The following is a 57,671-nucleotide window of genomic DNA, read 5'->3' as shown; positions in this document are numbered from 1 at the left end:
AGTTATTGCTTATGATTGTCGTCATAACAGTAACACTTTGGCAAAGGTTGTGGCTGATGTTTTTTCTGCAAACGGAATTCAGGTTTATTTGTTTTCAGATTTACGTCCAACTCCGGAATTATCTTTCGCGCTTAAGTATTTAGGCTGTCAATGCGGAATCGTACTTACGGCTTCACATAATCCGCCGGAATACAACGGTTACAAAGTATATTGGCAAGATGGAGGACAAATTGTTCCGCCGGAAGATGCAGCAATCATCAATGTAATCGAAAATTTAGATTACGACAAAATCAAATTTAACGCAAACGAAAGCCTGATTCAATATATCGATACAGAAATCGACAAGGCTTTTATTAAATCATCTATAGAAAACGCAAGTTTTGATACTCCGGCTGAAGCCAAAGATAATTTGCATATTGTTTTTACTTCACTACACGGTACTTCTATAAAATCTATTCCGGATACTTTATCACAGGCAGGTTACAAAAACGTACACATTGTCCCTGAACAAGCGATTCCTGATGGAGATTTTCCAACAGTTAAATCTCCAAATCCCGAAGAACCTGAAGCTTTAACAATGGCTTTGGCTTTGGCAGACAAAACAAACTCAGATATTGTTGTTGGTACAGATCCTGATTGCGACCGTTTAGGTGTTGCTGTTAGAAACAATGATGGTAAAATGATTTTGCTTAACGGAAATCAAACCATGATTTTGATGACTTCTTTTTATTGAAACAATGGAAAAAAGCAGGCAAAATTAACGGAAAACAATTCGTGGGCTCTACAATAGTTTCCACTCCAATGATGATGGAACTGGCAACAAGTTATGGTGTAGAATGCAAAGTTGGCTTGACAGGTTTTAAATGGATTGCCAAAATGATTAAAGATTTTCCGGAGCTTGAGTTTATTGGCGGCGGAGAAGAAAGTTTTGGTTTTATGGTTGGTGATGCCGTTCGCGATAAGGATGCAGTTGCTGCTACTTTATTGATCTGCGAGGTGGCGGCTCAGGCCAAAGCTGCCGGAAGCACTGTTTACAAAGAACTTTTACAGCTTTACGTTGAAAATGGTTTCTATAAAGAATATTTGGTTTCATTGACCAAAAAAGGAATGGAAGGCTTACAGGAAATTAATCAGATGATGATTGATTTACGTGAAAATCCATTAAAAGAAATCAACGGACAACGCGTAATTATGGTTGAAGATTATCAATCATCTATTGCCTTAAATTTATTGACTGGCGAAGAATCTGCAATGGATATTCCGAAATCAAACGTATTGATTTATTATACTGAAGACGGTTCTAAAATTTGCGCAAGACCAAGTGGTACTGAACCAAAAATTAAATTCTATATCAGCGTTAATGCTGAATTAGAATCAGTTCAGGATTTTGACGCCGCAGAAAGTTTCTTAGACCAGAAAATACAAAATATCATTGCAGGAATGCAATTGAAGTAAATAATAATGAGTGACAAACCTGATATAAATAATCAGCCGAAACTATTAAATTCAATTATCGGATTAATAGATCAGACTCGTCATTTTGTTGCCAAAACGGTTAATCAGGAATTAACTTTATTATATTGGAATATTGGAAAAACGATCAACGAAGAAATTCTAAAAAATGATCGCGCAGATTATGGCAAAAAGATAATTCCAGCATTAAGCATTGCTTTAACTGACAAATACGGAATAGGCTTTAACAAACGAAACTTACAAAGCTTTGTCAAGTTAAACTCTACAATTGAGGACTTTACAATTTTGCACACACTGTGTGCAAAATTGAGTTGGTCCCATATCAGAACTTTAATTTATATTGAAAACGATATTAAAAGAGAGTTTTACATTCAGATGAGCGTTCATGAAAGATGGAGCGTAAGAACTTTACAGGAACGAATTGACAGTATGCTTTTTGAAAGAACTGCTATTAGTAAAAAGCCTGAGGAAACCATCATCAACGACTTAGCACTTTTAAAATCAGAAAAACAAATTAGTCCGGATCTAACCTTTAGAGATCCTTATTTTTTGGACTTTTTAGGACTTCACGATAGTTATTCTGAAAAAGATCTTGAAAGTTCTATTTTGGCACAATTGCAAAATTTCATTACCGAAATGGGAAGCGAATTTGCTTTTCTTGCCCGCCAAAAAAGAATCACAATCGACGACGAAGATTTTTACATTGACTTACTTTTTTACCATCGCGGTTTGCGCCGGTTAGTTGCTATTGATTTGAAATTAGGGAAGTTTAAAGCCGGTTATAAAGGCCAAATGGAATTATATTTGCGTTGGCTTGAGAAAAATGAACAAAAAGAAGGCGAAAACAAACCAATTGGATTAATTTTGTGCAGTGAAAAATCTCCAGAACAAATAAATTATTTAATGCTGGATAATGACGAACAAATAAAAGTATCAGCATATTTAACCCAACTACCAGAAAAAAATTATTGCTGGAAAAACTGGAAAAAGCAATTGCAATAGCAGAAAATAACATCTATAAATAAATGAGTAATTTCAAAAAAATAGTTCCTTTTATATATCCATATAAAAAATACGCTTTCTTAAACATCTTTTTTAATGTTTTATATGCGCTTTTTAGCACACTTTCTTTTGTTGCGTTAATACCGATGCTTCAGGTACTTTTTGACAAAAACAAACAAATTACGGTAAAACCGGAATACCAAGGAATTCTGGAAATTCAGAAATATGGTGAAGATTATTTAAGCTATTATATTACAACAACAAAAGGCACGCATGAGCCGGGTTACGTTTTATCTATAATGGTTGCGATTATCATTTCTATATTCTTACTAAAAAATCTGGCCGATTATCTGGCAATGTTTTTTATCACTTTTTTACGAAATGGTGTTCTGAGAGATATGCGAAATGCGATGTATAAAAAAACACTTGAATTACCGTTGGCTTTTTATTCTGAAAAAAGAAAAGGAGACGTTATTTCCAGAATTTCGGCTGACGTAAACGAGGTTCAGACTTCGTTTTTAGCAATATTAGAACTTATTGTAAAAGAACCTTTGACGATCATTTTTACAATAATTGCAATGCTAATTATTAGTGCTAAACTTACCTTGTTTGTATTTATTTTTATTCCCGTATCCGGATATATTATTTCATTAATTGGAAAGCAGTTAAAAAAACAATCTACCAAAGCACAACAGGAACAAGGTACTTTTTTATCAACCATAGAAGAAACTATTGGGGGATTGAAAGTCGTAAAAGGATATAACTCTGAAAACTATTTCAATACTGTTTTTCAAAATTCTACAGAACGTTTTTTCAACTTATCAAACAACATTGGTAATCGCCAAAACCTTGCCTCCCCTGCGAGTGAATTTATGGGAATTACTGTAATTGCCATCTTGCTATGGTATGGCGGACAAATGGTTTTAATTGACAAAACACTACAAAGTGCCTCGTTTATAGCCTACATGGGATTAGCTTACAACATCCTTACTCCTGCAAAGGCAATCTCAAAAGCTTCTTACGGAGTAAAAAGAGGAAATGCAGCTGCAGATCGTGTTTTAGAAATTTTGGATCAGGAAAACCCAATTACTTCTAAACCCGATGCAATCGAAAAAACATCTTTTGATAACAATATAACGGTTCAAAACATTAATTTTAAATACGAAGAAGAAACGGTTTTAAAAGATTTTTCTCTTGAAATTAAAAAAGGACAAACCGTTGCCCTTGTTGGACAATCGGGAAGTGGAAAAAGTACAATTGCTAATTTATTAACGCGTTTTTACGATGTTAATGACGGTGTTATTTCTATTGATGGAATCAACATTAAAGACATGAATTTGCAATCACTTCGTAGTTTAATGGGATTGGTAACACAAGACAGCATTTTGTTTAATGATACTATAAAAGCAAATATTTCCCTAGGAAAATTAGATGCTACAGATGATGAAATTATTGAAGCGTTGAAAATCGCTAATGCTTTTGAATTTGTACAAGAATTACCTTTGGGAATCTATACCAATATTGGTGATAGCGGAAATAAACTTTCCGGCGGACAAAAACAACGTTTATCGATTGCGCGTGCGGTATTGAAAAATCCTCCAATTATGATTTTGGATGAAGCTACATCAGCACTGGATACTGAAAGTGAAAAATTTGTTCAGGTTGCTCTTGAAAATATGATGCAAAACAGAACTTCGATTGTTATTGCGCACCGACTTTCGACAATTCAAAAAGCGGATTTGATCGTTGTAATGCAAAAAGGAAAAATAGTAGAACAAGGAACTCATGACCAACTAATTGCACATAACGGAACTTATAACAAATTGGTTACAATGCAGTCTTTTGAATCGTAATTAAAAGATATATTTTAGCTTAGCCACAGATTACACAGATTAACACAGATTCTTTTTTATAAATAATGAAATAAAATCTTTTAAAATCTGTGTAATCTGTGGCATTTTTTTGAGTATAACCCTCTAAATATTAAAGAAATGTACCTGAATAATCCAAATATAAAGTTGCCTGAAGATCCGGATACTATTGTTTGGAAATACCTTGATTTGTCTAAATTTTTAGATTTATTATTGTCTAAAAAATTATTCATGTCCCGCTCGGATAAATTCGAAGATCAGTATGAAGGAACTTTCAGCGAACCTACTTTTGATGAGATAAAAAAGCTAGCCATTGATAATCCTGACTTTTTAAATTACTACAAAACACATCGCGAAAAAGTAGCTGTGAGCAGCTGGCACATCAACGAATACGAATCGTTTGCGATGTGGCAGATTTTCACTCAAAACAGCGAAGGATTAGCCATTCAGTCAACAATTGGCAGATTGCAAAAAGCAGTAAAACCAGAGAATAATTTTGATCAATATATTGGAGAGGTCAATTATATCGATTACAGAAAAGAATATATTCCGTTTGATGATTTGTTCTTTCCGTTTTTATTTAAACGAAAAAGTTTTCAATATGAGCGCGAAGTCCGCATTTTAACTGATACTTCAAAAAGTACCATTAAATTAAACGACGGGTTAAAAATCAATGTAGATATCAATCAGTTAATTGAAAAAATCTACATTCATCCAAAGTCTGAAAACTGGTATAAAAAATTGGTAATTGAATTGGTAGAAAGACTTGGTTTTGATTTCGAAATAGAAAAATCAGATTTGGAAAGCGATATTTTGATTTAGATTTTTTTTTAAGTTGCTAAGGTTCTAAGATACTAAGATTCTAAGATGTTGAGTTTTTTTTCTTGCTTTACGTACATAGAAAAATCAAAAGGGTTCTTTTTATTTGATGATAATAAAAAACCATTTAAAAATTATTTCAGTTAATTTTTAAATGGTTTTTTGTGTAAGGTATTTAAAAACCTCAGTCCCTTAGAATCTTAGTATCTCAGAACCTTATATCGGTTTGTAGTTTTTAACCTCCCATTTTTTAGAAGCTAAATCAATGTAGTTATAATGCAAAACATCGTTTTTATCGAATTGTCCGTTTTGGTTGGTATCTTCGATTGTTCTAAAATACAAACGGCTTTTAGATTCAATTAAACTCCAGTCTACTAATTCCTGAAAATCTTCAGAAATTTTGGTAAAATGTTCACCGCTAATATTGCTTAAGTATAACGTTTTAATATCTCCCGAATCAATTTTACCATCTTTATTGGTATCAGCGTCAGCAAGAGTGTAAACCATTATTTGATTCTTCGTTTTATCAGCAACAGGCTTTAAATACGTAGCTGTTAAGATCAAAACTGGTTTATCAGACAAAGGTCGGATAGAATCTGAATCTGTTTTTTGAAATTTCAGATTTTGTAAATATCCTGTAATTTCATATTCTCCTAAATTAGAAATTGTAAAACTCAAATCGTTTACGCTCGAAGATCCGTAACGTGATTTTGTACCTCTTTCATAAACACGTAAATCTCCAACCGGATGAATTAAATAATTTGTTCCTTCCATCTGAATAGGCAAATCAGCCACTTCAATTTGTGTTGAATCTGTCTTGGCTACTACTTTTGCTTTATTTGAAGCATCATAAATTACTTTTGGTTGCTTCTGCACTTCATCTCTACAACTCACTACTGTTCCGATGATTACTAAGGCGATATATTTTAAATAGTTTTTCATGTATGCTAATTATATTGGAATATCAAATATAGTATTTTTGATTGTATTATTTATTTTTATTGAGGTTTAGTGAAGTAGTATATTGTATGTATATCAAATTAGATCTTATTCCAACTTACCAGTGATTAAAGATTTTTTCAGATCGTTTATTGTCAAATCTTTTTTCTTTTCCTTATTAAACAAACTATAAATCCACAAACTAATTGTATCTATTTCAGAATTGAAATGCTCTCCAAAATTAAAAGAAGTTATATCTACATTAAACTCACTTGAAAACTTCATCAAAAAATCTTCCGCTTCATCTCCATAGATTTCTAAATCTTTTTCAATATAACAGTTGGGTGATGCATCATCAAAAAACTTTCCAGTTTCTTCTTTTAAAAACTTATAAAATTTAGAATTATCCATCTCGTTTAAATTTAATTACCACCTTCCTCTAAATAAAACGCATAAAAAAGTTAATTCTTACAATAAAGACGTGAGATAAATCTACAAAAATGCAATAATACTAGTTACAACCTCGCATTCAGCTTCACATTAAAAACGCGTGAAGTCATGTAATTTGGAATCGCATATTGATTTTTAGAATATACATCGCGAACCCAGGTGTTTGTTATGGCATTTTGATTATTGAAAAGATTGAAGATTTCTAAACCAAGAGACAATTCCTTAAAGTTTTTTATCCAGCCTGTTTTAGAACTTTGTGTATTGCTATCCACAAAAACCTTTGCAAAACCAACATCGGCTCTGCGGTAATCATTTAATCTGTTTTGATACAAATATGGATCGGAATAAGATGGCGAACCGCCTGGTAAACCTGTATTATAAACCAAATTCAAATACAATTTTACACTCGGAATATTTGGCATGTAATCCTGAAACAACATGGCAAATTTTAAACGCTGATCTGTTGGTCGGGCGATATACCCTTTGTTTTCGTAATTCTCTTCGGTTTTTAAATATCCAAAACTAATCCAAGATTCAGTTCCGGGAACAAATTCTCCGTTTAATCTAAAATCTAGACCTTGCGCATACGCTTTTGCATTATTGTTGGCGATATAGCGAATTCGAACATTATCTATCGAATACACATTTACATCTGAAAGCGATTTATAGTAAATTTCAGCAACCCATTTAAACGGGCGGCTCCACATTTTAAAATTATAATCGTTGCTCAAAACAATATGTACAGATTCCTGCGCTTTTACATTTGGATTTACAACACCATTTAAATCACGAAGTTCTCTATAAAATGGCGGCTGATGATACAATCCTCCCGAAAGTCTGAAAACCATATCCATATCCCAATCTGGTTTTAAGGCAAATTGCGCACGCGGACTAAAAACAATTTGATTTTTTCCTTCGACCGCTGCACCGGAAACATCCCAACTCTGGAAACGTGCTCCAATATTATACCAAATTTGGCTTGAACCAATCTCTGATTGATTGTTATATTGCGCATAACCAGAATATCTGTTTATGGTATTAAAATTAGTCGCACGAACATCCTGATAAGGCAGCAAAGGTCCGGTGTAAGGTTCGTATGGCTGATTATTTATTGGAATAATTGGCGGATTGATTGAAAATCCTGCAGAATCAATCATCTCCCACTCTACTATTCTATCACGAATGGATTCTCTGGTATATTTTAAACCAAATTCTAACTGACTATTACTCCATTCCTTAAAACCTTTAATTTCTGCATTTGCAATTAAAGCATCCAGATCATTTCGCGCGTGATTGAGTTGAGAACCAATTCCGCGTGTAAAATCAACATTGTCGATATCGGTTTCACCATCAGCATTTACATTTCCTAAACGATATTGTGCCAAAATATCAAAATGTTCCTGTTCTGTTGTGTGAAATATTGAACCAATCAATTTTAAGGTAAAACCTGGCGAGACTTTATAAGTAGTTTTTAAAGCGCCAAAATAAGTATCATATTGATCTTTTTCCTGACCTTCATAATAAACCGCCAAAGCCATAGGCTGATCTATGGTTCCAAATTTAGTTTCGCGGGTTAAAGGCTGATATAAATATTTATTTCGCGAAATATTTCCTAAAAAACTCATTTGCCATTTCTCAGAAATATCATAATTGATATTCGTCTGAACATCAACAAAAGTTGGCGTATAATTGGTTTGTGTATCCTGACTATTTACAAGTAAACTATTGTTTCGATAACGAACCCCAGTTACGGCAGACCATTTTTTATTTTTAGAAACAGCATCAACAGCAACACTTCCGCCAAGAAAACTGGCTTCTAAAGCTGCGCCAAATTCGGTTGGCTTTCGATACGTAATATCTAAAACGGAAGATAATTTATCGCCAAATTTTGCCTGAAAACCACCGGCAGAAAAATCTACGTTCTGAACTAAATCTGTATTGGTAAAACTCAAACCTTCTTGCTGTCCCGAACGAATTAAAAATGGACGATAGACTTCAATTTCGTTTACATAAACTAAATTTTCATCATAATTTCCACCTCGAACGGCATATTGCGTACTCAATTCGTTATTTGAATTTACCCCTGGTAAAGTTTTCAGTACATTTTCGATTCCGGCGTTTGCCCCTGGAATTTTCTTGATCGTTGAGGCATCAATAACCGTAATTCCCTGAACGCGTTTTTTATTATTCGAAGAAACAAAAACTTCTCCCATTTGCTCTGCCGAATTACTCATAACCGGATTAAAAACAAAAATCTCATTCGGTTTTAAATTCACCGTAAGACTCATCATTTTTAATGAAATATGAGTAAAAATCAGGGATGTTTTTTTATTCGAAGGAATTTCTATTTCAAAAAAACCATTGGAATCGGTTTTAGAAGAACTTCCTGAAGCGACAATATTCACATCAGAAACGGGACGTTTTTCACTATCTAAAATAATTCCTTTTACACGAGCATTTTGAGCAAATGAGATAGAACTAATGCACAAAAAAAGGAAAACGAATATTAATTTACTCTGGTTCAAACGTTTTGGTTTTATTTTTGTTGACTTCTAAAAAAGTGAGTTTCAAAGATAGCAGAATTACCTACATTATCAACCACTTCAATTTTTAAATCGTTTGCACCTTCTGCAACAAGGCTATCAGCATCAAACTTGTGCGTAATTTTTCTGGTTTTATTATCATATTCAAACAGGACCCAATTTCCGTTTAAATAACCGTTGTACGATTTAATTCCGGATAAACTGTCGCCAATTGTAAACTGAATCGATTTCATATCGCTAATCCATTTATCCTGAATTGGTTTTGCTATTTTAATAACCGGCGCTATGGTATCGAGCACCAAACCATATTGTCCTAAAATTTTTGCTTTAGCGGTAAAAACATCACCTTTTCTAATTGTTCCGTTATAACTGTTATTTTTTCCTATGTACAGTTTATCTCTTAAAGTTTCAGAATAAGTGCTGTCTTTAATAGTAATCGTGAAATTTGAATGTACAGGAATTACATCTTCATGAATATAAATTTTGTTGTTTTTTACATCAAAATTCATATTAAAATCATCATAGAAAGTTCCTGCCGGAAAAAATACCGACATATTATCTTTTTCGAAGTTGGTATCCCTGTTATATTTTACAAAATATTTTGAAGTAACAGGTTCTGCATTGACAATTGGTGTAGCCGAATCATATTCGATGGGAACATTTACTGAATTTAAATTTCCAAAATAATCAGAAACTTCAATACGATAGGTCGACGCCAAATTAGGCTCAACCGGCACTATTCCGCGAAGCGAATCTGTTTTAATAATACTCAGGGCAAAAGGTGTTTTCATGAATAACTTCTGCACTCTTTGTCCGGATTTTTTATATCTCGGATAATCAACCAACGCGTTTATATAGCGCATTTCATCAAACGAATACGTATTGAATTGATAATTATAATTTTGATTTCCGTTGAAAAAAGTCGAAACATTATAAACGCCATTTCTATTTCCCGAAACATCATCAAAATCAACAGCCGTGATTCCGAAACCAATTTTACCGTTTGCTTTTACTTTGTTAGCCAGATAAGTTCCATCTTTTTGAAGCGAAAGATTTAATAGCAAAGGCAATTTTGACTGATTTGCCGTTGTTCCGTCAAGCGGATAAACGAGCACATTTGAAATAGTTGGTTTTTTAGTGTCTTTTAGATTTTTATCAAAGCCAAAAAACATTGGATTGATTACAAATTCAGTTTTAGAATCGCGAAATTCAAAATGCAAATGCGGACCTTCTGAAGATCCTGTATTTCCGGAAAGCCCAATTATTTGCCCTTTTGTAACCGGCAGTTCATCCGGTTTTAGAAACATTTCAATTTCAAAAGCTTTTTCTTTATAATGTGTTTTTAAAACATAATCCTGAATGGCACCAACTGGAGTTTGCAAATGCCCGTAAACAGAAGTGTACCCGTTTGGGTGTGTAATATAAATGCATTTTCCGTTTCCAAAAGTCGAAATTTTGATTCTCGAAACATATCCATCGGCAACAGCATACACATTTAAACCTTCTCTTTGATTTGTTTTTAAGTCAAAACCAGCATGAAAATGATTAGGTCGCAACTCTCCAAAATTCCCCGAAAGCTGCATCGGAATATCTAAGGGAGGGCTGAAATAATCTTTTGGGTATTGGTTTTGGGCAAAAAATAAATTACAAAAAAATAAGGTAAATAGTGAAAATCTCATAAGCAACATTTTTGCTAAGATAAAAAATTAACCAGCAAAAACCGAGGATTTGGCTACAAAAATACAATTCACTGAAATTCATTTATTTGCCTATTTTTAATGCAAAAAAATCGATAAAAAATTGCATTAATAAAAAGGAATACTAACTTTGTATGATTAAGTAATGAATAGGATTTATAATGAGTGTAATTGCCGAAATAATTGATACTCTTGAATATAAGATCGAAAAGCTTTTTGAGAAGTCAAAGGGGTTGGAGAAAAACAATCAGGAATTACGATTACAACTAGCCAAAGCTGCGCAAATCATCCAGAAACAATCTGAAGAAATGGAAGCTTTGAAGAAGCAGTATGATACACTTAAAATAGCCAATTCGTTGCTCGGCAGCGACAATAACAAGAGAGAGACAAAGCTTAAAATAAATTCATTAATTCGCGAAATAGATCACTGTATAGCACAATTATCTGACTAGAAAAACATGGACGGAAAGCTTAGAATTAAAATATCAATCGCAGACAGAGTTTACCCGTTAACGGTAGAACCTACTCAGGAAGAAGGACTTAGAAGTGCTTCTAAAAAAATTGATGCTATGATAAAGCAATTCGAAGAAAGTTACGCAGTTCGCGATAAGCAAGATGTATTGGCCATGTGTGCCCTTCAGTTTGCTTCACAAGTAGAACAAAAACAAATTGATAACGCAATCGATGGAGAAGAAACCATCGAAAGAATTAAAAGATTAAATTCGCTTTTAGATCAATATCTCGAAAATTAAACGTTCTTTACAGAAACTAAGATACTGCCTACATTAGTTCACAATTGGTAAACTCAACACTAACAAATTAGAATGAGCAAATCGTCGCTACTATAGTATGCCATGCTTCGGCTTGGAAACTTGAACAGTGAGTTAGCTCAAAACTTGTCTTTACGAGTTTATTCAAGCAATTAATGTAGGCTTTTTTTATATATAAATTTTAACAAACATGGACATCATAACGATCATTATTTCAGGTATTGTAGGGATTGCAGCAGGTTTTGCAATCGCTAAAATTATCGAAAAAAGCAATATTTCTAACTTAATCAAAAACGCTAAAAAAGAAGCAGCTTCCATTTTAAAAGATGCAAATTTAGAGGCTGAAAATATTAAAAAAGATAAAATTCTTCAGGCAAAAGAGAAATTTATCGAATTAAAATCAGAGCATGAACAAGTTATTTTGGCAAGAGACAAAAAAGTTGCCGAAGTAGAAAAAAGAGTTCGCGACAAAGAATCTCAGGTTTCAAATGAATTATCAAAAGCTAAAAAAGTAAATGATGATTTTGAAGCTAAAACGCTTGAATATACTAATAAAATTGAAGTTTTAGATAAAAAACAAGCCGAAGTAGACAAATTACACAAAAGCCAATTACAACAATTAGAAGTAATTTCAGGACTTTCTGCTGACGAAGCAAAAGAACAATTAGTAGAAGGTTTAAAAGCCGAAGCTAAAAGTAAAGCAATGTCTCATATTCAGGAAACAATTGAAGAGGCAAAACTTACAGCTCAGCAAGAAGCTAAGAAAATTATCATCAACACTATTCAAAGAGTTGGAACAGAAGAAGCTGTTGAAAATTGCGTTTCTGTTTTTAACATCGAATCTGATGATGTAAAAGGTAGAATTATTGGTCGTGAAGGGCGTAACATTAGAGCGCTTGAAGCTGCAACCGGAGTTGAAATCATTGTTGATGATACACCGGAAGCTATTATTCTTTCTTGTTTTGATCCGGTTCGTAGAGAAATTGCTCGTTTGTCATTGCACAAATTAGTAACTGACGGACGTATTCACCCGGCACGTATTGAAGAAGTTGTTGCTAAGACAGCGAAACAAATCGACGACGAAATTATCGAAGTTGGTAAACGTACGGTTATCGATTTAGGAATTCACGGTTTACACCCGGAACTTATTAAAGTTGTGGGTAGAATGAAATACCGTTCATCTTACGGACAAAACTTATTGCAACACTCAAGAGAAGTTTCTAAACTTTGTGGTATCATGGCGGCTGAATTAGGCTTAAATGTAAAACTGGCAAAAAGAGCTGGTTTACTTCACGATATTGGTAAAGTTCCGGATACTGAAAGTGATTTACCTCACGCTTTATTAGGTATGCAATGGGCTGAGAAATACGGTGAAAAAGAAGAAGTTTGCAACGCTATTGGAGCTCACCACGACGAGATTGAAATGAAATCATTACTTTCTCCAATAGTTCAGGTTTGTGATGCTATTTCAGGTGCAAGACCAGGCGCAAGACGTCAGGTTTTAGATTCTTACATTCAACGTTTGAAAGATCTTGAAGAAGTAGCTTACGGATTTAGCGGTGTAAAAAATGCTTATGCAATCCAGGCTGGTAGAGAACTTCGTGTAATTGTAGAAAGCGAAAAAGTTTCTGATGATAACGCAGCAAATTTATCTTTCGAAATTTCACAAAAAATCCAAACTGAAATGACTTATCCAGGTCAGGTAAAAGTGACTGTAATTAGAGAAACAAGAGCGGTTAATATTGCTAAATAATCTCAACTTAAATATAAAAAACAAAAGGCTATCTTAACAGATAGCCTTTTGTTTTTACACTACATCATCTCTAACGTTGTGTATATTTTATAATACAGATCAACACGAAAACCTGTAGAGAGAGAAAAAATTAACCACGGAGAACGCAAAGTTTTTTAAATATACTAGTAAAAACACAAAGTTCACAAAGCTTTGCGAACTTAGATTGTGTAAACACAACTTAAATCTTAGTGAACTCTGCGAAAAACCTTTGTGTTCTTTGCGTTAAAAATAATTAGACAGCTATATGTTTTAATGCAAGTGAAATGTCTTTTCCTAATTTTTAAACTATGAAATCTATGTTCCTATATGTTTAAACAAATCTTACATATCATTAAAGACGATTTTAAAACTCGTTCCCACTCCTACTTCACTTTCTACAGAAATCGTCCCTTTCATGGCTTCAATTTGATTTCTGGTGATATATAAACCAATTCCCCGGGCTTCCTGATGTTTGTGAAATGTTTTATACATTCCGAATAACAAATCACCATAAACAGCCAAATCGATTCCTAAACCATTATCTGTAATTTTTAATGATTTATGCCCGTCGGGTTCGATGGCAAAATCAAAAGTAATAACAGGATCTCTATCAGGATGGCGGTATTTTATTGCATTTGTGGCAAAATTCAACAATACACTTTCCAGATAAGCCGGATTAAAATTGATCGTTAAATATTCAGGCACATTATTTACAATCGTAACATTCGTTTGTTTATCGTAGCCTTTAATTGTAGTAACGGTTTTATCAATATATTCCTTTAGTCGTAAAGGCATAACGGCAATATTAATATTGCTTTGTGTTTTTACAATTTGGGTTAAATTAGAAATTGTTTCATTCAAATCATTAGAAACAGTTCTTAGATGAACCAACATTTCATTGATATTTACTTTATCAACATCGGCATCAATAAAATCCAGAATCGATTTTATATTTCCTGCCTGTGTATTTAAATTATGCGAAACGATATGCGAGAAATTCAATAAACGACTATTTTGGTCGCTGTAGAGTTTCATTGTTTTTAAAAGTTCTAATTCTTTTTCTTTTTGAAGAGAAACATCAGTATGGGTTCCTATAACTCGCAATGGTTTTCCGTTTTCATCACGATCTATAACTTTTCCACGATCTAAAATCCATTTATAATTTCCGCTGGAAGTCATTACACGATGATAATTTTCATAGTAAGGAATCTTATTATCAAAATGTTCCTGTATGTCTGAATAATATTTTGGAAGGTCGTCAGGATGCACAATTTTATCCCAACGTTCGGGTTCGTCAAAAATATCTGCCGAATCTAATTCTAAAATTTTAAGTGAAAGAGAAGAATAGAAAACACTGTTTGTAACCATATTCCAATCCCAGATTCCCGCGGTTGAAGCTTCGAGGGCAAACTGAAAACGTTCTTCGGAAATACGTAATTTTTCTTCTTTATCTTTTAAGTCTGTAATATCCGAAACATGCCCGTAAAAACTCACACAACCATCTAAAGCCAATTCGGTTTTTGAAGAAATCTTAAACCAGCGCAATCCTTTTTTGGGTAAAATTGCTCTGAATTCAAGTATCCACGGCTTAACTTCTCTTCGAGATTTAACCAAAGACTGAAAAAACAAATCCCGATCATTGGGATGAATTCGATTGTAAATTACTAATATACTTTCATTTGAAAATGTACTTGACGGAAGTTCAAAAATATCATCGGCAGATTTACTGACTAGCGGAAAACTGTAATTATTATTACAATCGATAATAAACTGAAAAAGTAAATCAGGCATTTCAGCAAATAACTTTTTATAAAAATTATTCACTTCTAAACAGTCCTCATTTTCATATAAATCAAAAACCATATATTCTCTTTTAATGCAAATTCAATTATTAAAATAATCTTCAAACCAAAAACAGAAAAAGACTTAAGTTATTGTTTTCTACCTCTATTAATGTAAAAATTTAAGACAAGGTATTAATTTTTATTACATAAAATTATAATTTTGAAAGAATTATACTCAAACTTATTTCCGTGGATGAAAAGAATGCATCACTTCTTTCAGGAAACTTCGATCTAAATGCACATAAATTTCTGTAGTTGTAATCGACTCATGTCCAAGCATTAACTGAATTGATCTAAGATCTGCACCGTTTTCAAGCAAATGTGTTGCAAAAGAATGACGCAATGTATGCGGACTAATGTTTTTATGCAGATTGATTTGTAGAGCCAGATTTTTTATAATGGCAAAAATCATCGAACGTGTAAGCTGTCCCCCTCTTCTATTTAAGAACAGCGTATCTTCAAAACCTTTTTTGATATTTATTGTATTCCGAATTGAGTTTTGGTAAATCTCAATATATTTTTGCGTTAATTTTCCAATAGGAACAAAACGTTCTTTATTTCCTTTACCTGTGATTTTAACAAAACCTTCTTCAAAAAATAAATCAGAAATTTTAAGCGAAACCAGCTCAGAAACCCTAAGTCCGCAACCGTATAAAGTTTCCAGCATTGCGCGGTTTCTCTCGCCTTCATTCGAACTCAAATCTATCGCGGCAATAAGCGCATCAATTTCAGAAACAGATAAAGTATCCGGCAACTTACGCCCTGTTTTTGGCGATTCGATTAATTCTAATGGACTGTCTTTTCTATAATCTTCAAAAATCAAATAATTAAAAAAGCTTTTCAACCCGGAAATTATTCTGGCCTGCGAACGTGGATTTACTTCTTTTGAAACCGAATAAATAAATTCCTGTACCGCTTCGTCAGTAATATTTATGGGAGAAACTTCAATTTGATTGGTTTCTAAAAAAAGACACAATCGCTCAATATCGAAACCGTAATTTTCGATTGTATTTTTAGACAATCCTCTTTCGATGCGTAAATACGATTGATAATCTTTGATATAAGTATTCCATTTCATATTTACAAAGTAAAACATTTTTAGCATAAAAAACCTTCGGGATTAGGGAAGGTTTTATGATATTAGAACTTGTAAGCGAGAGATAACGCCAAAACACTATTACGGATTTTTGTATCGTCTCCAGATTCAGTTTTTGCAATATTTGATAAACCTATATTATAACGAAGATCAGCCATTAAATGCTGATTAATATTATAACCGACACCAATAACAAAACCAAAATCAATAGATTCAAACGCTTCTTTAACACCCTGTTTTACAATTGGACTATATTGAGTTAATTTAGTTGATATTTTTGCCGATGTTAAAAACCCAACTTGTGGTCCGGCCTCAATAAAAGATTTTTCATCTGCAGAATATTTAAAGAGAACTGGCACATTTACATAGGAAAGATTCCATTTAATATCTCCTGTATCATAAACACCAAATACATTGGCCCCAGCATTTTTCATTTTTGTAACCTGATTAGAATACAAAACCTCAGGTTGAATATCGAATTTATCAGATAATTTGATTTGGGTTAGAGCACCGATATTGACTCCAAACATTGGTCTTAAATTCAGTCCACGAGTATCTCCAGCCCAGCTTGACAAGTTTAAACTGCCTTTTATTCCTACTTTAAAATCCTGAGCGTTTACAAAACCGCATAACATAACTGCAATAGCAGGTAAGATAATCTTCTTCATTTTTTTCACTTTTATCGAAAACAAATGTAGCTTTTTTCTCTCAAAATAAAAATTCAATAAAAAAACCTTCCGGATTAGGGAAGGCATTATATATTCTAAAAAATATTAGAATTTGTATGCAGCAGTTAATGCTAAAACGTTGTTTGTATATCTATCATTATAGTAATAACCATCATTACCATTATAATCGTAATCGTAAACGCTTGTTAAACCAATAGTGTAACGAGCACCTACAGAAAAATTATCTGTAAAATTATATCCAGCTCCTAAATTAAAACCAGCATCAACTGATTTTTCATTGTCAATGTTACTAGAAACTAATAATCCAAGTTGTGGTCCAGCTTCAACACTAAATTGTTTTGTAATGTAATATTTAGCTACTACAGGAACATTGATATAGCTTAAATTTATAGTACGGTCACGGTCACCATAATAACGATCAAATTTAGCTCCCTGTGTAGAAAACAAAAGTTCTGGCTGAATGTATAATTTTTTCCAAACATTAATCTCAGCAAAACCACCTAATTGAACACCAATTAATGCATTGGCACGATTATCACCACCAATAGTAGCGATGTTAAGACCACCTTTTACTCCAAATCTAGTTTTTTGGGCATTTGCAAACCCAAATGCCATTATTGCAATAGCACATAGAATAATTTTCTTCATTTTATTTGTTTATGGTTAAAATTCAGTGGCAAATATAAAACTATAGTTAGTGTAAAAGGATTTGTTTTTTAACAAATAATTTAATAATTAGACCTAATTATGTTAAAATAAATTAACAAGTCATTATAACAAGAAAAGCCTCCCATATTTGGAAGGCTTTTGTTAAATTTTAAAACAATATTTTAGAATTTATATGCCAAAGACAATGCAAGGTTACTATTTTTAGCACTGTCATAATAATCATCTTCATTATCAATATCTTCATCAGAAAGAGGAGATAAGCCAATAGTGTAACGAAGACCTATTGAAAGATTATCAGTAAAATTAAATCCAGCACCTATATTAAACCCAAAATCTACTGATCGGGTAAAATCTTTAATATCTTCATCTTCTGCTTTAGCTGATAATAAAACACCTAATTGCGGTCCGGCTTCGACACTAAATTTTTTATCTACAATATAATATTTAGCCAATACGGGAATATTCAAATAATTCAGTTTTATATCGCCATCAACTCCAAAAGGACCATCAACTTTAGTACCTTGAGTTGAGAACAAAAGTTCTGGCTGGATAAAAAATCTCTGAACAATATGAATTTCTGCAAAACCCCCAACGTGGAATCCTACTAAAGATTTAGTATTTTCAACATCTCCTCCAACTACTGTGGAAATATTAAGACCTCCTTTTACTCCAAATCTTGTTTCCTGAGCATTTGTGAATCCAAATGCCATTACTGCAATTGCAGATAAAATAATTTTTCTCATTTTATTTGTTTTGGTTAAAATTAATTAACCAAATATAAAACTATACTTCATAAAAATCAATTTGTTTTTTAACAAATAATGTTAGTTATTATAGATAAAATCATGTTAAATAAAATCGCACAAATAGTTAACGTATTATAAATCAAAACAAACGTGTTAAATTACAAATTTTAAAGAATTGTTAATATTGACAAAAATGTGAATTTTGTTAATTATTGAATCCGAAATATAAAAACAATAAAATGAAGAATACTTAGTTTTAATAGTATAAAACAATTTTAATCTTAAAAAGGTAATTCTATGAAAAAAATACTTTTAGCAGCTGTATTGTTCATGGCAACATCAGCTACAATTCAGGCACAATTGTTACAAATAGGTGTTAAAGGCGGGGTAAATTTTGCAAGCCAAACTGGAGACGCATTTCCAGAACAAAATTTTGATAAAGAAGGTATCACAAGTTTTCACGCAGGTTTAGTTGCAGAGATTAAACTACTAGAAAGATTTTCTGTTCAGCCAGAGCTTTTATACTCAACTCAGGGAGCAACGTATAAAAATGCAGCTCAGGAATTTAAAAACGAATTAGGTTATATCTCTATTCCTGTAATGGCCAAGTTTTACTTAACAGATTCATTTAGTCTTGAAGTTGGTCCACAGGCATCATTTTTAGTAAGCGAAAAAAATGACTTTGATGTTGAAGATGGAGAAACATTCGAATTTGGACTTAATGCCGGTTTAGGATATAAAATCACCAAAAACTTTTTTGTTCAGGGTCGTTATGGCTTAGGTCTAACAGAAGCTTCAAAAAATGCCGATATTAAAAACTCTACAGTACAATTATCTGCAGGATTTATGTTCTAAAATAATATCACATACTTTTATAAAAACCGTTCTGTTAATTAGAACGGTTTTTTTATTTTTACAAAGTTCAAATGGCAATGGCAATTGCAAAAAATCAATGTCAATGTCAATTGCAAAATTTAATTCTCAATAAAAAACTAACTTTAGATTAATTGAACTTGTATTACTTATATGGGTTAAAAAGTCTAGATTTTTCAAAATAACTTAAATATGAAAATCGCTATAATCAACGGACCGAATTTGAATCTTTTAGGAAAAAGAGAACCTGAAGTATACGGAAGTGAAACTTTTGAAGATTATTTTGAAAGACTGGAACATAAATTTCCAAACGTTGAACTTACTTATTATCAAAGCAATATTGAAGGTGAATTGATAGGGAAAATTCAGGAAGTTGGTTTTACATTTGACGGAATCATTTTAAATGCCGGCGCATACACACATACTTCTATAGGTTTAGGTGACGCGATTAAAGCCGTTACAACTCCCGTTATCGAAGTGCATATTTCAAATACATACGCACGCGAAAGTTTCAGGCATCAATCGTATTTATCCGGAAATGCCAAAGGCGTTATTTTAGGTTTTGGATTAAAAAGCTACGAATTGGCTATTCAGTCTTTTTTGTAAAATATTTTAATCGAAGGGAAAAACTCAATATTCCTTTCATCTCTGAAATCATATTATTTTCAAATATAGCCCACGGTTTCAACCGTGGGATACTGATCGTAAAAATACATGTGTGCCACAACGGTTGAAACCGTTGGCTATGTCTAAAGTACTACGCCTGATAGCAATTTAACAAATTTTTAATAAGCTCAGTCTCAACATATCCTATTTTTGTTAGAGAAAAAGCCTCTATGAAAAATTACATTTTACTTGCCTTTTTATTTTTTTCGATTACAAATTTTGCTCAAATCAAAGGAACTATTACCGATGAAAAAGGAAATCCGTTGCCTTTTGTTTCTGTTTTTGAAGAAAACACATACACAACAACCTCAAACGAGCAGGGAAAATATCAGCTTAATATAAAAGAAACAGGAAAAAACAGAATCATTTTTCAATACCTGGGGTTTAAAACTCAGAAAATCACAGTTTCTACAGATTCTAAAACAATTACTTTGGATGTGAAAATGCTGGAGGAAAGTTTTACCTTAAACGAGGTTGTAATTGACCCGAAGAACAATCCTGCAAATGCCATTATAAAAAATGCAATTGCAAACAAAAAAGAAAACTCTCAAAAAACTTCCCGATATACAGCCGATTTTTATTCGAAAGGAATGTTTAAGGTTAAAGATTTGCCTAAAAAAATCCTCGGACAAAAAGTAGATCTTGGCGATGATATGGCTTCTAACCTGGATTCGACGGGAACCGGGATTTTGTATTTATCCGAGACCGTTTCAAAAATTACTTTTGAAAAACCCAATAAACTAAAAGAGAAAATTGTTGCTTCGCGAATTTCAGGAAACAATAAAGGTTATAGTTATAATACTGCCTCTTTGTCTTATTATGATTTTTATGATAATACTTTAGATTTTGATGTCAGACTTATCTCTCCTATTGCCGACAATGCTTTTAATTATTACAAATACAAACTAGAAGGAACTTTTTTTGACTCTAATAATCAGGAAATCAACAAAATAAAAGTAATCCCAAAACGCGATAAAGAACCCGTTTTTGAAGGTTACATTTATATTGTTGATGACAGTTTTGCTATTTATGCAATTGATCTGGATATAAAAGGTTACCGAATGAAAAATGAATTTACTGAGGTAATGACTTTAAAACAGAGCTTTAATTATAATGCTACAAACAAAATCTGGTCTAAAAACGCACAGACACTTTCTTTTAATGCCGGTATTTTTGGTGTGAAATTTTCGGGACAATTCAATTATATTTATTCGAATTATGAATTTCCGGATTCATTCGAAAAGAAAACTTTTACCAATGAAATTGTTGCTTTTGAAGCCAATGCCAATAAAAAAGACAATGCCTTTTGGAATGAAATTCGTCCTATTCCACTCACGCTTGAAGAAAGCACGGATTATACAAAAAAAGACAGTTTACTAATCATTCGAAAATCTCAAAAATATACCGATTCTGTTGATGCAAAAAATAACAAATTTAAAGTTTGGGATATTTTAGCGGGTTACGATTATAAAAATACTTTCAAAAAATACTCTTTTAGTTACGATGGTTTATTAAATATTACTTCTTTGAGTTTTAATACGGTTCAGGGATTTAATCTGGATTCTGGTTTTTCTTTCAAAAAATGGAATGAAGAGGAAGGAAAAAGCACTTCTGTTAAAACTACTTTTAATTATGGTTTTTCTGATGAGCGTTTTCGTGTTATTGGAGAATTTAATCATAAATTCAACAATATCAATTATGCTACAATTGGCATTTCCGGAGGAACGAAAGTGGCCCAATTTAATGCCGCAGAACCGATAAGTAAATTTGTAAATTCTATAAGTTCCCTATTCTTTAAAGACAATTATATGAAATTGTATAATCTGGAATTTGCTCAGATTAATTATGCTCAAGATGTTGCAAACGGAATAAATTTGAATGGAAAAGTGGCGTATGAACAACGCAAACCACTATTTAATACTACTGATTATTCGTTCTTTAAAAGAGATGATTTTTATTCGTCTAATAATCCGCTTGCGCCAAATGATTTTGATACTCCGGCTTTTGACCAGCATCATTTGTTTAAAGCTGCTTTGACTGCACGAATTAATTTTGGAAATAAATACATTTCAAGACCAGACGGTAGATATAATTTTAAAGATGACAAATATCCAACTGTATTTTTAGTCTTTGAAAAAGCCTTTGCTGCGAGCGAAAAAAAATATGAATTTGAAAGAATCGGCGCAGCTGTTCAATATGATTTATCACTAGGAAACAAAGGAATTTTAGGAATGAATTTGAGAGCAGGGAAATTCTATAATGCCAAAAATATTTCTTTTATCGATTACAGACATTTTAACGGAAACCAAACCCATATTGGAACAACTGACCGTTATTTGAATGTTTTTAATTTAATGCCTTATTACAACAATAGTACAAACGACAGTTACTTTGAAAACCATCTGGAATACAATGATACCGGATTTATCATGAATAAAATTCCGTTACTGAATTTACTAAAATCAACAATGAATCTTGGTTTTCATTCCTTAGCAATTCCCGGCAGAAAGCCTTATTCTGAATTTACGGTTGGTCTGGATAATTTGGGTTTCGGAAAATTTAAATTGTTCAGAGTTGATTATGTTCATTCTTATCAAAGCGGAATTCAGCAAAATGGTGTTGTATTTGGGTTGAAGATTTTGAATGTCCTTGATTAATATTCACGCAGATTTTGCAGATTGAACAGATTTTAAATTTTCACAATCTTGTCATCCCGAGGAACGAGGAACCTTCGTTAGTAACTCGACAAAGATTGGCGATTTTGATTGCGGAGTTACTGTTCGTTGCTCTCTGGATGTGACTTCTCCTCCATCGAAGTGACAAAACTATATGTAAATTAAAAGCTTTAAACTTCTATTTACCTGAGATTGCGTTAGGGATAGAAGCGGTATCCTTTTGTTTTTTTCTTTAAAAAACAAAAGATATAGCGGATAGCCCGGCCGTAGGTAACGCCCAAATAAAAATCCGCTTACTCAATAAAGAATAAGCGGATTTTGTAATTTTTATCTTTGTTAAAGTTTAAAACTTTGACAAAGATTCGCAAAGCATATAAAATCTTAGAAACTTAGAATCTCAGCTTCTTAGAACCTTTAAGAGTGATAATCATCCGGTTCAATATGTATCAAAACATTTCCTAATTGCGGGATTTTTTCTTTTAAAGTATCCTGAAGCTTGTGCGACAAATCATGTCCTTCTTTTACCGAAATTTTGGCTGAAACTATTGCATGAAGATCAACGTGGTATTTCATACCGGCTTTACGAATAAAACATTTTTCGGTTCCTAGAATTCCGTCTACTTTTAAGGATTTTACACGAATTTCTTCGACTAAATCATCATTTAAATGCTCATCCATGATTTCGCCAAGAGCAGGTCGGAAAATTTTATAACTGTTGTATAAGATAAAAAAAGCAGCAAAAAGTGCCGCCCAATCATCTGCAGATTCATAACCTTTACCCATAAACAAGGCAAACGAAATTCCGATAAATGCTGCTACCGAAGTAATGGCATCACTGCGATGGTGCCAGGCATCAGCGGCTAAAGACGAACTATTAGTTTGTTTACTGCGTTTCATTACGAGTCTAAAAGAATATTCTTTCCAGATAATAATGGCGCCTAAAACATATAATGTCCAGGATTTTGGCAAATCATGTGACGACTGAATATTAGAAATACTTTCGTAACCAATAATAGTAGCCGAAGTAATTAAAAACCCAACAACCAAAAAAGTAATTAATGGTTCGGCACGCCCATGTCCGTAAGGATGATTTTCATCGGCTGGTTTATTTGAATATTTGATTCCGAATAAAACCAGACAAGAAGAAAATATATCTGTTGTCGATTCGATAGCATCTGCAATCAAGGCATAAGAATTGCCAAAAAAACCTGCCAAGCCTTTTATAAGGGCCAAGCAGGTGTTTCCGGCTATACTAAAGTATGTAGCTTTTATAGCTTTTTGTTCATTTGTCATTTAACGACATTTATTTTTTTGCCACGAATTCATAAATTATTTTGATAATCTTTAAAAGATTTAAATTCGTGAATATGGCTAACTTTCTACGCTCTCACGATTTTTGCTCCAATAGCTCTTAAACGCTCGTCGATACGCTCGTATCCACGGTCAATTTGTTCTATATTTTGAATTGTGCTTGTTCCTTTTGCAGAAAGTGCAGCAATTAATAATGAAATACCTGCACGAATATCCGGAGATGACATTGTTGTTGCTTTCAATTGAGATTCGAAATTATGTCCCATAACCACAGCTCTGTGCGGATCACATAACATGATTTTTGCTCCCATATCGATTAATTTATCCACGAAAAACAAACGGCTTTCGAACATTTTTTGGTGAATTAAAACATCACCTTTTGCTTGTGTTGCCACAACCAAAACAATACTCAATAAGTCAGGTGTAAATCCTGGCCAAGGTGCATCGGCAATGGTTAAAATAGAACCATCAATATCTGTTTTTACTTCATATCCATCTGTGTGAGCAGGAATATAAATATCGTCACCACGTTTTTCGATTGTAATACCTAATTTTCTGAATGTATTCGGAATCAAACCTAAGTTTTCCCAGCTTACATTTTTGATCGTGATTTCGCTTTTTGTCATAGCCGCAAGACCAATCCAGGAACCAATTTCGATCATATCAGGAAGAATTCTGTGTTCGCAACCACTAAGGCTTTCAACTCCTTCGATAGTTAATAAGTTTGAGCCAACTCCGGTAATTTTAGCTCCCATTGAGTTCAACATTTTACACAATTGTTGTAGGTAAGGCTCACAGGCAGCGTTGTAAACTGTTGTTTGTCCTTTTGCTAAAACGGCTGCCATCACAATATTTGCCGTTCCGGTTACAGATGCTTCGTCAAGTAACATATCTGTTCCTTGTAATCCTTCTGCCGGAGATTCTACCCCGTAGAAGTGATCTTCTCTGTTGTATCTAAATTTTGCTCCAAGGTTAATAAAACCTTCAAAGTGTGTATCTAATCTACGACGACCAATTTTATCTCCTCCCGGTTTTGGAATATATCCTTTTCCGAAACGTGCCAAAAGCGGTCCAACAATCATAATAGAACCACGAAGCGCTCCACCTTCTTTTTTGAAAGCTTCAGTTTCTAAATAACCAACGTTAACTTCATCAGCCTGAAACGTAATCGAACCCGGTTCATTGCGCTGAATTTTAACTCCTAAATTACCCAACAAAGTGATTAATTTATTGATGTCAATAATATCGGGAATATTATTAATTTTCACTTTATCCCCCGTTAGAAGCACGGCACATAAAATTTGTAATGCCTCATTTTTTGCTCCTTGCGGAGTGATTTCTCCTTTTAAAGGAATTCCTCCTTCGATTTTAAAAATTCCCATATTTCTCTTTTAGGTTCTGAGGTTCTGAGGTTCTAAGGTTCTGAGCTAAAAAATCTTAGTAGCTTAGCATCTTAGTATCTTAGTACCTTTTTTTATTTTTGTTTTTGTTTTTTTAGGGCTTTGAGTTACTGAGATTCTAAGATCCTGAGCTAAAAAACCTTAGCATCTTAGAGACTTAGTACCTTTTTTACTTTTGATTATTTTTCTGAAAAGGTTTTGGTTTTCCAGGGCCTTTATTGTTTTTGTTGCTTTGAATTTTTGGCTGTCCCGGTGGTGTAATTTTGTTCGACATGCGTTTATTGGTACGCAATAAATCGGTTGTATTTAAAAGCTCTTCTGTGCTTTGTAACAAGTTAATTTTTCCACCAGACAATTCAAATAAATGCTCAAAAATCACATCATCTTTTACAGTGTCTTTATTCCAGCTCAAGTATGATTTTTTCATGTGATTAGCTATCACTAAAACCAAAGCATTTTTCATTTCGCCATCTTCCCATTTATTGGCAACATCAATCATATATTTGATATTATTACCGTAAAATCTGTATTTAGGAAAGTTCTGAGGATATTGTAAAACATCTGGTTTTAACTGCAACACATCTCTTGATGGAATTGGATATGGCGATTCTACATCTAATTTAAAATCTGACATAATAAAAAGCTGATCCCATAATTTATGTTGAAAATCCGGTACATCACGCAAATGCGGATTCAGACTTCCCATCACCTGAATGATATATTTTGCGGCTTTATTGCGCGTTTCAGCATCTTCAATAATAGTAGCCTGATCAATCAGTTTTTGCAAATGACGACCATATTCAGGAATAAGTAAACGTTGTCTTTCAGAATTGTATTCTAAATTAAAAACAACATCATTTGCGACTTCTTTTTTATATTTTTCGATCATAAGTTATAATGAAACTATACCTTCTATTGTAGAAACTTCTTTGTATTTACCAATCACTTCGTCAGAGCTATTCATTGTAACATCTACAGAAACGCTGGTAAATTTACCTGTTTTAGATTTTGTTGTTTTGATAACCGCACCCATACTGTCAAAAGCTTTTTCAACGCGCTCAACGTTATCGGCAACTGAAGGTACTATGAATTTATATAAATATTCAGCTGGCCAGGTATTTGCGTTATCCAGCTCTACTTTTAATCTTTCGTAAAATTCGGCTGTGTTTTTTTCTTTATCGTTCTCCATTCGTAATTAAAAATAAACGCAAATATACGGTTTTGATTTCAGATTTTTTAGATTTTTTTCTTTGAAAAAAGGTTCAAAGATACAAAGGTCCAAAGGTGCAGAGAAAAAAACTTTATGACATTATTTCTTTGTGAAATTTCCTCTTATATTTGAGAAACTTTATTGTGAAAATTCATCTCAAACCAATAGCACTTTTTCGTCATTTTTGTCATTCTGAGGAACGAAGGATCACACTTGAAACTCGACAAAGATTGGAGAATATCTCTTCGGATTTGCTTATGTGATCCTTCATTCCTCAGGATGACAAGTTTGCGTTTAACTCTTCACCATTAAAATTCATTACAATGAAAAAAATCTTTTTATTTTTTATCGCACTCACACTCAACAATATTCAAGCTCAGGAAATCAAAACGATGACTTATTTTCAAAATGATACAATCAAACTCGACCTGGATTTGTATTTGCCTCAGAAGAAAACCAATGAAAAAATTCCGTTGATCATTTTTGCTTTTGGTGGTGGATTTTCTGGTGGAGACCGTACGCAAGAAAAAGATTTTGGAATATTTATGGCTAAAAACGGTTATGCAGTGGCCAGCATTTCATACAGTTTATACATGAAAGGAAAAGATTTTGGGTGCAAAGGAACTTTAACTGAAAAAATAAAAGCAATTCAAATTGGCGTGAGCGATATGTGGCAGGCAACTTCATTTTTGATTGAAAATGCAAATAAATATAATCTTGACGCTTCAAAAATATTTATTTCTGGAATTAGTGCCGGAGCCGAAATTGGTTTTCACGCTTCGTTTTGGGATTATAAACTGATGAATTTATACAAAAATAATTTGCCGGAAAACTTTAAATACACTGGTTTTATTGGAGGTTCTGGTGCCATTCAGGATATCAATTTGATTACGAAAGAAAAAGCAATGCCAATGTTATTATCACACGGAAATAATGACGATACTGTTCCTTATACCGCAGGATCTCACCGCTCCTGCCCCACAAATGCTTCGGGTTGGTTAATTCTTTTTGGGTCTTATGCGGTTTACAATCAAATGAATGATTTACATAAAGACGTTGAACTGATTACGTTTTGCGGTGGCGGGCATGAATTTTCGGGTTATCTTTTTCATGATGGCAAACAATATGTTTTGGATTTTGTGAATGATGTTTTGAGTGGAAAGAAATTTGAATCGCATTTGATTGTGCCTTCGAAGAAGAAAGTTGTGAATTCTGGGAAATATTTGTTTTGTGAGTAATATGAAAATAGTCTATTTCTTCTTAACATTGATTGTACATCTTTTAATCATAGTAAATCTAAAATTATTAGATAATTTCAATTCAATTCTAATGATTTTCTTGTTCTCAATATTAATTGGGTTAGCAATTAAACTTTTCTCAAAAAACCGAAGTACTAATTTAAAACATTTAGGCTGGGGAATTTTATGTGGATCTATAACTACAGTAACCTTATTATTAATTGCAATGATTTGGCTGGGTTATAATTTTCCAAAATAACAAAAAGATGAAACACAATTATAAAAATTTCGAAATTGAAATATTAGATAATCCAAATTACATTTTAAATTCAGTTAATAATTTAAAGCAATATGAGAAAGTTTATTTTGATGAAAAACATCCAGAAGACGAGTTTTGTCCAACCAGCAAACATGCCATTACCGTTAATAAATTTGGAAGCGAAATTTCAAATGCTATAATTTGTGAAGTTGGCGGAGGAACTGGAATATATGAAAATGCATTTATTATTGATAATGATAAAATATGGATTCGTATCTGCAATAAAATTTATTGTCTTGAAATTCCTTCTTTAGATTTAATTTGGAATAAAGAATTTGACACTTTCACAAATCTTTCTATTTATCAACATGAAAATGATATTTTAATTCATGGAGAATTAGAAATTTTTAGAATTACAAAGGAAGGTAATATTGTCTGGAGTTTTGGAGGAAGAGATATTTGGGTAAATATTGAAGGCATACCAGAATTCACTATTGAAGAGAGCACAATACGATTATTTGATTTTGAATCAAATGAATATGTGATCGATTTTAATGGAAATCAAATAGAAGATAACCCAAGAATAATTCCCAAAAAGATTAAAAAGAAATGGTGGCAAATATTTGGCTAAAACCGAAATCATAACCCATACTTAAAGACAAGAGCTATTTAAATTATACATGAAAAAGCTCCAGCGGAGCAAAATATTTATAGCCAATTTCATGTTTCATATTCCTAAGCTCCAGCGGAGCGTTATAATTATTCCAAAAATTTCACCCCGATAGATAGGACTTTACCAAAATATAATAATTTTCTATAAATATGAAGTCCCGCCGGACTTAACAAATATTTCATATTTCGATTTAAAACTGGACTAAAGTCCAGCCCTACAATATTTGTCGAGCCGATGGCTCTTTTCTGTTTTAGTTCCGGAGGAACGATCTATTTTGTAGGGCTAGATTTTAATCCAGCACCATAATATTTTGTCGAGCGTATGACTCTCTCTTATTTTAGTTCCAGACGAACGATTTATTTTGTAGAGCTGGATTTTAATCCCGCATAATTACGAAAATTGCGAAATCATTCGCTTAAAGCAAAATAATCTTTTTAAATACCAATAACTTTAGGTAAATTTGCGCTTTATTTTTAGAAAGTGCAAAAACAAATCATAGTACTCATTGGTGGCCCGGGAACGGGAAAATCTACTCTTATCAACGAATTGGTGGCTCGTGGCTACTGCTGTTATCCTGAAATTTCAAGACAAGTTACTCTCGAAGCCCAACAACGCGGAATCGAGCAATTGTTCCTGGAACAACCTTTATTGTTTAGCGAAATGTTATTGGAAGGCAGAATTAAACAATTTGAAAACGCCATTGAAGAACCGGATAATGTAGTTTTTATAGATCGCGGAATTCCTGATGTTGTGGCTTATATGGATTATATAGGAGATGAATATCCGGCGCATTTTGTAAAGGCTTGCGAGGATTTTAAATACACCAAAACTTTTATTTTACCGCCTTGGGAAGAAATTTACGAAAGCGACACAGAGCGTTACGAAAATTTTGAACAGGCATTAACGATTCAGAAACATCTTGTTGAGACGTATAGCAAATATGGCTACAATTTAATTGAGGTGCCTAAAGATACGGTTGAAAACAGAATTCTTTATATCTTAGATAAAATTTAGGCAGGCGGTTTAAAGTTGTAAAACTAGAACTGATTTCTAAATTTTTAACTTTAAAACCAAAGCTATGCCAGAAGCACAGGAAATTCTTTTAAAATACTGGAAACACGACAGTTTTAGACCGTTGCAAAAGGAAATTATTGACTCGGTTTTAGAAGGTCAGGATACTTTTGCTTTGCTCCCAACGGGTGGCGGAAAATCGATTTGTTTTCAGGTTCCTGCAATGATGCAGGACGGAATTTGTTTGGTGATTTCGCCTTTGATTGCCCTTATGAAAGATCAGGTCGCGAATTTGCAAAAAGGGAGATTAAAGCCATTGCGCTGACAGGCGGAATTCACACGGAAGAAATCATTGATCTTCTCGACAATTGTCAATACGGAAATTATAAGTTTTTATATCTTTCTCCTGAAAGACTTCAGTCTGATTGGATTTTGGAACGCATCAAAAATCTTCCTATAAATTTAATTGCTATTGATGAAGCGCATTGTGTTTCGCAATGGGGACACGATTTTCGTCCGGCTTATCTGAAAATTTCTGAGCTTAAAAAATATTTTCCTAAGATTCCTTTTCTAGCATTGACAGCAACAGCAACTCCAAGAGTTATTGAAGATATCAATACAGAATTAGGTTTAAAAGCCCCAAAACTTTTTCAACAATCATTTGAAAGAAAAAATATTGCTTACATGATTTTTGAGGTCGAAGACAAATTGTATCGTACCGAACAAATTTTGAAGAAAAATCCACAGCCTTCTATTATATATGTACGAAATCGAAAATCATGTTTGAGTATTTCATCACAACTGCAATCGTTAGGATTCAAGGCAACTTATTATCACGGAGGACTTTCGGCAAAAGAAAAAGATAAAAATATGCAGTTGTGGATGTCGGAACAAGCACAGGTTATTGTAGCCACGAATGCGTTTGGAATGGGAATTGACAAAGACAACGTAAAAACGGTTATTCATACTCAACTTCCTGAAAATATAGAAAATTATTATCAGGAATCCGGAAGAGCGGGACGAAATGGCGAAAAAGCTTTTTCAGTTTTGCTTTATAACAATTCAGATGCAAATCAAACCGAACAGCAATTTTTAAGTGTTTTGCCGGATAAGAAGTTTTTAAAAACGATGTATGTCAAACTTTGCAACTATTTTCAGATTGCCTATGGTGAAGGTTTAGATGATACTTTTTCTTTTAAACTAAATCATTTTTGTCATAAATATGAGTTTCCCACTTTAAAAACGTATAATGCTTTGCAGTTTTTAAATCAACAGGGAATCATTACGCTATCACAGGAATTCTCAGAAAAAATTACACTGCAGTTTTTAATCGAATCAAAAGAAGTGATTCGATATACGAGTCTGAATCAAAATGATGAGGAAATTATACTGGCGATTTTAAGAACCTATCCCGGAGTTTATGAAATGAAAACTCCTTTTAATCTTTCTTTGATTGCAAAAAAATCAAATCATACTGAAGAACAGGTTTTGGCTGTTTTAGAAAAACTTAGAGAGAAAGAAATCATCGAATACAAATCGAAAAACAACGACGCTACTATATTATTTAATGAAGTTCGCGAAGATGATCTTACCATAAACAGGGTTTCGAAATATCTGGAAAAACAAAATCAGCTAAAAAAAGAACAACTTTTATCTGTTCTACATTATATAAAGGAGAATAAAACCTGCAAGAACCGTTTGATTTTGGATTACTTTGGAGAAGAAACAAAAGAAAACTGTGGCGTTTGTTCTTACTGCATTACTCAAAAAGGAAAAATCACCGAAGCTGATTCGATTGCAGATAAAATTCTGCATTTACTAAAATCGGCAGCTTTGACTTCAAGAGAAATTCAGACACAAATAAAAATGGATGCCAATGATATTATTTTGGTGCTTCAGGAATTATTAGAGAACAATCATATTACCATTCAACCCAATAATAAATACACTTTAAAATCATAATGGAAAAATTGAGAATTATATTTATGGGAACTCCGGAATTTGCCGTTGGCATTCTGGACACCATTATCAAAAACAATTACGATGTTGTTGGCGTTATTACGGCTGCTGATAAACCGGCCGGACGTGGACAAAAAATAAAATATTCGGCAGTGAAAGAATATGCACTGGCGAACAACCTTACTTTATTACAGCCTACTAATTTAAAAGACGAAACTTTTCTGGCGGAGTTAAAAGCTTTAAATGCTAATTTGCAAATCGTGGTTGCTTTTAGAATGTTGCCAAAAGTAGTATGGGAAATGCCAAGTTTAGGAACTTTTAATCTTCATGCCTCTTTATTACCTAATTATCGCGGAGCAGCACCAATCAACTGGGCGATTATTAATGGAGAAACTAAAACAGGCGTAACAACTTTTTTTATTGATGATAAAATTGATACCGGAGCTATGATTTTAAATTCTGAAATTGCAATTGAGCCATCAGAAAGCGCCGGAGAATTACACGACCGATTAATGAATTTAGGAAGTACAACTGTAATTGACACTTTAAAAATTATTGAAAACGGAAATGTAACTACTACAATTCAGGAAGATAACGAAGAAATTAAAACTGCTTACAAATTAAATAAGGAAAATTGTAAGATTGACTGGACTAAATCTGGCGACGAAATCAATAATTTAATTCGCGGATTAAGCCCTTATCCGGCAGCGTGGTGTTTTTTGAAGGATAAAAATGAAGAATTAAGCATTAAAATATATGAGGCAAAATTGGTTTTGGAATCACATTCTTTTGAAATTGGAAGCTTAATTAGCAGTAAAAAAGAAATTAAAATCGCTATTAAGAATGGTTATATTTTACTTTTAAGTTTGCAGTTACCCGGCAAAAAAAGAATGCAAGTAGCTGAATTACTAAATGGTATCACTTTTACAGAAGACGCAAAAGTCTATTAAGACCAATAAAACGGGGGTTTTTACCTGTATTATTTGATTAAACAACCTGCTTTATGAACAAAAAAAGCAAGTTATTAACAATTTTTGCTAAATTTAAAGAAAACACTTGCAAGGAACGGATTTCCTATTAAATTTGTGTATTAACAATTTTTTTAACCAACAATTAATAACTAATTATTATGAACAAATCAGAATTAATCGATGCTATCGCTGCTGATGCAGGAATTACAAAAGCTGCGGCAAAATTAGCTTTAGAATCATTTTTAGGAAATGTAGGATCTACTTTGAAAAAAGGTGGAAGAATTTCATTAGTAGGTTTTGGATCATGGTCGGTATCTGCTAGAGCTGCTAGAGACGGTAGAAATCCTCAAACAGGAAAAACTATCAAAATCGCTGCTAAAAATGTAGTGAAATTTAAAGCTGGTGCTGAATTAGAAGGTGCAGTGAACTAAGTAAGAAAGTTCTCTAAACTTATAATATAATTAAAACCCTCCTTATGGAGGGTTTTTTTGTACGGTTTAACGATTTTATTTGGGTTTTTTAAAAATTTATAACTAAATTTAATAAAAATTGTAGCCGTATGATTTCAGAAAAATTAAAAAAAGGACACCTGCTTATTGCCGAGCCTTCTATAATTGGAGATTTATCATTTAATAGATCGGTAATTTTATTAGCAGATCATAACAAGGAAGGATCAATAGGATTTATTATTAATAAACCCTTAAAGTACACTATTAATGACTTAATTCCTGAGATTGATGCCTCTTTCAAGATATATAATGGCGGTCCTGTAGAACAGGACAATCTTTATTTTATTCATAATATTCCGGAATTAATCCCAAATAGTGTGGAGATTTCTAATGGTATATATTGGGGAGGTGATTTTGAATCAACCAAAGACTTAATAAACGACGGATCTATTAATAAAAATAACATTCGTTTTTTCTTAGGATACACAGGTTGGGACGAAAATCAGCTCGAAAGTGAGATGCAGGGTAACTCCTGGATTATTGCCGATAATAATTACAAAAATAAAATTATCGGAAAATCTACTACTCATTTTTGGAAAGAACAAATTATTGAGTTGGGCGGAGATTACGTTATTTGGTCAAATGCACCTGAAAATCCATATTTGAATTAATTCTCAGAAATGGATTCGTTTAGTTTTTGTATTAATAAATGAGCCAGATTACTTGTAAACTCTTTTTTTCGATATTTACTTATCGACTGTATCCCTGTGATCACATTTGTAAGAAATAATTCGTCAGCTTTTTGAAGATCAAATGGCGAAATTATTTCTTCTGATACTTCTATATCTGTAACTTTTTTGGCTAAAGCTAATATTTGTTTACGCATTACACCATTCAAACATCCTTCAGAAACTGGAGGCGTAATTAATTTTTTACCTGTCACCATAAATAAATTTCCCTGTAATACCTCAACAACATTTTTTGCATCGTTAAGTAAAATACAGTTTTGCAACCCATTTTCGTGCGCAAAAATACTTCCGGTAACGTTAATCATTTTATTCGTCGTTTTAATAGACGATAACAATTGCTTGGTTACATAGAAATCTTTATACAAATCAACTTCATAAGAATCAGTATTTAACGCATACAAAGTGGCATCAAGTACAGTTGCATGAATTAAAAACGAAACTTCATTCGTTTGGGGTAAATACCACCCTCCATCATTTCTAAAAACTGTAATTCTTGCTCTGGCAGATACTGAAATTCCTTTTTGCTGTACCAGGCTTAAAACCTGTTCTTCAAAATATTCCATTGTAAAGTTCATCGGAATTTCCATTCGAACTACACGCATCGAAGCCATTAACCTGAAATAATGATCTTCAAGAAACAAGATTTTGTTATTGATTATTTTTAGCGTTTCAAAAACACCATCTCCGTACAAAAACGCACGATTTTGAGTTAATACATTATCGTTTTGCGCTACTATGTTTCCGTTAAAATTGATCATAAAAAAACCCTGAATTTTGTTCAGGGCAAATATAAGGCATAAAATAGACTTTTACTAAACAGATCCTATAAGATGTTTTAGATCTGAGATCTGATTCTCCCACAATTGTTTAGCTTCGCCAACTTCTTCTTTTTCTGCAAAATCAACTACCATTAATGATACATCTTTAGTTAATTCATCAACTAAAATATGCAATTCAAAAAAGTATTCAGTGTCTTTACTACTTTCGTCGACCCATTTAAACTTTACTTTTTCACCTGTTTTCTTAGATGCCAAACGCGCTTTTTCCTGCGAATCGTTCCAAATAAAAGTGAAAAATTCACCTCTTGAATTTACATTGTCAGCAAACCATTCTGATAAACCTGACGGAGTTGATATATATTGATATAATAATTGCGGCGAAGAATTTATTGGAAACTCTATTTCGTAACGTATTTTTGGATCCATGTGCTACTTTTAATTTTTTCGAAATATAAGAATATATGTCCAAAAACAATGCGTTTTTAAAAATATTTTTTTCTTCATTTTATGCTTGTAAGCTCTAATAAAATTTTTATATTTGCACCCGCAATGAGGAACACGGTTCACTTGCAATCTTGGCGAGGTAGCTCAGTTGGTTAGAGCGCAGGATTCATAACCCTGAGGTCACGGGTTCAACTCCCGTCCTCGCTACAAAAAACAAAACCCTAATCATCAATTGATTAGGGTTTTTTTATTGAAATTAATTCCTCTTTGCATCAAAAATTACAGCAAGGAACTTTAAATAATTAAGTTATATCTCTAAATAATTAAATACCTTTAATACTTTTTAATGGCATGTTAGAAAAAGTCGAAAAAGTTAATACGTTGTAAATATGGACATAGTTAAATTTAAAATCACATCTAAAACAATAAAAGTAGAGGTACGCAATTCGAATAATTATGTTTTTAATTTCAATACTGCCTTAGAAATTGCAAAAGAAGACAAGGATGTTTTATTAAAACTATACAACGCACTGGATATTCTTTTTAAGAAAGAAAATACGAGTGAGGTCAAAAATTACATTTCGCCCAATCAAACCAATATATTGGACCAGATTTCTGCTGTTGACAATTTAGAAGAAGAGAAATAGACAAACTATTCACTCTTTAGTAAATTAGTTTTATATTAGTCATAATATATACAAATAACTCTTTTTAGTAAAAACCCGGAGTTTAGGTAAAATTAAATTTTTCTAATAATTTAATTCAAAACAATAATGGCAAATCAACTTGAGAATACGATACATAAAGCATATACCGCTTTTAATGACAGAAACATTGAAAACGCATTGTCGACAATGCAAGAAGATGTACAATGGTCAAAAGCCTGGGAAGGCGGTTATATAAGTGGCCACAATGAAATTAAAGAATATTGGACAAGACAATGGACGGAAATAAACCCAAAAGTAGAACCTGTTGGCTTTGATGAAAGAGAAAATGGAAGCTTAGAAGTTAAGGTGCATCAAAACGTAAAAGATTTGCAAGGCGGTTTAATCTTTGACGGAATGGTAAAACACATTTATACTTTTCAAGACGGATTAATAAAAACGATGGATATTGAATTGGTAGAAAATAATTAATATTGAATTCCTAAAATAAAAAACATGTCTATAAAACAAGAATCAGAATTAATTGGAATGAAAAAGGCAAGTGAGGCTGTTGCTTTTACTTTAAAAGAAATGAGAGATTTTGCCAAACCAGGTATGTCTACAAAGGAATTAGACAACTATGGCGGACAAATTCTGAATGACTTAGGCGCAAAATCAGCTCCATACCTGACTTATGGTTTTCCGGGATGGACATGTATAAGTGTAAACAATGAATTTTGTCACGGCATTCCGTCTGATAAAAGAATTCTTAATGAAGGTGATTTAATTAATATTGATGTTTCTGCAGAACTTGATGGTTTCTGGTCTGATAATGGAGGTTCATTTGTTATTGGAACAGATGTAAACGAGCACCAAAAATTGATTGAAGTTTCAAAACAAATTCTACATAAAGCAATTTACAATATAAAGGGCGGAGTTCGCATTTCTGATATTGGTTTTTTAATCGAAACTGAAGCTAAGAAAAAAGGATACAAAGTCATTAAAAATCTAACAGGCCATGGAATTGGAAGAGGTCTTCATGAAGAACCACATGAAATAGCGAATTACAGAGATCGATTTAACCTGACAAGATTCAAGAAAAATTCGGTAGTTGCAATTGAAACTTTTATTTCGACAACCTCAACATATGCCGAAACTTTACAGGACGGCTGGACAATGGTTGGCAATAAAGGCGGTTTTATGGCACAGCACGAACATACTATTGTTGTTACTGATGGCAAACCTATTGTACTGACTGAGATGAATGAAATTTGGGATTAAACAAAAATATCAATCTAATATTCTAATAACAAGAAAGCCTTAATAAATTATTAAGGCTTTCTTGTTAAAACTATTTTTTATTGATTGAAGGAATTTTTTCTATCAGATTTCTCCAATAACGTTTTGGCATATGCTGAATATGCAGTTTCATATTTTTTCTTGACTCAATATTTACACTGCTAAAATAACGTTTCCAAAGATGCTGAAAAAACTCTTCCTGCTCGTCGCATATTTCAGTTAAAAATTTAGACGAAACTGGCCCCTGATTAAATTCTAACTCTACGGTCGAAAGGTTTTCAAGATCATAATAAACTCCATATTTACGCTTTGCGTCATAAATTAACCAGCGCTGATCTGCATAGCGATTTTTAAAATGATTTTCTATAAGATGCAGCACATCACATTCGGGTTCGATTATGGCATAATAAAGCTGGTCTTTGGTTAATTTAAAACGCACAAATGCTTCCATCCTATGCGCTTCTTTTCCGGTGAGTCGGGTTGCCTTTCGTATATCCCAAACTGCAGCATTACTAAAATCCTCTTCTACATTTTTTGTGGTCGAAAAAATATATTGAGCAAACTGAAACATGGTCTGTTCTATATGATTTACTTCAGACAAAAATGCTTTATGAAAACTTGAAAATCCATCTGCCGAAAGGCGCTGTTTTAGTCCGTTTAAAACACGATTTGCCTTTTTAAAATCTGTTATCACAACATGGTTGGATGAAAATAACAGAGCATCACAAGCGCCGTTTTTACTAAAAACAGTATCTTCCAATTTATATTCATAAATCTCAAATACGGCTGTTAGCCATCCTTCATAAGTTCCATCGTAAATTACCAGTATCATTTTGATTAAAATAAGGCAAGTTGGTTAGAAAAATCATTTTTATATTTACTCTTCTGGATATTTAAAATCTTATCCTTGATTTGAATTGAAGTTAAATCCTTCTGCATTTGAAACGGTGTGGCAAAAGCCAAGAAATACTGTGACCTACTATAAGCAATACCAAATTTTTGTAAATCCTGAGGAACTAGTTTCTTAAATTTTCTGGAGGCAACAATTTTCTGTGCACCCAAATAACCAATTCCCGGAATGCGTTTTATAAGTTCTATATCGGCAGTATTTATATCAACCGGAAATTGATGCAGATTTCGCAGTGCCCATCCTAATTTGGGATCGATGTCAAGATCAAGATTAGGCTGATTCAACCCAACGATTTCATTAACGTTGAATCCATAATATCGAATTAACCAATCGGCCTGATACAAACGGTTTTCACGAATAATAGGAACTGGTGTACCAATAGCCGGAAGCCGATTATCATTACTTATTGGAACATATCCGGAATAATACACACGCTTCATATTCATCTTTTGATAAAAATAATCTGCCATGCCCAGAATCTCCAGATCATTTTCTTTTGTTGCACCAATCACCATTTGTGTACTTTGACCTGCGGGCGCAAAAAGTGGTGCTTTATAGTTTAGTTTTTTCTCTTCTTTATAACCAACAATTTCATTTTTAAGATATTCCATTGGTTGAATCACGTCTTTGTGATTTTTATCCGGCGCCAGTAATTTTAAACTTTGCTCTGTTGGCATTTCAACATTTACACTTAAACGATCTGCATACATTCCGGCTTCTTTGAGCAATTCATCGCTGGCTCCTGGAATCGCTTTAAGATGTATATAACCGTTGAAGTTTTGTTCTAATCGCAATTTTTTCGCAATCCTAACCAAACGTTCCATGGTATAATCTGCATTATCAAAAATACCGGAACTCAAAAAAAGCCCTTCAATATAATTTCTTCTGTAAAAACCTATCGTAAGATCAACCACCTCATCAACAGTAAAAGCTGCCCTTTTAATGTCGTTGCTTTTTCGGCTTACACAATAAGCGCAGTCAAAAATGCAATGATTGGTCAGTAAGATTTTCAGCAACGAAACGCAACGCCCGTCTTCTGTATAAGAATGGCAAATACCATAACCTTTTGCATCTCCTAACCCTTTATCCTTATTTTTTCGATTGCTTAAAGCCGAAGAACATGAAACGTCATATTTTGCAGCATCTGCCAATATTCCCAGCTTCTCCATCACTCTCTCGTTTACCATTTTTGCCTTTTTATTTGATTGGAAATAAATTTGTTTCGATCAAAATTAGTTATAGATCGTTACAATTTTATAATTTTTATTGTTCTAAATTGTATCAAAATTATCTTGCATTTTATTTTGAAGCTGAAAGATTTTTAAAAACTTTTAGATCTTCTTTACTCTAAAATTTTCAAAAAAAAATGCGTTAAAACTGTCGTGATATAATATTTTTTAGACATAAAAAAATACATTTGTCAAAACGAAAACAAAGTGATCCTTTAATCACACATTACCAACCGGAAAAGATTGTTGCATGGATACTGAGAAATTTATTTTCTGCCTCGAGGGTGTTCCTGATGTAGATGAAATTAGAACTACAGATGTGGTCAAAAATCTGGAAGAAATTGCCCTTGACCAGGGAATTGCAAGCATTTATAAAACCTGTGACACGATTGAAGGTTTAGAAGAAAGTTTGAATGTATTGCTTTATGAAGATCATAATTTTAAGGATTATGAAATTATTTATCTCGTTATGCCGGGTCAGGAAAACAATATATGCCTTCATGATTATTATTATAGCCTTGAAGAAATAGCCGAACTTTTTGAAGGAAAAATGAAAGGAAAAGTCATTCATTTTGCCAATAAAAAAATATTAGATTTAAGCGAAGAAGAAGCCCAATATTTTCTGGATGTAACCGGTGCACGCGCCATTTCGGGTTATGGATCAACCTATAATAAAATTGCGAGCTGCAGTACTATTGACAAAGCTTTTTTTAGTTTATATCAGGACAACGAGGATCTTATTGAAGTGGTTGAAGAATTATACCAAAAACATCATGCACTTTGCCAATTGCTTGATTTTAGATTGTACTATTTTAAACAATGAAAATAAAGCCGGACGAAAAAGTAAAAACATATGAAGCAAAGGGATTTCGTGAAAAATTTCTTGGCGAAGAAAATCCAATGCATTTACTTTTCAAATCAAATTCTGATCATTTTTTTTGTTTAAAGATGGAAGAAATGATGCAGTTACAATTTCCTGTTCCGCCCTCTAAACACAGTTGTCATACTTTGCTATTTGTTACTTCCGGCACACATGTAATGAAAGTGGGTTATAAAGAATATCAAACTGTTTCTAATGAAATTATTATGGTTCCTGCGGGTCAGATTTTTTCAATAGAAAATGTAAACAGCACACATACCGGTTATATTTGCCAATTTCATCCTGATATTTTAATTGGAAAATATGGCAATCGTGAAATGATCAATGATTTTGATTTTTTGAAAATATCAGGAAACCCAAAAATTAGTTTAGCAAAAGAAGATGTAAAATCTATTACCGCAATTTTAAGTCGGTTGCAGCAGGAATATTTAGGAACCCAAACCGCAAATCTAAATATTGTACAGTCCTATTTAATTGCATTGTTTTATGAAATGAACAAGAATAGCGTACAAACTTTTAAGAGTATTTCTGCTGCCGAAGTTCTTTCATCTAAATTCAAAGAGTTAATTCACAATAATATCAAGACACACCATCAGGTTAATTATTATGCTTCGTTACTGAATGTTACACCTAATCATCTGAACAAATCTGTAAAATTTGTAACTGGTCAATCTGCAGCCAAATGGATTGAAGAAACCATTTTATTAGAAGCCAAATATTTACTCTTTCAAACTACTTTTTCGGTAAGTGAAATTGCTTTGCAGGTTGGACATGAGGATCATTCTTACTTTAGCAGATTCTTTAAAAAACACGAAGGCATTACGCCTATACAATACCGAAAATTGATTGATAAGTCCTAATTATTGATTACGAAATCCTAGTAAAGTTACTGTTGATTTATTGAAATTTGCCTTGTAAAAAAGAGCAAATTATGATTTATGTTTTTAAAACAACTGTTGATTCAAAATCCAAATTAGAATCAGCAACTGCAATACTTCACAAATTATTACCTTATGCATTATGGAATTTTGACCTGGAAGATTGTGATAATATTTTAAGAATCGACAGTGAGACAGAAATATCCGAATCAATTCTTAAAAACGATATTTTTGATTGTATCGAATTAGAATAAAAACCACACACTCCTCTTCTTTCCCAACCTTAATTTATTTCTATGGAAACTGCATTACATCAAAACAAAACATTCGACACTATTGATTATTCTGATCAAAAATTATCCGACAACGAATTTATAAACTGTGAATTCATCAATTGCAATTTCTCTAAAAGTGATTTCAGTTATATTGATTTTTTAGATTGTACTTTTAAAAACTGTAATCTTTCATTGGCAGTCCTTAAAAATACAGGTTTAAAAAACATCAAATTTATTGGCTGTAAATTAATGGGTTTGGATTTTAGTTCGAGTAACAGTTTTTTATTTTCGATGAATTTTGAAGATTGCATGCTTGATTATTCGACTTTCATTTATAAAAAATTAAAGAAAACCCAGTTTATTGATTGCTCTTTAAAAGATGTTGATTTCTCGAATACAGATTTGTCTCTGGCTATTTTTAAAAACTGTGATCTTTCTAATGCCACTTTCGTGGAATGTATTTTGGAGAAAGCTGATTTTCGATCTTCAAGAAATTATGCTTTTGATCCATCTGAAAACAAAATTAAAGGAACCAAAGTTTCTCATACTGCGCTTGCAGGATTATTAGAGAAATTTGATTTGGATATTGAGTAGGGTTTGTTTCACGCAGATTTTGCAGATTTGAGCAGATTTCTTTTCTTGTTTTATAAAAAAAGGGATGCAAAATATTGCATCCCTTTTAACTAGAATATGAAAAAATGAATTATTTAATCCAACGCGGATCTCCAATTGCATTATCTTTTAAAGTTTGATTACCAATTGTAAAATCACCATTTGCAGCATTTGTAAATTGTGGATCAGCTACAATTCCGCCAGCATCAACTTTATTTAAATTAATTGATCCATCCATAAAACTTGCTGCATTGTAATAGTAATTTTTAGCAAATGTCGGCTCTTTTGTAGTAGACTGATTTGTATAAATTGCAGTTGTCTCAGTAATCAAAGTATTTCGTACTATTGACGCATTGTCATTAAAACGAAGGTATAATATTCTTTTTGGTGCTGCTGTATTAGATACTTTATACAAGGTACAGTGATCAATTAATACATTTGTTGTTAAACCGGTTCCTGAGAAACCACTATTAGCCGGTGCAACAGCGTCAACTCTAACAAAATCACGACTGGTCGAGCAATTGTCAAATGTGCTGTTTTTAAGAATAATCTCAGCAATATAAGTAGCTCTGAAATCAATTAAATCTGCACCTACATTTGTATTTACATTTCTAACAATACTATTGTCTACAGTAAACGATCTTACTTTTGTTAAGAGAGCATTCGCAGAAATTAAAGCACGTGTGTAATCATGAACCTTACAGCCGCTTATTAAAATATCATCATATGTACTCGAAGCGCCTGAAACTGTAATAAGAGCAGAATTATTAATTCCGGTTCCATCCAAATCTAAATCAATTAAACTTAAAGAGGATGCTCCTGCCGCTGCTGTAAAAGTTACATTTATTAATGGCTTGTCATAGCGTTTTACTCCTCTAATTGTAATCGGTTTAGTTAATATGATATCACCAATATAGGCATTATAATCTCCAGGCATTAGATACAGTTTTGCACCTGCTGCCGCTTGTGTAATTAATAAATTTAAATTATCTCCAGGGTTAACTACAGTACCTGTACTTACATCAACGCCTGTGGTAAAGGTTAGCGTACCTCTTGTTTTAAGTCCATTTAGCAATGTAGCCGTGTAGGATGTGTCTCCACTAAGTCCTGTTACGATAGCAACTCCTGCAATTTTTTCTTCAGCAGTTATTGTGTGTGTAATACCTCCCGGAGCAACACTAATTTGTGTTACATTGCTGTTAGGAGTCCATCTTACGGTAACAGATGTTCCTTCAATATCAGTTTCCTGAATAGGGAAGAAAATTTGCTCTGATAACGTTGTTGCTGTAACAACAGACCACGCAGAGTCATCTAATCCTGATGTACTCAATGCTTTTACCCTAATTGAATATACGGTTTCACCTTCTAATGCAACCTGAACAGGCAACTGATCTTGTGTAACATTTATTGTTTTAAAAATTGTTTTAAATTCAGGATCGTCTGCACTAAATTCAACAACATAATTGTCAACAACCTGATCTTGTTTTAGACTCCAGTTAAGTTCAACCGTAGTTTGATTTTTAACCTTTGCTGTAAGTTCAATAGGAGAAAACTCTTTGCTCACATTGAGATTTTCTATTACTGCTTCATTATAACTATCACAGCCTGAAACTGCAATTGTGAGTAATAATGACATTATTAATCCTTTAAATATATATTTTGTTTTCATAAACATGATGTCTTATAATTAATTAATAATTGTTGAGATTAATAATTGTAATCATTAACCAATTTACCATTACTTCCATCAATAAACACTTGCCATATTGGCCAGAATTGTCTGTTATCAGGATTAACACCAGCTTTGTAAAGCGTATTTATCTTAGTATCGGTTGCTGTGCCTGTCCATGTCCATTCAAAATCTGTGTAATCTGCGCTCGGCTTAACAACTTCTCCTCGATTTAAACCATATATATCTAAACTTACATTATCTGATTTATATTTAAAATATAAAGTAGCCGGTACATCAGAATATTCGCCTATGTGTTGAGATAAGTTTGTCATTTTTACTTTGGCTTCATCTAATTTTGCTTTTAGCAAATTCCAACGAATAAGAGCCTGTTTACGTTCCATTTCTCCTGTAAACTCATATTTATTCTCTTCAACAAGAGCATTAAACATTTCAGCTTTTCCTGTTAAAGCATCTACATAACTTTCAACTTTATCAGCGTGAACTGCTGCCGGGAAAGCTCTTCTGCGTATTTCTTTTAAATATGGTGCTGCTGCAGATGGCCCTTCTATTTCATTGGCTGCTTCTGCTGCAATTAAAAGTACCTCGGCATAACGCATATAAATTTTATTTACACCATCATCATTTGTTGAAGTAACAAAACGTGTCATCCATTCGTAACGATATTTTCCAAAATACCAAGTATTTAAAGCTCCAAGTTCCTGTTTTGCAATGTTATTTACAGCTGTACCATATTTATAAGGCACACAGGTAACATCTCTACGGGTATCTGCCTGATCGTAATCGTAAAAAACAAAAGGAAGTGGTCCTGCAGTTCCTCCACGATTTGCTCCATTTGCATGAAATTGATCGTTTGTAGTGTGACGCACTGCAAATGTAAATAACATACGGCCTCTGCCTTCTGAAAACGGAAGTTCCCAAAGAGATTCTCCACCTGCAACTATGTATTCCTGGTTGTATTTTCTCCAAAATGTTTCAAAAGAAGTCTCTAAATGTGCTGATCCGCTTGAAATTACAGAACGACATTCTGCTAATGCCAATGCATACATATTAGGAACCGATAGTTCAGGATCTGAACTTCTTCTTACACCATCAGGATATTGCTGGTAACCACTTGCTACCATTGCCAATCGTGCACGAAAACCTTTTACGAAAGCTTTATTAATTCTTTCAACACTTGTTGTTGCTGCAGTTTCACCCGGCCACGGAACTAATGTTGCCGCTTCTCCTAAATCTGCAAGAAGCTGTTTGTAAATCACATCTCTACTTGTTTTTTCAATATAAAGTGTTGCATTGTTCACGGGTTCAAATCTCGCAGGTACATCTCCCCATGCTTTTATCAAATCAGCATAATAAATTGCTCTTAATGTCAAAGCTTCTCCCAATAAATAACCCAGCTCAGATCCTGCTGTTGGATTACCGTAAGTACGTAAACCACGAATACAAATATTAGCACGCTCAATTCCTGAATACATCATTGCCCAGGCATTGTTTGTTGTGTTCATTTGAGAATTATTCTTTTGTGCATCATAAGTACATAAATCTGAAGCATCACTTACTGTTTGAGAAGAATTATACCATTCCACATCGGTATTTAAACCGTAAAAAGGAAGAAAACGACCTCTGTAAGAGTTGGTTTCTGCAAACGGAATTTTAATTCCGTCAATTGCGCCTTCTGCTAATCCCGGACTAGAAAAAATAACTGATTCGTCTAATGTTGATTCTGCCGGAGCATCTAAATAATCATCTGAGCAGGAAGTAAATATACTTGCTAGAATAATTCCTGCTATTAATATTTTATGTTTCATCTTGTGAAAGTTTTACTGAATTAAAAATTAAGGTTTAAGCCAAATATCAACTGTCTGCTTCTTGGATAAGCTGAATAATCAACTCCAGGAGTAAGCGGTGAATTTCTTCTTGTTGAAGATTCAGGATCAGGACCTGTGTATTTAGTCCAAACAAAAACATTACTGGCTGTAAAATAAAATCTCAATTTGGAAATTCCTAAAGCAGAAGTTAAATCATTTGGTGTTGTATAACCTAAACTCAAAGTATTAAGTCTCAAGAAAGACCCGTCTTCAACAGCCCAGTCACTAAAAACATAACGTGGCATATAAGGTGACCACATTGATGTATTTGCATTTAAGGCAGCCAAACCATCAGGATCTGTTACTAATTGTCCTGAAGCAGGATCAAGGTTTGTCCATCTTTTTCCATCAGCCATTTCAGAATTTAAATTTCTGTATTGTCCATTTGGAACCGAAGTAGAAAATTCAATTTTGTTTGCATTATAAACATCATTTCCAATACTATAGTTAAAAGCCGCAGAAAGATCAAATCCGTAAGCATTAGCATTCAACACAAAACCTCCCGTACTTTTTGGATTTGCATTTCCAATAACAGTTAAATCATTAGCATTTACTTTACCATCGCCGTCAATATCTTTTAATTTCATTGCACCCGGTTTCATTGTTCCAACAATAGTTGTACCGTCTGGCACTCCGGTTTTTAAAGTATAAGTCCCTCCGTTATAGTCAAAATCAGACACTTCATAACGTCCATCACTTTTATATCCGTACATAAGTCCTATAGGCTCTCCAGCGTTTACTAAGAAGTCATTTCCAATAGCTGTAGAAGCCCATCCTGAACTCGCTCCGAAATTACTCATTACGCCTAGCGAATTAATTTTATTGGTATTAAATCCAGCATTAAAAGAGATGCTTACTCCATACTTACTTCTTTCAATAAGATTTAGATTTAAAGTTGCCTCAACACCACTGTTTTGCACCTCGCCCATATTTCTGTATTGATAATCATATCCTCCTCCTGCAATTGGAAAGTTTATTAATAAATCTTTCGTGATATTTTTATACACCTCAACAGATCCTGTAACACGATTTTTGAATAAGTCAAAATCTAAACCTATGTTTTGTGTTACTGTCGTTTCCCATTTTAAATCCGGATTAGCCATTGTTTTAGAAGCTGCCCAGAAATTATCAACACCATTAATCCATGTAGAAGTAGAAGATATGAAACTTTGAACCATTTGCCCAGTTGGTATATTATTATTACCAGCCTCACCGTAACTTACTCTTAGTTTTAGCAAATTAACCCATGAAGCATTTTTCATAAATTCTTCTCCTGAAATTTTCCATGCTGCTGCTGCTGCCGGAAAAAATCCCCATTTATTATCTCCTAAAAATTTACTTGAACCATCTGCACGATAAGTAGCCGTAAAAAGATAGCGGTCTTTATAATCATAATTCACACGACCAAAGAAAGAAAGTAATTTATCATCCGGAAAATAGAAATTATCAACCGAAACCGGTGTTCCCTGAGTTGTCAGCTTTTTTGCCTGATCCAAACCAAAAGATAAAGGATAACCATGAAGTGCAGTATTTACATCATTTCTTTGATAGTCTATAGACTCTTCACCTAAAAGGAATTTTAAACTATGATTTTCTCCAACTATTTTTTTAAGATCATAGTTAAGTGTATTTGCATTTCTAAAACGAGTATCTTTTCTATCTCCTAATATCATAGCAGGCATACCTTGTCTTTCTGCCGCAGGATTATTTTTTACATAATAAGTTGAACGCCCGTAATAACGGTAATCTAAATAATTATAATTATCCAGACCTAATTCTGTTTTAAACACTAAATCTGAAGTAAGTTTCCATGAAAAACTACCTAACAAATTATAGTTTTTTCTGAATTGCTGGCGATCGGTATCATAAATAGCCACAAAAGGATGTGTTAGATTTTCAGAAACTGCTTCATCTGTATCATCTGTTGTTAAACCCGGAACTGGAATAGGAGCATAACCTACAACATTTTTTAAACGAGAGTCTGCAGACGAAACCTCATTTTGTTCATTCATCCCTCCACCATTAATTTCCGTGTCTGAATAACGTACTGTAAATGAAAGATCTACTTTATCAGAAGCTTTACTATTTAAAGCAAGTGATAAGTTATTTCTATTAAAATCTGAACCCAGCATAATCGCTTTTTCATCATAATGAGCATAGTTAAAATTATAATTCATTTTATCAGAACCACCACGAATAGATAAATCACGGCTCTGAACTTCACCCGTACGTCCAAAAACTTGTCTTTGCCAATTATTGCCTTTCATGCCTTTGTACATATCATAATCATTCCATGAACCAAAATATTTCTCATAAGAGCTTAAATCAGTATTATCCTTAAGTGAAGCATATTCATACTGCCACTTAACATAATCTTCCGGAGAGGTAACACCAATAGTATTGGCTATTTTTTTCATACCGTAAAACATATTATAGTTTACGGAAATCTTACCATCTTTACCTTTTTTTGTAGTAACAATAACAACTCCATAAGCACCTCTGGAACCGTAGATTGCTGTAGATGAAGCATCTTTTAATATGGTCATCGTATCAATATCAGAAGATGAAATATCATTAATGTTATTTACCGGAAATCCATCTACTATATATAAAGGAGATGCATCTTGTGTTAAAGAACCGTTTCCACGAATTCTAATCTGAACATTTGAATCTGGTGAACCTTCAGAAGAAGTTACCTGAACCCCCGCTATACGTCCTGTTAAAGCTTCTGCAACGTTGGGAACTGGAATTTTTCGCATCTCATTTCCGGAAAATGTAGCAACAGCACCGGTCAAATCAGATTTCTTTGACGTTCCATATCCAATTACTACAACTTCATTTAAGTTATTAGAATCTTCAGCCAATGAAATATCAAGCTTCGTTTTTCCTTCTGTCGAGACTTCTTTGGTTTTAAATCCTATAAAAGAGAAATTAAGAATTGCCTTCGCATTTGTTAGTTTAAGTTTATAACGACCATCAAAATCTGTAGAAGTACCATTCTTGGTTCCTTTTTCCAACACGTTAACGCCAGGAAGCCCCATACCCGAAGCATCTTTTACAGTACCTTCAAGCGTAACATTCTGCGCACTTATTTGATTGCTCATAAATAAGCCTAATAAGAAAACAAGTGCTAAACAGCATTTTGTTTTTTTATTAAATAAATCTTTAAAATTCATGGTTTTGTGTTTAAGTTATTAATTAGTCTAGTTTTTAGTGGTTTTTTGTTTTTTCTATATTTTTCTATAATTCTTTGGAAAGCTTTAGCATTACAACTACAACGATTTCTTTATTGTTGAAAAAAGAATTCTTTTCACATTAAAAACTTCATGTAATCGATTACACAAACATAGATATTTTTTTAGATAAAAAATTAAAAATCATAAAAATTTCCCAAAAAAATTACATATCAAAAAATAAAGTTATTTTTTCTATGACATGTGTAATTTATGCTAATAATAAATATTAAATATATTTTTATTAATAACCTATTTGATGTCTTTTTACTAAAAAAACAATCGATTACATGAAGAAAAATTATAAAATTATCAGGTGTAAAAATCACACTTAAAATAATTTCAAAAGAAGTTACTCTTCCAAAAATTTAACAAATAAAATAATACTTAACCCAAACCACATAAGTTTCCGGGCTTTGGAAAATCATCAACAAACGTTAAAAAAATTAACTTAAAAGTCATAAAAAAACCCTTGAACAATAAATGTCCAAGGGTTCAATTTAGAATAAATATTTTATTTAAGCGCTTTGCAGCTGTACCGAAGTTTTTCGACGTTGTATTAAAATAACGGTAATAATCATACCAATAATAGACATTCCGACACCTATAAGATTTGGAGATGCGTAACTATATCCAGCCACAAGAGGCAATCCGCCAAGAAAAGCTCCTAATGCATTTCCTATATTAAAACTTCCCTGCAGTGAAGCCGAAGCAATCATTTCGGCATCTTTGGCCGTTCTAATCATCAACATTTGAATTGGCGCAATAACTGAAAAAGAAATAGCTCCCGTTAAAAATGTTAGAAACAAAGAAGCATATTGATTAAAAGAGAAAAAATAAACTAAAATCAAATCAACAGACATTACAAACAATAAAGCCAATGTTGTTGGTGCCGGAGAAAATTTATCGGCCAGCTTACCGCCCGCAAAGTTTCCTACCACCATTCCGAACCCGGCCAAAATTAAAATATAAGAAACATCTTCTGGTGAAAACTTAGAAACATTGGTTAGTAAAGGTGCGATATAGCTAATCCAGGCAAACAATCCTCCAAAACCAATCGCCGTGATTCCGATAATCAACCACGCATCTATTTGCTGGAAAAACTTTAATTGTGTTTTCATATTCACAGTATTACTTTTCTCTAAGTTTGGCATCCACAAATAAATAAACAAAAAGGTAAGCAAACCTACAACAGCAATTAGTACAAAAGTATAACGCCAAATAAAATGATGCCCTATATAAGTACCAATAGGAACACCAATTAAGTTAGCCAATGTTAAACCAGAAAACATAATCGCAATTGCCTGAGCTTCTTTGCCTTTATCTGCCAAACGGCTTGCAACTACCGCTCCTACTCCAAAAAAAGCGCCATGTGGCAATCCGGAAAGAAATCGGGAAGCAAACAGAAAATTATAAGTTGGCGCAATAATAGAAAGCGCATTAAATACTGTTAGCATTAAAGCTAAAATTAAAAGCATTTTTTTGGAGCAAAATTTCGTCCAAGGATTACCAATAATGGTGCACCAATAACAACACCTAAAGCATAAGACGAAATTAAATATCCTGCAACAGGAATCGAAACTTTCATATCTAAGGCGATGTCCGGCAATAAACCCATCATCACAAATTCGGTTATCCCAATAGTTAAGCCTCCCAATGAGAGTGCAATAAGACTTTTTTTCATTTGTTTTTACAAGAAAGGAATAAATTTTCTATGGAGCAAATTTACCACTATACAGATTAAAATAAGTTGTACATTTGCGATATAAACTTGTAAATTTAAGTTATGCCAATCCTAAATCAATTTAAAACCCTGGTTATTGATGAATTTGAAGATGAGAAATTTCACCTTCCGCCACATACGCATACTTATTATGAAATTATTTATATAAAAAAAGGAAGCGGGGTTCATCATCTAAACAACAACTTATTACCATACAAATCTGGAGATTTGTTTGTAATTTCGCCAGAAGATGAGCATTATTTTGATATCAAAAAAAGCACTCGTTTCTTTTATATTAAGTTTACAGATAATTATTTCAATTCTAAACAGAATCTTACTTGCGATGAATTCTTAATTCATACTCCGGAAAGTTTCATGCGTGACAAAACACTAAAAGAAACAGTTCTTAAATTAGATGATCCCTGCAAAACAATATTAAAAAATACGATTGAAAACATTGCTGCTTACAATTGCAAAACCGATGTTTCGACCTCACCTATTGTATTTTACCAGATTCTTTCGATTTTTGGACTAATCAAGGAAACCATGCGTGGTTTGAATCTTGTTGTTAAGGGAAATTCTATTGATAACGAGCAAATCACTTCCTACATTCATCAAAACATTTATCAGCCAAAACTGGTTCAGATAAAAGTAATTGCGAGTCATTTTAATATCGCTGAAACTTATTTTAGTGCCTACTTCAAAAGAACTTTTAGTATTAGTTATCGCGATTATATTCATAATTTGAGAACAACCTTAATCGAAAAACGAATCCATAACAATCAATTGCCAATTAAACAAATTGCGTATGAATTTGGTTTCACCGATGAAAGCCACTTGTCGAATTATTTTAAAAAACGAAAAAATATGAAACCTACAGATTTCAAGAAAACATAAAATTGGAAATCTTAAATAAGTAGTCGCTCTTAAAAAAAATGGCTAAATTTGTAATTCTAAAAGTATTTTCATTGGCAAAAAAATCCACATATTATCTCTTGTTCTAACGCTTGGCTTCTTTTTGATGTCAAACATGGGTTATGCTTGTGGAAAAACTTCTGAAACAACCTCTTGTGAAAAGAAAGCAATTTCTAAAAAAGAAACTACTGATTCTTGTCAAAAAGATTGCTGCAAAAAAAGTCATGATTCAAAAAAAGACCAACACGGCTGTAGCGGAAAATGTGATCATTCTGGTTGCACTACTTCTGGATTACAATTTAGTTTGATTGCTATAAATGAATTTGAATTCAACAGTAATCTATTTAATTTTTCTTTTAAAAAGACGATTCCTTATTACAAAAACAGTAGTCTTTCTGACGGCTTTACTTCTATTTGGCAACCGCCAAAAATAGGATAATTGTATTTGTGACAGCCATAATTGGGGGCTTTGCCACAAAGGCGCTAAGGCACTAAGAATATTAAACTTTGTGTTTCTACGGCTCAGCGAGGGAATACTTTCAACAAAAAAATATTTATTGAACTTAGAGAAGATTTATATTCTCTACTAAAATTACATAAAAATGAAAAAATCAATTTCAACCATAATCGCTATAATTGCATTATTATTTAATACAAATAATATTCAGGCAACTACAATAAAAATAGAAACTACAACAGAAGATGTAGATTCAAGTCAGTTACAAACTGTTTATAATGCATATTTTACAGTAAAAGATGCACTTATAAAAAGTGACAGTAAATTAACTTCGGCGAAAGCCGCAGCTTTATTAACCGCTATTTCTGCTGTAAAAATGGACAAATTAAAAAGCGACGAACATACTGCGTGGATGAAAGTTATGAAAAAACTAACTGCAGATGCTAAAAGTATTTCGGCTACGACAGATCTTAAAAAACAACGTGAGACTTTTAAATCGCTTTCAAAAAATACTTACGAACTAATTAAAGTTTCAAAATCTACAGAAGTTGTTTACAAACAATATTGCCCAATGGCCGATGCTGATTGGTTAAGCAAAGAAAAAGCAGTTAAGAATCCGTATTACGGTTCTTCGATGTTGACTTGTGGAAACGTCGTTGAAACAATCAAATAAATATGAAGCTTTACATCAAAAATATGGTGTGCGCTCGCTGTAAAATGGTCGTGGAGTCTGAGTTTGAAAAACTCGGACTTCTGGCTATTTCTGTTGAATTGGGCGAAGTTGAACTGAAAGATGCTATTACAGACAGTCAAAAAGAAGTTTTGCTCAAAAATCTCCAATATTTAGGTTTTGATTTAATAGATGATAAAAAAAGTAAGACTGTCGAGAAAATAAAAAATCTGATTGTTGATTTGGTTCATCACAAAAACAATGATCTCAAAATCAATTTATCCGATTATTTGTCTACAAACCTCAATCAGGATTATAACTCATTGAGTAATCTTTTTTCAGAAATCGAAAACACAACGATCGAAAAATACTTTATCAGTCAGAAAATTGAGAAAGTAAAGGAATTACTTGTTTATAATGAACTTTCGTTAAGTGAAATCGCGGATATTTTAAACTATAGTAATGTCGCGCATTTAAGCAATCAATTCAAGAAAATCACAGGTTTTACACCTACTCATTTTAAACAATCGAAGGATAAAAAACGGATACAGATCGAGAATTTGTAATTGTTTTTAACCTCGAAGTTTTACGCAAGATGGTAAACATAGCCAATGGTTTCAACCATTGGGGCGCAACGAATTTATTACGATATGCTGCCAAGGTTAAGACCTTACGCTATATTTACAAAAAAACGTGCTAAATCATTAGCACGTTTTTTTATTTATCTTAACAATGTCCCATTGCAGAAATCAACAATAGTTAATTTATCTTTGCTTCTGGAATTATTTCAACCCTAAACTTCCCCATATATCATTTGGATCAAGTGTTATACTTTTTGATTTTCCAGTGTTATAATCATCATAACTTTTCTTAATCTTTGCAACAAATTCAGGATTATATGGACTTTCCTCTTCCTCTATTTTTATACTTTTATTTGTAACAGCTAACAACTTTGCAACTTCAAGCAATGCCTTGCCTGCTTTTGTTCGCTCGTTTATAGTTATAGTTGTCATAATTTTGTAATTTTATTATTACAAAGATACAAATAAATCAAACCATTTGAATTGTATCGAGAATTTGTGAGTTTTTAAACACAAAGGGCGCAAAGATTTACGCAAAGTTCGCAAAGATGACAAACATAGCCAATGGTTTCAACCATTGGGGTGTATATCGGGATAAATTCGTTGCGTTCCAATGGTTGAAACCATTGGCTATATTTTCTAAAGATTCGCAAAGTTATTTTAGGTAAAGCTTTACATCCGAGACTTTGGGATGCATTTTTATAAAACCTTGTATATTAAATAAACTTTGCGCTTTTTGCGATTAAATACCCTTTTGTAAATCTTACAAATCATTCTCAAAATTATACAACATGAAGTAAACCTTACTTCAGAAATTTGCATTGTAATACTTTAAAAGATAAAACAATGACTCATCAATATATAATTTCAGGAATGTCGTGTGATGGCTGTCGCAAGAAAGTTGAAAAAACTTTAAACGCCGTAGAAGGAATTCAGGCTGAAGTAACTTTAAATCCTCCATTGGCGACTATTACAATGGAAAAACATGTTCCGACTGAGAAATTTCAAGAAGTTTTAACGGAAGCCGGAAAGTATACCATTGAGATGAATTCTCCAAAAAATGAATCAGAACCTGCAGTTAAATCTTGTTGTTCCGGTCATAAAAAAGAGGAACATAAAACACATCATCATAAAAAAGAAACAACTCACAATCACAATACAACGGGAGTTTTTTATTGTCCGATGCATTGCGAAGGCGATAAAACGTATGATAAGCCGGGAGATTGTCCCGTTTGCGGAATGGATTTAGTACCGCAAGTTGCCATAAATGCGACACAATTTACCTGCCCGATGCATCCCGAAATTGTTTCTGACGAACCTGGCGATTGCCCAATTTGCGGAATGGATTTGGTTCCGATGCAGGTTTCTGAAAATGAAGAAAACAAAACCTATACTGATTTATTAAAGAAAATGAAGATTGCGATTTTATTTACGCTTCCCATCTTTATTATTTCAATGTCAGAAATGATTCCCAATAACCCTCTTTATAAACTAATGTCTATAGAAAACTGGAATTGGGCTCAGTTTTTATTTTCAATTCCGGTTTTATTTTATGCCGGATGGATGTTTTTTGTTCGTGCTTATAAATCAATTGTTACATGGAATCTAAACATGTTTACGCTAATTGGAATTGGAACGAGCGTTGCATTCTTATTTAGTATTGCCGGAATGTTCTTTCCAGATATTTTTCCAACTGAATTCAAATCGCACCACGGAACTATTCACCTATATTTTGAAGCTGCAACGGTAATTATCACTTTAGTTTTATTGGGACAACTGCTAGAAGCTAAAGCACATGGGCAAACCAACGGCTCTATAAAAGAATTGTTGAAATTAGCACCAACTGAAGCCACTTTGGTCGAAAACGGAAATGATAAAGTAATTTCAATTCATAATATTAAAAAAGGAGACTTATTACGCGTAAAACCCGGAGAAAAAATTCCCGTTGACGGAAAAATTACTAGCGGAGAAAGCAATATCGATGAAGCCATGATTACCGGCGAACCGATTCCGGTTGATAAAAAAGTGGGAGATCCTGTAATTGCAGGAACTATAAACGGCACCAAATCGTTTGTAATGATTGCCGAAAAAGTAGGCTCAGAAACCTTGCTTTCGCAGATTATTCAAATGGTAAATGACGCAAGCCGTTCCAGAGCGCCAATACAAAAACTGGCAGATCGAGTGGCTAAATATTTTGTTCCAACTGTTGTCACTATTTCTGTTTTGACCTTTGTTATATGGGCAAAATTCGGTCCTGAACCTTCCTATATATATGGATTAATAAATGCCATTGCCGTTTTAATAATTGCCTGTCCTTGTGCTTTAGGATTAGCAACTCCAATGTCGGTTATGGTTGGTGTAGGCAAAGGAGCGCAATTCGGTATCCTGATAAAAAATGCTGAAGCGCTTGAAAACATGAGTAAAATTGATGTTCTAATTACTGATAAAACCGGAACCATTACCAAAGGAAAACCATCTGTAGAAAAAATCTACTCTATTAATAATAATGAAAATGAATTATTGCAAAACATTGCTTCACTAAATCAAAACAGCGAGCATCCTTTGGCGCAGGCCGTCGTAAATTTTGCAAAAGCGAAAAATCTAACTTTACTTGAAGTTCCGGATTTTGAAACCGTTACCGGAAAAGGAGTTATTGGAACTGTAAATAACTCTAAAGTCGCTTTAGGAAACAAAAAACTAATGATTCAGGTTAATGCATCTATTGCTGAAGATATTGAAAACAGAATTATTGCAGAGCAAAACTTAGGCAAAACAGTTTCTTATATATCTATAAATAAAGCTGTTGTTGGCTATGTAACGATTACAGATGCTATTAAAGAAAACAGTGCAAAAGCCATTAAAGATTTGATAGATCAGGGCGTTGAAGTTATTATGATGACAGGCGACAATAATAATACGGCAAAAGCTGTCGCTGAAAATTTACACTTAAGTTCGTTTAAAGCAGATTGCTTGCCAGAAGACAAACTAAAAGAAATTCAGCGTTTGCAAGCCGAAGGTAAAATTGTAGCCATGGCCGGCGACGGAATCAACGATGCTCCGGCTTTAGCACAAGCAAATATTGGAATCGCAATGGGAACTGGAACTGATGTTGCTATTGAAAGTGCTAAAATAACACTCGTAAAAGGAGACTTAAACGGAATCGTAAAAGCTAAAAAACTAAGTCATTCCGTGATGAAAAACATCAAACAGAATCTATTTTTTGCTTTTATATATAATGTATTAGGTGTACCAATTGCAGCAGGAATTTTATATCCTGTATTCGGGATTTTGCTTTCTCCGATGTTGGCTGCTTTGGCCATGAGTTTGAGTTCAGTTTCTGTTATTGTAAATGCTTTGCGATTGCGAAATCTAAATCTTTAAAAAAATCAATATGAGACTATATACCTTTTTGATTGTCTTTCTGATTGCTTTTAATGCAAAAGCACAAAAAGTAGTTCGTTACGATTTACATGTTCGGGATACAATTGTAAATTTCTCCGGAAAAGAAAAGCGCGCCCTTACGGTTAATGGACAAATTCCGATGCCGACATTGACTTTTACCGAAGGTGATATTGCCGAGATTTATGTTCATAACGATTTAAAAAACGAAGATACGGCGTTGCATTGGCACGGATTATTTCTTCCAAATAAAGAAGATGGTGTTCCATATTTAACACAAATGCCTATAAAACCAGGAACAACCCACAAGTATACTTTCCCGATTATCCAGAACGGAACCTATTGGTATCACAGCCATTCTGGTTTGCAGGAACAAATTGGTTTATACGGACTTTTTATCATCAACAAAAAGAAAGACGATGCCACTTTTAGAAAAGGAATTGACGATTTACCAACTATTCCGGTTATTTTAAGTGAATGGACAGATTTGAAACCGGAGAATGTTCAACGAATGCTTCACAATGCAAACGACTGGTTTGCGATAAAAAAAGGAACAACACAAAGTTATTCTGAAGCGATCCAAAAAGGACAATTTTCTACAAAAATTACTAACGAATGGAAACGCATGAACGCGATGGACGTAAGTGATGTTTATTATGAGAAGTTTTTAATTAATGGAAAAAATGAAGATCAGCTTTCACAATTTAAACCGGGTGATAAAGTAAGATTGCGAATTGCAAACGGTGGCGCCTCAAGTTATTTCTGGCTTACTTATGGCGGCGGAAAAATAACCGTTGTGGCCAGCGACGGAAACGATGTTGAACCTGTAGAAGTTGACCGATTGATTATTGCGGTTTCTGAAACCTATGATGTTGTGGTTACAATTCCTGAAGATAAAAAGTCTTTTGCTTTTTTAGCTACAGCCGAAGACAGAACCGGATCTGCATCCTTATTTTTAGGCGAAGGCACTAAACAACCTGTTGCTCATCTTTCCAAATTAAAATATTTTGACGGCATGAAAATGATGAACGATATGATGAAGATGAATGGCGAAATGAATGATATGGGCATGAACATGTCGCTCAACAAAATGGATATGAATGCCGTAATGTATCCTGAAATTTCCGGTGAAGAGGAATCAGCAAAAAAAGAAGATCATTCTATGCATAATATGGAAGGGATGGAAATGGCAAATGATTCTACTGAAACTTCTGAAATTGTAACATTAAATTACGGAATGCTGAAATCTCCAACAAAAACAACACTTCCAAAAGATGCGCCTGTAAAAGAATTGCGTTTTGAATTGTCAGGAAATATGAATCGTTATGTTTGGAGCCTCGATAATAAAGTAGTTTCTGA

At 33.1% G+C, this 57,671-nt stretch carries 49 protein-coding genes, 1 tRNA gene and 3 pseudogenes (2 of these 53 running past the window's edge); 31 read left to right on the top strand and 22 right to left on the bottom strand.

Features of this window, described 5'->3' with window-relative positions; translation table 11 throughout:
- The 4 genes and pseudogenes from ACZZZT_RS07740 to ACZZZT_RS07725 all read left to right on the top strand — a co-directional run.
- Positions 1–1,455 (top strand): annotated as a pseudogene (locus tag ACZZZT_RS07740) (phospho-sugar mutase); it begins 272 nt to the left of the window's first position.
- 6 nt (positions 1,456–1,461) lie between these two features.
- Complete coding sequence (locus ACZZZT_RS07735; protein WP_463459957.1) at positions 1,462–2,475, top strand: PDDEXK nuclease domain-containing protein; 1,014 nt, start codon at positions 1,462–1,464, stop codon at positions 2,473–2,475.
- 23 nt (positions 2,476–2,498) lie between these two features.
- The gene (locus tag ACZZZT_RS07730; protein ID WP_042567296.1) at positions 2,499–4,328 is read left to right on the top strand and encodes an ABC transporter ATP-binding protein; all 1,830 of its coding nucleotides are present in this window, start codon (positions 2,499–2,501) and stop codon (positions 4,326–4,328) included.
- A 138-nt stretch (positions 4,329–4,466) separates the two neighbouring features.
- Positions 4,467–5,168, top strand: a complete 702-nt coding sequence (locus ACZZZT_RS07725) for a DUF2971 domain-containing protein (protein WP_463459956.1) — start codon at positions 4,467–4,469, stop codon at positions 5,166–5,168.
- A 213-nt stretch (positions 5,169–5,381) separates the two neighbouring features.
- On the opposite strand, the gene ACZZZT_RS07720 is transcribed toward ACZZZT_RS07725, so the two are convergent.
- The 4 genes from ACZZZT_RS07720 to ACZZZT_RS07705 form a co-directional block, all read right to left on the bottom strand.
- Entirely contained in the window at positions 5,382–6,107 is a 726-nt protein-coding gene (locus tag ACZZZT_RS07720) for a hypothetical protein (RefSeq protein WP_042567294.1), read from the bottom strand.
- A 105-nt stretch (positions 6,108–6,212) separates the two neighbouring features.
- Positions 6,213–6,515: a DUF1493 family protein gene (locus ACZZZT_RS07715; RefSeq protein ID WP_073396514.1), complete on the bottom strand. Its 303-nt coding sequence runs from the start codon at positions 6,513–6,515 to the stop codon at positions 6,213–6,215.
- A 104-nt stretch (positions 6,516–6,619) separates the two neighbouring features.
- Complete coding sequence (locus ACZZZT_RS07710) at positions 6,620–9,079, bottom strand: TonB-dependent receptor (protein ID WP_463459955.1); 2,460 nt, start codon at positions 9,077–9,079, stop codon at positions 6,620–6,622.
- Positions 9,080–9,090: 11 nt separating this feature from the next.
- On the bottom strand, positions 9,091–10,776 hold the full coding sequence (locus ACZZZT_RS07705) for a M23 family metallopeptidase (RefSeq protein ID WP_463459954.1): 1,686 nt from the start codon (positions 10,774–10,776) through the stop codon (positions 9,091–9,093).
- A 179-nt stretch (positions 10,777–10,955) separates the two neighbouring features.
- Here ACZZZT_RS07705 and ACZZZT_RS07700 point away from each other — a divergent pair, with 179 nt between their 5' ends.
- The 3 genes from ACZZZT_RS07700 to rny all read left to right on the top strand — a co-directional run bounded on the left by ACZZZT_RS07700 (position 10,956) and on the right by rny (position 13,317).
- Complete coding sequence (locus ACZZZT_RS07700) at positions 10,956–11,246, top strand: hypothetical protein (RefSeq protein ID WP_463459953.1); 291 nt, start codon at positions 10,956–10,958, stop codon at positions 11,244–11,246.
- 6 nt (positions 11,247–11,252) lie between these two features.
- Positions 11,253–11,546, top strand: coding sequence for a cell division protein ZapA (locus tag ACZZZT_RS07695; RefSeq protein ID WP_041516860.1), 294 nt, complete (start codon positions 11,253–11,255; stop codon positions 11,544–11,546).
- Positions 11,547–11,754: 208 nt separating this feature from the next.
- On the top strand, positions 11,755–13,317 hold the full coding sequence (rny, locus tag ACZZZT_RS07690) for a ribonuclease Y (protein WP_042567289.1): 1,563 nt from the start codon (positions 11,755–11,757) through the stop codon (positions 13,315–13,317).
- Between the two features lie 363 nt (positions 13,318–13,680).
- Here the strand turns inward: rny and ACZZZT_RS07685 are convergent, their stop codons facing one another.
- From ACZZZT_RS07685 to ACZZZT_RS07665, 5 genes are all read right to left on the bottom strand, one after another.
- Entirely contained in the window at positions 13,681–15,201 is a 1,521-nt protein-coding gene (locus ACZZZT_RS07685; RefSeq protein WP_463459952.1) for a PAS domain-containing sensor histidine kinase, read from the bottom strand.
- Between the two features lie 162 nt (positions 15,202–15,363).
- Positions 15,364–16,260, bottom strand: coding sequence for a site-specific tyrosine recombinase XerD (gene xerD / locus ACZZZT_RS07680; RefSeq protein WP_463462395.1), 897 nt, complete (start codon positions 16,258–16,260; stop codon positions 15,364–15,366).
- 62 nt (positions 16,261–16,322) lie between these two features.
- Positions 16,323–16,946 carry a porin family protein gene (locus ACZZZT_RS07675; protein WP_463459951.1) on the bottom strand — a complete coding sequence of 208 codons (624 nt, stop codon included), beginning with the start codon at positions 16,944–16,946 and terminating at the stop codon, positions 16,323–16,325.
- A 105-nt stretch (positions 16,947–17,051) separates the two neighbouring features.
- Positions 17,052–17,615, bottom strand: a complete 564-nt coding sequence (locus tag ACZZZT_RS07670) for a porin family protein (RefSeq protein WP_463459950.1) — start codon at positions 17,613–17,615, stop codon at positions 17,052–17,054.
- A 182-nt stretch (positions 17,616–17,797) separates the two neighbouring features.
- Positions 17,798–18,379, bottom strand: coding sequence for a porin family protein (locus tag ACZZZT_RS07665; protein ID WP_042567285.1), 582 nt, complete (start codon positions 18,377–18,379; stop codon positions 17,798–17,800).
- Between the two features lie 300 nt (positions 18,380–18,679).
- Between ACZZZT_RS07665 and ACZZZT_RS07660 the strand changes: the two genes are divergently transcribed.
- From ACZZZT_RS07660 to ACZZZT_RS07650, 3 genes are all read left to right on the top strand, one after another.
- Entirely contained in the window at positions 18,680–19,237 is a 558-nt protein-coding gene (locus tag ACZZZT_RS07660) for a porin family protein (protein WP_042567284.1), read from the top strand.
- A 210-nt stretch (positions 19,238–19,447) separates the two neighbouring features.
- Positions 19,448–19,861, top strand: coding sequence for a type II 3-dehydroquinate dehydratase (aroQ, locus tag ACZZZT_RS07655; protein ID WP_073396487.1), 414 nt, complete (start codon positions 19,448–19,450; stop codon positions 19,859–19,861).
- Positions 19,862–20,091: 230 nt separating this feature from the next.
- Positions 20,092–22,578 (top strand): DUF5686 and carboxypeptidase regulatory-like domain-containing protein, encoded by a 2,487-nt coding sequence (locus tag ACZZZT_RS07650; protein ID WP_463459949.1) that lies wholly within the window; start codon positions 20,092–20,094, stop codon positions 22,576–22,578.
- 432 nt (positions 22,579–23,010) lie between these two features.
- Here the strand turns inward: ACZZZT_RS07650 and ACZZZT_RS07645 are convergent, their stop codons facing one another.
- The 4 genes from ACZZZT_RS07645 to ACZZZT_RS07630 form a co-directional block, all read right to left on the bottom strand.
- The gene (locus ACZZZT_RS07645) at positions 23,011–23,889 is read right to left on the bottom strand and encodes a cation diffusion facilitator family transporter (RefSeq protein WP_463459948.1); all 879 of its coding nucleotides are present in this window, start codon (positions 23,887–23,889) and stop codon (positions 23,011–23,013) included.
- 86 nt (positions 23,890–23,975) lie between these two features.
- Positions 23,976–25,289: a UDP-N-acetylglucosamine 1-carboxyvinyltransferase gene (murA, locus tag ACZZZT_RS07640; RefSeq protein WP_463459947.1), complete on the bottom strand. Its 1,314-nt coding sequence runs from the start codon at positions 25,287–25,289 to the stop codon at positions 23,976–23,978.
- A gap of 187 nt (positions 25,290–25,476) precedes the next feature.
- Complete coding sequence (locus tag ACZZZT_RS07635) at positions 25,477–26,196, bottom strand: DUF4290 domain-containing protein (protein ID WP_463459946.1); 720 nt, start codon at positions 26,194–26,196, stop codon at positions 25,477–25,479.
- A gap of 3 nt (positions 26,197–26,199) precedes the next feature.
- A complete protein-coding gene (locus ACZZZT_RS07630) occupies positions 26,200–26,496 on the bottom strand; it encodes a DUF493 family protein (protein ID WP_071635000.1) in 297 nt (98 codons plus the stop codon).
- A 344-nt stretch (positions 26,497–26,840) separates the two neighbouring features.
- Here ACZZZT_RS07630 and ACZZZT_RS07625 point away from each other — a divergent pair, with 344 nt between their 5' ends.
- The 7 genes and pseudogenes from ACZZZT_RS07625 to ACZZZT_RS07595 all read left to right on the top strand — a co-directional run bounded on the left by ACZZZT_RS07625 (position 26,841) and on the right by ACZZZT_RS07595 (position 33,748).
- Positions 26,841–27,755, top strand: a complete 915-nt coding sequence (locus ACZZZT_RS07625) for an alpha/beta hydrolase family protein (RefSeq protein ID WP_463459945.1) — start codon at positions 26,841–26,843, stop codon at positions 27,753–27,755.
- Between the two features lie 266 nt (positions 27,756–28,021).
- Entirely contained in the window at positions 28,022–28,645 is a 624-nt protein-coding gene (locus ACZZZT_RS07620; protein ID WP_073396469.1) for a hypothetical protein, read from the top strand.
- A 522-nt stretch (positions 28,646–29,167) separates the two neighbouring features.
- A complete protein-coding gene (locus tag ACZZZT_RS07615) occupies positions 29,168–29,701 on the top strand; it encodes an AAA family ATPase (RefSeq protein ID WP_073396467.1) in 534 nt (177 codons plus the stop codon).
- Positions 29,702–29,765: 64 nt separating this feature from the next.
- Positions 29,766–31,660: pseudogene (locus ACZZZT_RS07610) on the top strand (RecQ family ATP-dependent DNA helicase).
- Complete coding sequence (fmt, locus tag ACZZZT_RS07605; RefSeq protein WP_042567274.1) at positions 31,660–32,607, top strand: methionyl-tRNA formyltransferase; 948 nt, start codon at positions 31,660–31,662, stop codon at positions 32,605–32,607. Before ACZZZT_RS07610 ends, fmt begins: the two are co-directional and overlap by 1 nt.
- Before the next feature lie 179 nt (positions 32,608–32,786).
- Positions 32,787–33,059, top strand: coding sequence for an HU family DNA-binding protein (locus tag ACZZZT_RS07600; protein WP_042567273.1), 273 nt, complete (start codon positions 32,787–32,789; stop codon positions 33,057–33,059).
- 128 nt (positions 33,060–33,187) lie between these two features.
- Positions 33,188–33,748, top strand: a complete 561-nt coding sequence (locus ACZZZT_RS07595; protein WP_042567272.1) for a YqgE/AlgH family protein — start codon at positions 33,188–33,190, stop codon at positions 33,746–33,748.
- Here ACZZZT_RS07595 and ACZZZT_RS07590 read toward each other — a convergent pair.
- Entirely contained in the window at positions 33,745–34,584 is an 840-nt protein-coding gene (locus tag ACZZZT_RS07590; RefSeq protein ID WP_463459944.1) for an aminotransferase class IV, read from the bottom strand. The genes ACZZZT_RS07595 and ACZZZT_RS07590 overlap by 4 nt on opposite strands.
- A 54-nt stretch (positions 34,585–34,638) precedes the next feature.
- Positions 34,639–35,031, bottom strand: coding sequence for an START-like domain-containing protein (locus tag ACZZZT_RS07585; RefSeq protein WP_026984135.1), 393 nt, complete (start codon positions 35,029–35,031; stop codon positions 34,639–34,641).
- A gap of 151 nt (positions 35,032–35,182) precedes the next feature.
- Between ACZZZT_RS07585 and ACZZZT_RS07580 the strand changes: the two genes are divergently transcribed.
- The 4 genes from ACZZZT_RS07580 to map all read left to right on the top strand — a co-directional run bounded on the left by ACZZZT_RS07580 (position 35,183) and on the right by map (position 36,974).
- A tRNA-Met gene (locus ACZZZT_RS07580) sits at positions 35,183–35,256 on the top strand.
- Positions 35,257–35,438: 182 nt separating this feature from the next.
- On the top strand, positions 35,439–35,696 hold the full coding sequence (locus ACZZZT_RS07575) for a hypothetical protein (RefSeq protein ID WP_042567270.1): 258 nt from the start codon (positions 35,439–35,441) through the stop codon (positions 35,694–35,696).
- A 126-nt stretch (positions 35,697–35,822) separates the two neighbouring features.
- Positions 35,823–36,185 (top strand): nuclear transport factor 2 family protein, encoded by a 363-nt coding sequence (locus ACZZZT_RS07570; protein WP_302093392.1) that lies wholly within the window; start codon positions 35,823–35,825, stop codon positions 36,183–36,185.
- A 24-nt stretch (positions 36,186–36,209) separates the two neighbouring features.
- Entirely contained in the window at positions 36,210–36,974 is a 765-nt protein-coding gene (gene map, locus ACZZZT_RS07565; protein WP_463459943.1) for a type I methionyl aminopeptidase, read from the top strand.
- Positions 36,975–37,044: 70 nt separating this feature from the next.
- Here map and ACZZZT_RS07560 read toward each other — a convergent pair whose 3' ends face one another.
- On the bottom strand, positions 37,045–37,824 hold the full coding sequence (locus ACZZZT_RS07560; protein WP_463459942.1) for a TIGR03915 family putative DNA repair protein: 780 nt from the start codon (positions 37,822–37,824) through the stop codon (positions 37,045–37,047).
- 5 nt (positions 37,825–37,829) lie between these two features.
- Entirely contained in the window at positions 37,830–39,089 is a 1,260-nt protein-coding gene (locus ACZZZT_RS07555; protein WP_463459941.1) for a putative DNA modification/repair radical SAM protein, read from the bottom strand.
- Positions 39,090–39,381: 292 nt separating this feature from the next.
- Between ACZZZT_RS07555 and ACZZZT_RS07550 the strand changes: the two genes are divergently transcribed.
- The 4 genes from ACZZZT_RS07550 (at position 39,382) to ACZZZT_RS07535 (ending at position 41,758) form a co-directional block, all read left to right on the top strand.
- Entirely contained in the window at positions 39,382–39,954 is a 573-nt protein-coding gene (locus ACZZZT_RS07550; RefSeq protein ID WP_042567265.1) for a DUF6642 family protein, read from the top strand.
- On the top strand, positions 39,951–40,871 hold the full coding sequence (locus ACZZZT_RS07545; RefSeq protein ID WP_463459940.1) for a helix-turn-helix domain-containing protein: 921 nt from the start codon (positions 39,951–39,953) through the stop codon (positions 40,869–40,871). The genes ACZZZT_RS07550 and ACZZZT_RS07545 overlap by 4 nt, the downstream gene beginning before the upstream one ends.
- 71 nt (positions 40,872–40,942) lie before the next feature.
- Positions 40,943–41,143, top strand: a complete 201-nt coding sequence (locus tag ACZZZT_RS07540; protein WP_042567263.1) for a hypothetical protein — start codon at positions 40,943–40,945, stop codon at positions 41,141–41,143.
- A gap of 42 nt (positions 41,144–41,185) precedes the next feature.
- Positions 41,186–41,758, top strand: a complete 573-nt coding sequence (locus tag ACZZZT_RS07535) for a pentapeptide repeat-containing protein (RefSeq protein WP_073396445.1) — start codon at positions 41,186–41,188, stop codon at positions 41,756–41,758.
- Positions 41,759–41,867: 109 nt separating this feature from the next.
- On the opposite strand, the gene ACZZZT_RS07530 is transcribed toward ACZZZT_RS07535, so the two are convergent.
- The 4 genes and pseudogenes from ACZZZT_RS07530 to ACZZZT_RS07515 all read right to left on the bottom strand — a co-directional run bounded on the left by ACZZZT_RS07530 (position 41,868) and on the right by ACZZZT_RS07515 (position 50,251).
- Positions 41,868–43,412, bottom strand: coding sequence for a DUF5123 domain-containing protein (locus ACZZZT_RS07530; protein WP_463459939.1), 1,545 nt, complete (start codon positions 43,410–43,412; stop codon positions 41,868–41,870).
- A gap of 71 nt (positions 43,413–43,483) precedes the next feature.
- Positions 43,484–45,274, bottom strand: coding sequence for a RagB/SusD family nutrient uptake outer membrane protein (locus ACZZZT_RS07525; RefSeq protein ID WP_463459938.1), 1,791 nt, complete (start codon positions 45,272–45,274; stop codon positions 43,484–43,486).
- Positions 45,275–45,294: 20 nt separating this feature from the next.
- Complete coding sequence (locus ACZZZT_RS07520) at positions 45,295–48,510, bottom strand: SusC/RagA family TonB-linked outer membrane protein (protein WP_463459937.1); 3,216 nt, start codon at positions 48,508–48,510, stop codon at positions 45,295–45,297.
- 575 nt (positions 48,511–49,085) lie between these two features.
- Positions 49,086–50,251, bottom strand: a pseudogene (locus tag ACZZZT_RS07515) (MFS transporter).
- Positions 50,252–50,353: 102 nt separating this feature from the next.
- On the opposite strand from ACZZZT_RS07515, the gene ACZZZT_RS07510 reads away from it, so the two are divergent.
- The 4 genes from ACZZZT_RS07510 to ACZZZT_RS07495 all read left to right on the top strand — a co-directional run bounded on the left by ACZZZT_RS07510 (position 50,354) and on the right by ACZZZT_RS07495 (position 52,898).
- The gene (locus ACZZZT_RS07510) at positions 50,354–51,187 is read left to right on the top strand and encodes an AraC family transcriptional regulator (protein ID WP_042567258.1); all 834 of its coding nucleotides are present in this window, start codon (positions 50,354–50,356) and stop codon (positions 51,185–51,187) included.
- Positions 51,188–51,320: 133 nt separating this feature from the next.
- On the top strand, positions 51,321–51,644 hold the full coding sequence (locus ACZZZT_RS07505; RefSeq protein WP_463459936.1) for a hypothetical protein: 324 nt from the start codon (positions 51,321–51,323) through the stop codon (positions 51,642–51,644).
- Positions 51,645–51,807: 163 nt separating this feature from the next.
- Positions 51,808–52,335: a DUF3347 domain-containing protein gene (locus ACZZZT_RS07500; protein WP_073396433.1), complete on the top strand. Its 528-nt coding sequence runs from the start codon at positions 51,808–51,810 to the stop codon at positions 52,333–52,335.
- A gap of 2 nt (positions 52,336–52,337) precedes the next feature.
- Complete coding sequence (locus ACZZZT_RS07495) at positions 52,338–52,898, top strand: helix-turn-helix domain-containing protein (RefSeq protein WP_463459935.1); 561 nt, start codon at positions 52,338–52,340, stop codon at positions 52,896–52,898.
- A gap of 216 nt (positions 52,899–53,114) precedes the next feature.
- Here ACZZZT_RS07495 and ACZZZT_RS07490 read toward each other — a convergent pair whose 3' ends face one another.
- Positions 53,115–53,345 carry a DUF2683 family protein gene (locus ACZZZT_RS07490; protein WP_463459934.1) on the bottom strand — a complete coding sequence of 77 codons (231 nt, stop codon included), beginning with the start codon at positions 53,343–53,345 and terminating at the stop codon, positions 53,115–53,117.
- A gap of 414 nt (positions 53,346–53,759) precedes the next feature.
- Between ACZZZT_RS07490 and ACZZZT_RS07485 the strand changes: the two genes are divergently transcribed.
- Both ACZZZT_RS07485 and ACZZZT_RS07480 read left to right on the top strand, forming a co-directional pair.
- Positions 53,760–56,294 (top strand): heavy metal translocating P-type ATPase, encoded by a 2,535-nt coding sequence (locus tag ACZZZT_RS07485; protein ID WP_463459933.1) that lies wholly within the window; start codon positions 53,760–53,762, stop codon positions 56,292–56,294.
- A 10-nt stretch (positions 56,295–56,304) separates the two neighbouring features.
- Positions 56,305–57,671: the 5' portion of a multicopper oxidase domain-containing protein gene (locus tag ACZZZT_RS07480; RefSeq protein ID WP_463459932.1), read on the top strand. The gene runs 871 nt beyond the window's last position; the window shows 1,367 of its 2,238 coding nt (coding positions 1–1,367); it begins with the start codon at positions 56,305–56,307; its stop codon lies beyond the right edge, outside the window.

The sequence above is a fragment of the Flavobacterium sp. AC274 genome (assembly GCF_979258275.1).
This window is presented reverse-complemented; position numbering and strand designations above follow the sequence as displayed.

Coding starts and splice junctions, on each gene's coding strand:
- ACZZZT_RS07735 (WP_463459957.1), top strand. CDS start 1,462: ATGAGTGACAAACCTGATATAAATAATCAGCCGAAACTATTAAATTCA.
- ACZZZT_RS07730 (WP_042567296.1), top strand. CDS start 2,499: ATGAGTAATTTCAAAAAAATAGTTCCTTTTATATATCCATATAAAAAA.
- ACZZZT_RS07725 (WP_463459956.1), top strand. CDS start 4,467: ATGTACCTGAATAATCCAAATATAAAGTTGCCTGAAGATCCGGATACT.
- ACZZZT_RS07720 (WP_042567294.1), bottom strand. CDS start 6,107: ATGAAAAACTATTTAAAATATATCGCCTTAGTAATCATCGGAACAGTA.
- ACZZZT_RS07715 (WP_073396514.1), bottom strand. CDS start 6,515: ATGGATAATTCTAAATTTTATAAGTTTTTAAAAGAAGAAACTGGAAAG.
- ACZZZT_RS07705 (WP_463459954.1), bottom strand. CDS start 10,776: ATGAGATTTTCACTATTTACCTTATTTTTTTGTAATTTATTTTTTGCC.
- ACZZZT_RS07700 (WP_463459953.1), top strand. CDS start 10,956: ATGAGTGTAATTGCCGAAATAATTGATACTCTTGAATATAAGATCGAA.
- ACZZZT_RS07695 (WP_041516860.1), top strand. CDS start 11,253: ATGGACGGAAAGCTTAGAATTAAAATATCAATCGCAGACAGAGTTTAC.
- rny (WP_042567289.1), top strand. CDS start 11,755: ATGGACATCATAACGATCATTATTTCAGGTATTGTAGGGATTGCAGCA.
- ACZZZT_RS07685 (WP_463459952.1), bottom strand. CDS start 15,201: ATGGTTTTTGATTTATATGAAAATGAGGACTGTTTAGAAGTGAATAAT.
- xerD (WP_463462395.1), bottom strand. CDS start 16,260: ATGAAATGGAATACTTATATCAAAGATTATCAATCGTATTTACGCATC.
- ACZZZT_RS07675 (WP_463459951.1), bottom strand. CDS start 16,946: ATGAAGAAGATTATCTTACCTGCTATTGCAGTTATGTTATGCGGTTTT.
- ACZZZT_RS07670 (WP_463459950.1), bottom strand. CDS start 17,615: ATGAAGAAAATTATTCTATGTGCTATTGCAATAATGGCATTTGGGTTT.
- ACZZZT_RS07665 (WP_042567285.1), bottom strand. CDS start 18,379: ATGAGAAAAATTATTTTATCTGCAATTGCAGTAATGGCATTTGGATTC.
- ACZZZT_RS07660 (WP_042567284.1), top strand. CDS start 18,680: ATGAAAAAAATACTTTTAGCAGCTGTATTGTTCATGGCAACATCAGCT.
- aroQ (WP_073396487.1), top strand. CDS start 19,448: ATGAAAATCGCTATAATCAACGGACCGAATTTGAATCTTTTAGGAAAA.
- ACZZZT_RS07650 (WP_463459949.1), top strand. CDS start 20,092: ATGAAAAATTACATTTTACTTGCCTTTTTATTTTTTTCGATTACAAAT.
- ACZZZT_RS07645 (WP_463459948.1), bottom strand. CDS start 23,889: ATGACAAATGAACAAAAAGCTATAAAAGCTACATACTTTAGTATAGCC.
- murA (WP_463459947.1), bottom strand. CDS start 25,289: ATGGGAATTTTTAAAATCGAAGGAGGAATTCCTTTAAAAGGAGAAATC.
- ACZZZT_RS07635 (WP_463459946.1), bottom strand. CDS start 26,196: ATGATCGAAAAATATAAAAAAGAAGTCGCAAATGATGTTGTTTTTAAT.
- ACZZZT_RS07630 (WP_071635000.1), bottom strand. CDS start 26,496: ATGGAGAACGATAAAGAAAAAAACACAGCCGAATTTTACGAAAGATTA.
- ACZZZT_RS07625 (WP_463459945.1), top strand. CDS start 26,841: ATGAAAAAAATCTTTTTATTTTTTATCGCACTCACACTCAACAATATT.
- ACZZZT_RS07620 (WP_073396469.1), top strand. CDS start 28,022: ATGAAACACAATTATAAAAATTTCGAAATTGAAATATTAGATAATCCA.
- fmt (WP_042567274.1), top strand. CDS start 31,660: ATGGAAAAATTGAGAATTATATTTATGGGAACTCCGGAATTTGCCGTT.
- ACZZZT_RS07600 (WP_042567273.1), top strand. CDS start 32,787: ATGAACAAATCAGAATTAATCGATGCTATCGCTGCTGATGCAGGAATT.
- ACZZZT_RS07595 (WP_042567272.1), top strand. CDS start 33,188: ATGATTTCAGAAAAATTAAAAAAAGGACACCTGCTTATTGCCGAGCCT.
- ACZZZT_RS07590 (WP_463459944.1), bottom strand. CDS start 34,584: ATGATCAATTTTAACGGAAACATAGTAGCGCAAAACGATAATGTATTA.
- ACZZZT_RS07585 (WP_026984135.1), bottom strand. CDS start 35,031: ATGGATCCAAAAATACGTTACGAAATAGAGTTTCCAATAAATTCTTCG.
- ACZZZT_RS07575 (WP_042567270.1), top strand. CDS start 35,439: ATGGACATAGTTAAATTTAAAATCACATCTAAAACAATAAAAGTAGAG.
- ACZZZT_RS07570 (WP_302093392.1), top strand. CDS start 35,823: ATGGCAAATCAACTTGAGAATACGATACATAAAGCATATACCGCTTTT.
- map (WP_463459943.1), top strand. CDS start 36,210: ATGTCTATAAAACAAGAATCAGAATTAATTGGAATGAAAAAGGCAAGT.
- ACZZZT_RS07560 (WP_463459942.1), bottom strand. CDS start 37,824: ATGATACTGGTAATTTACGATGGAACTTATGAAGGATGGCTAACAGCC.
- ACZZZT_RS07555 (WP_463459941.1), bottom strand. CDS start 39,089: ATGGTAAACGAGAGAGTGATGGAGAAGCTGGGAATATTGGCAGATGCT.
- ACZZZT_RS07550 (WP_042567265.1), top strand. CDS start 39,382: ATGGATACTGAGAAATTTATTTTCTGCCTCGAGGGTGTTCCTGATGTA.
- ACZZZT_RS07545 (WP_463459940.1), top strand. CDS start 39,951: ATGAAAATAAAGCCGGACGAAAAAGTAAAAACATATGAAGCAAAGGGA.
- ACZZZT_RS07540 (WP_042567263.1), top strand. CDS start 40,943: ATGATTTATGTTTTTAAAACAACTGTTGATTCAAAATCCAAATTAGAA.
- ACZZZT_RS07535 (WP_073396445.1), top strand. CDS start 41,186: ATGGAAACTGCATTACATCAAAACAAAACATTCGACACTATTGATTAT.
- ACZZZT_RS07530 (WP_463459939.1), bottom strand. CDS start 43,412: ATGTCATTATTACTCACAATTGCAGTTTCAGGCTGTGATAGTTATAAT.
- ACZZZT_RS07525 (WP_463459938.1), bottom strand. CDS start 45,274: ATGAAACATAAAATATTAATAGCAGGAATTATTCTAGCAAGTATATTT.
- ACZZZT_RS07520 (WP_463459937.1), bottom strand. CDS start 48,510: ATGAATTTTAAAGATTTATTTAATAAAAAAACAAAATGCTGTTTAGCA.
- ACZZZT_RS07510 (WP_042567258.1), top strand. CDS start 50,354: ATGCCAATCCTAAATCAATTTAAAACCCTGGTTATTGATGAATTTGAA.
- ACZZZT_RS07505 (WP_463459936.1), top strand. CDS start 51,321: ATGGGTTATGCTTGTGGAAAAACTTCTGAAACAACCTCTTGTGAAAAG.
- ACZZZT_RS07500 (WP_073396433.1), top strand. CDS start 51,808: ATGAAAAAATCAATTTCAACCATAATCGCTATAATTGCATTATTATTT.
- ACZZZT_RS07495 (WP_463459935.1), top strand. CDS start 52,338: ATGAAGCTTTACATCAAAAATATGGTGTGCGCTCGCTGTAAAATGGTC.
- ACZZZT_RS07490 (WP_463459934.1), bottom strand. CDS start 53,345: ATGACAACTATAACTATAAACGAGCGAACAAAAGCAGGCAAGGCATTG.
- ACZZZT_RS07485 (WP_463459933.1), top strand. CDS start 53,760: ATGACTCATCAATATATAATTTCAGGAATGTCGTGTGATGGCTGTCGC.